Source organism: Methylobacterium sp. V23, from assembly GCF_002917135.1.
In the GTDB taxonomy this organism is placed as follows: domain Bacteria; phylum Pseudomonadota; class Alphaproteobacteria; order Rhizobiales; family Beijerinckiaceae; genus Methylobacterium.
Map to the genome: position 1 here is coordinate 1 of NZ_PDHT01000025.1, position 56,386 is coordinate 56,386.

Genomic DNA, 56,386 nt, shown 5'->3' on the forward strand with positions numbered 1-56,386 from the left:
CGCGCTTCGGCTTATCGGAGGACATTTCAGGGGCCATGCCCCCTTATGGCACACGAGCCCTCGGGGGTCGCCGAGGGATTGCTCCTCCGCCGTGGTATGGTGCCTGCTTCTCACCCCGCACCGAGGTTACGATGAGGCCGGCGAACGGGTGCTTGCGGGAAGCGCCGACAACGATGTGAAAGACCAGCTTGGGTCGACATCTGCCGGTCTGCTCGGTGGCGAGTTCTGGCTAACATTGGTCGACTCCTGATGTCGGGAATACAATCGGTTTACCGACAACGGTGATCCGTTCGAACTGGCGAACGCAGTGCGTGACATTCACCCCTTGGTCGTCGGTGATGCCAATCACCGCCTTGGGTCATCAGGCACGCTGGGTCGGCGCGTGCCAAATAGCCATTGGGTCAAGATACTAGTCGCCTGGAGCATAGATTAGCAACGGAGCATAAGGCTTGATGTTCGAGTAATTATCTTGATTTTTAGCCACGGAGCATGCGGAAATCATACTAATATGCAGTCGAAGTTTGTTGCTGACTGCCGTAACAGCCAAAACCTCGTTTTCGACGCGAATAGCAAACTTGAAAAACTGTTTGCGCCTATCCAATCGTGATGGGCACTGCACCTCTACAATATAAACTAACATAGAATAAAATTAATATTCTGCATTCCACCTATTGCAACGCGCGAAACGGTAATGGGCCCATGAAGTTCGATCACGTGTTCGTGGGATGATTTCGCGCCAGTTTATCTGCTGAGTCTGCGCAAGATTTGATCGAGCCTGCACTTAGGCATAGCACACACGACTGGATGTTGGGTCGAGATTAGTTGCGCTACCTAACAAGGGGCGGTAGATCAGGCCTACCCCTGTTAAATTCCCGGACTTCAGAGGGAGGTCCAACTCGGGCGAGCTATGCCGCTCATGCAGAACGAGGCGGAGCGAGTGCGCGCAGTGAGATCCACAGGCGGTGACCGGGTACATCCACGGTCTCGCCTATCCCCTCAAACCGGCGGTTTGTCCGGCCCTGAGCTTGAGAAACTACGAGCGTTCGAGATGAGCCTCTTGATCTGATCACGCATGGCCTCAAGGCCTGAGCCGCGTAGAAGCATATCCGCTTCGCTCGGCAATAAGGTTGCTTTGAGACCCTCAACCTCGCGGTCCAAATCGATCAGCGTTCGTTCCAGCGTTTCAGCAAGCGCGTGAATATGAGATGCTCGGGAACCAAGATCTTCACCAGCTTCGAAGGCAGACTTCAGCTTTTCGGTCAGACGCGTGAATGCCTGCCCACCGGCCTGTGTGGGAAGCGAATGAACTTCAGCCATGCTACGCTGCAGTGCTCGACGAATGAGTACGATTGGCTTGATACCACGACTTGAACGCCTCGGCCTGCATCGGGCGTCCGAAGAAGTACCCCTGGCTCTCGTCGCAGCCCATGCCGAGGATCAAGTCGGCTGTTTCCTGCGTCTCGATACCTTCGGCTACGACGCGATAGCCGAGATCATGCGACAGCGTGATCATCGTGGCCACAAGGCTGCGCTGCCGAGCACCCTCTGAACAGCCGGCGATAAAGGAGCGATCGATCTTGACGACGTCGAAAGGCAGCGCCTGGAGGTAGGAAAGCGAGCTGTACCCAGTCCCAAAATCGTCGATGGCAAGGCGGATACCGGCAGACGAGAGCCGCTGGAGCTGCTCCAGGGCATGGCCTGCATCCTCCATGACCGCGCTTTCCGTCACCTCAAGCTCAAGGTGGTGCGCTGGGACACTGTGTCGAGCCAGGAGGCCCAACACACGATCGACGAAGTCCGCCTCCTTCAGGTTACCAGCCGAGACGTTCACCGAGAGCACGAGATCCATACCTTCAGCCAGCCAGCTCGCGAGCTGGGTCAAGGCTGTATCGAGAACCCAGGTGGTCGTCGGCTTGGCGAGCGCCATGCGCTCGATCAGCGGGATGAACTCGCCGGGCGAGACGCTGCCAAGCTCTGGGTGGGTCCAGCGCAGGAGCGCCTCGGCGCCGAGGCAGAGCCCCGTATCGAGGGCGACGCGAGGCTGGAACACCAGATGCAGTTGTGACACCTCTTCCAAGGCCTGCCCGAACCCGTTCAGGAGGTCGAAGCGGCGTCGCTGCAGGGCGTCCTGCGTCGAGGAGTAGAGGCTGACCTTGGTGTCCGTCAGGCGGGCGTCTTCGGCGGCACAATGCGCAAGCCGGAGAACGTCGCTGGGCTCCGTCTCACCGAGCGTAAAGGGCGCTAGCCCGATCGCTACCGTGGTGACGAAGCGCGAACTGGCCTTCGCTCGGATGGCAGCGAGCATCGACGCGAGCAGGCCGATATAGGACTCCTCGACGACGTCCCGCGGTGCCAGGAACGCGATCTGGCTGGCCCCAATCATGTAGGCGGTACGCGCCGGCCCCAGGGCGGTGCGCAGGACCCCTGCAGCTTCCCGGACGAGTTCGTCGAGGAAACTTGCGCCCATCACCCGTGCGGTGTGGCTGAGCTCCTCGGGGGAGGCCAGATCTACGAACACGACCAGACGCTGCGAACCGTTTGGGTCCGTCAGAACCAGATCGTTCAGGTCTTCGACGAACTGGGTTCGATTGGGAAAGCCAGTCAGGGGGTCGATGCGGCCATGGGCATGCTGCAGCTCGACCTGAGCCATCACCATGGCAGCCATATCGCGCAGCGTTGCTGTCTCGGCAGCCGAGAACTGCCGGGGTTCGGCACCTGTGACGCAGAGGGCGCCGATGGCCAATCCGTTCTGGGTGAGCAGTGGGGCTCCTGCGTAGAAGCGAGCGCCTGACTGGGCCAGGGGGCTATCGCGGTACGCAGGGTCCTGTGCGATGTCGGGGAGCACGAGAACGTCGCGGGTGTCGGTGACCTCCGCACAGGGCGCTCCCTCACGCGGCATCGAAGCGACATCGATACCAACGCGGGACTTGAACCATTGCCGGTCGTGGTCGGTCAGAGAGACGGCCGCCCCCGGAAGGCCGAAGAGCTGGCTGGCCATCCGGGTGATGCGATCAAAGCTCTCGCTTGCTGGCGTATCCAGTAAGCGCAGCTCCTGCAGAGCAGCGAGCCGCACGGCTTCGTCCTGTTGGGCCTCATCAGGGGACGACATGACCGAGTTCCGGGAAGGAGGAAGCCAGGTTCGCATCAAGAGTTGCGATCCGCCGGTATGATACGCGCGACATTCTCAGGCGACTGCCGAGGCTTCGCGCACTTTCGCCGTCGAGCGGTCGACCTGCTCGGCTGCCTGAGCAATCGCCTCCATGCTACCGGCAAGACTGCTCGCGCCCCGTGAAGCCGTCTGCATCGAGGCCGACATCGCGTGTGTGACGGCCGACTGTTCCTCGACCGCCGAGGCGATCGTAGCGGCGACCTGATCGAGTGTACGGATCGTGCCCTGGATTGCACCAATAGCGTCCACCGCCTGCTGGGTTGCTCCTTGCGTCGCACCGATCTGCTGCCGGATCTGGGCCGTCGCCTTGCTGGTCTGCTCGGCGAGCTGCTTGACCTCCTGAGCCACGACGGCAAAGCCGCGGCCTGCTTCACCAGCGCGAGCCGCCTCAATGGTGGCGTTCAACGCCAGCAGGTTGGTCTGGCTCGCAATCGCCTGGATCAGGGCTACGACCTCGCCGATGCGCATGGCCTGTTCACTCAGGCCCGCCACGATCGCACCGGTCTCCTGGGCCTGCTCGACCGCCTGTCCCGCAATCTGCGAGGCGTGCTGCACCTGCTGGCTGATCTCGGAGACGGAGGCCGACAGCTCTTCAGCGCCCGAAGCAACGGCATGAATGTCGCCGGAGACCTGATGCACCGTGCCTGCAGCAGCCACCGTCTGCCGGGTCACGCCGTGAACCGCCTCGCTGATCGCGTTCAAGTCGACGTTGATCGCTTGGGCCTTTTCGGCCCGGTGTCGACGCTCGTAAACCTGTGCCGTCACGTCGGTGGCGAACTTCACCACCTTGACCAGACGCCCATCATCATCGCGGATCGGATTGTAGGTGGCCTGGATGAAGATCTCCCGTCCGCCCTTGGCGATGCGGCAGAACTCACCCGCTTGGTACTCGCCCCGGCCAAGAGCCTGCCAGAAGGCTTGGTATGCGGGCATGTCCCGTTCGCTGGGATGAACGAACAGGCTGTGCTTGCGCCCGACGATCTCGTTCAGCTCGTAGCCAAGTGCTGAAAGGAAGTTGGTGTTCGCATCGAGGATGGTGCCGTCTGGCGAGAAGGCGATAACGGCCTGCGAGCGGTGCAGGGCGGCGACCTGACCATTGGTATCGATGCTGCGTTCCTTCTGCGCTGTGATGTCGGAAGCGAAGACAACGATGCGGACGGGCTTGCCGGTGCGACCAAGCACAGGGTTGTACGAAGCCAGGATCCAGATCTCGCGACCGTCCTTTGTCAGACGCTTGAACTCGCGCGTTTGCGGCTTGCCGGTCCGAAGGTCAGCCCAGAAAGCCTGAGCCTTCGCGCTGTCACGCTCGACCGCTGGCGTAAGGACGCTGTGCGCCTTGCCGATCAGCTCCTCCCGGCTGTAGCCGACGAGAGCGAGAAAATTGGCGTTGGCATTGCGGATGGTGCCGTCCAGATCGAGATCAAGGCAGCCGCGGGAGCGATTGATGGCGTCCGTGAGTGCACGAAGCCCTGACCGAAACAGAGACATGGGCTTTTCCAGCGAGGAGTGAAATCGGCTTCATAGATCGAAACAGTTCACCGGAGGGACCTGAAACAAGCGTTAAAGTTGCCTCACGTTGGGAGAGAAGCAGAGCAATCCCTCCAAAATGTCGCACCTTGCTCGAAGCTCTCATTCCGGGGGTGAAGCTAAAGGTCTGCAATTAGGCAGATGGCACGGTACCCTCGCCACCATGAACCCAAGTGGTGGGGCCGCCGGCGAATGGCTGCTCTGGGAAGTGCTCAGTGTGCTCTGAATAGCTGACACGGGTCGAAGCCGAACGTCCGCTTCCGGATCGAGGATCAAGGTCCGGTTGCCACCCGTAGCGGACCCTCGCAGTGGGTACCAAGCGTCAGACTTGGTCCACTAGGGACCGTAACCCGTCACAGCCGCGTTCACAGTGCTTCAACCATCGACCGCGTTCATGGCGCCGGCTGCGGAGCGTTGCTTACGACATTCCGGAAAGAGGTGAAACGGTCCTGCGCATCCAGGGGCACTTCAATCGTGCATGTCAGGCCCTCGATCCGGAAGTCGAGGTGCACCGCGCCCCCGAGTTCATGGCTGACGCCACCATTGATCAGCCGGGTGCCGTAACCGCGCCGGGGCGCCGCCGTCACCGCAGGTCCGCCGCTCTCGCGCCATTCCATGGTCATCCGCCTTGCGCCGCTCTCGCCTACCGTGACGCGCCACGTGATCTCCACGCGCCCAGTCTCGACGGACAGCGCACCGTACTTAGCCGCGTTCGTCGTGAGTTCGTGCAGCGTCATCCCGAGCGCCAGGACGTACCGTGGCGGAAGGTCGATGCTGGGACCGTCAAGAGCGAAGCGGTCGTGATCCCCGTCCCGAAAGGGCGCCAACTCATTCTCCAGTACGGTGTGGAGGGAAGCGCCCGCCCAGTCGTCGCGCGACAGCAGGTCGTGGGTCTTCGACAGCGAGATGATGCGCCCCTCCAGCCGCTCCCCGGTCGCATCAGTACGGCGCGATTGCCGGGCGAGCGACTGCACCGTGGTCAGGGTGTTGCGGACCCGGTGGTTAAGCTCATGCAGCATCATCGTCTGCCGTTCCTGCAGGAGGTGGCTGCGCGAGATCTCGGCCCGCAACTCGCCTTCGTGTCTCTGCAGCGAGGCCGCCATGGCGTCGAAGGCTTCCCCGAGTTGGCCGAACTCGCCCGGACCAGAGATGCCGCTCCGGGCGCCGAGGTCCCCGGTCCGCCAAGCCGCGGCGGCGCTGAGAAGGCTCCGCACGGGCTTGCGGATGAAGGTGCGCCCCGCCAGGAGGGCCGCCATGAAGGCAAGGAGGGCACCCAGGACGATCAGGGTGACCCCACGCTGCGTCGCCGCGTCGATGTCGGCGAAGGCGGTGGCAGGCAGGAGTCCGACGGCGACGGTCACGGAATCTAGGTCGTCAGGTGTCGCGGCCGCGATGCCGGTGATGCGCAGGTTTCCGCGCAGGCCGGGCAGGTCGATGACCTTGCCTCGGTTCGACGTCACAGCCGACCAGAACTCGGGCGGCGAGCGCTTGCCGACCCACTCGGCATGGTCCGGTAAGCGGACCAGGATGGTGCCGTTCCGGTCGGTGACGGTGAGCGTGGCATCCGGCGGCAGGCCGGCCCGCCTCTGATGCTCGGCGAGGTAGGTCAGGTCGATGCTTGCCAGCACGATACCTGCAGGACGACCTCCGGCTCCCGGTATGGCCTGGGCGAGCTGTAGCGTCGGTGTGCCGGTGATCCGCCCTGTCACGAACTCCCCGATGGCATACCCACCCGTGCGCATCGCGTCCTGGAAGTAGCCCCGGTCGGCCAGGGAGTAGGCCCCGCGCGCCGTGCCTAGTGTGTTGCAGACGATGCTTCCGTCCCCGTCGGCCACCCCGAAGAAGAAGGCACCCGGCACCTTGCCCAGCAGGGTCTTGAGGTAGGACGTGCAGGTATCCGGGTCCTTGTCGCGGATCTCCGGCACCTCCGCGAGGATGCCGAGCACCTGGCGCGTGCCACGCCCGAACTGGCCGAGGTCGGCGGCAACGCTGCGGGCGGCGCGCATAGCCTCGCCGCGCACGGCCTCGCTGCGCGCGGAGCGAAGCGCGTACTCGTTGTAGGCTTGTATGACGAGGGCGGGCGCGAGCGCGAGCGCGACGAGCCCCATGATCCGATTGGTCAGCGGCATGAGGCGATCAGCCCTAATCCTTGGCTCTCTCGCCGCCGGCAAGGAAGAGTACGGAACCAAAGATAGGCGGCTCGGAAGTTCCACCCAAGAGCCGTGGCATCCCGGTCGCCTGTTGGGAGTGCGTCAAGCCGCATCGGCATCACGCTGCTCCTGCATCGACGAGAGCGCCGCCTCCAGACGGCAAACGAGTCCGGTCGGAGAGTAGGTAAGCTTGACCTCGCCCCCGACCTCGGCGGCGAAGCTGCGCTCGATCAGGCGCGAGCCAAAACCTTTTCGCGATGGCTGTGCCAGGATGGGCGGGCCGCCTTGCTCAGCCCATGTCAGGCAAAAGCGAGGGTCGTTTCCCTCGTGAACCACGTGCCAGCGTAGGTCCACGGTCCCCGTCTCGTTGGAGAGCGACCCGTACTTGGCCGCGTTCGTCGCGAGCTCATGTAGGGCCAAGGCAAGCGACAAGGCCGGCTTGGCTGCCAGGAGCACGCCGGGACCGCTCGTACGGATGCGGCAGGGACCGGCTTGTCTGTGCACGCCGAGCGACCCGTCGACGACATCCTCGATGGGCGCAGCCGTCCAGCTTGCCTGGGTCAGGATGTCATGCGCTCGTCCGAGCGAGATCAGCCGGGACGCGAAGGCCTCGCGCATGGCATTGACGTCGGTCGATCCCCGCATCGTCTGGCTGGCAATCGCCTGAACCAGGGTGAGCGTGTTCTTCACTCGATGCTGCAACTCGCCGGTGAGCAGCCGCTGGTGCTCCTCCGCCTTCTTGCGCTCGGAGATGTCGAGCATGGCGCCGATCATGCGCTTCGCCCGACCTTCGGTATCCCGGATGACGTAGCCGCGGTCGAGGATGTAGGCGTAGGAGCCGTCCGCCCGCAGGAAGCGGTACTCGTCGGTCCAGCGCTCGGCACCCCCGTCGATGACCGCGTAGATACCGGCCTTCACGCGCTCGCGGTCATCCTGGTGGATGTGCGACTTCCACCAGGAGCCGCTCGGACCGACCTCATCCCCGGCGTAGCCGAAGAGGGTCTGCACGGCCTCGTTCCATCGGATGTGGTCGCTCGCCAGGTCCCAATCCCAGATGGCGTCGTTGGTGGCCCGTGCAGCCAGCCGGTAGCGTTCCTCCGTCTCGCGCAGACCCTGCTCGGCCCGGCGCGTGGTCGTGATGTCCCGCCCGGTGCCGATGAAGCGCACGGTGCGTCCACCCTCGACGAAGGTTTGTCCCTTTGCCGCTACCCAGCGCTCGATGCCGTCCTCCAGCCCCACGGTTCGGTAGACGATGTCGTAGGAGCTATCGCCGGCGGGATCGAGCGTGGCCTTCACGGTCGCATCCACCCACGCCCGGTCGTCCGGGTGCAATCCGGCCAGGAAGGTGTCGTAGGTCACCGGCGCATCGGCAGCCAGGCCAAAGAGGGCGCACAGGCGCGCATCCCAGACCAGCTCGCCCGTGACGAGGTCGTAGTCGAAGATGCCGAGGTTCGTGGCCTCCACGGCCAGGCGCAGCTGCTCCTGCGCACCATGGAGCGCCACCTCGGTAGCCTTCCTGTCGTGGATGTCGCTGTCGCTGCCGAGCCAGCCGACGATGCGGCCGTCCTCGTCTCGCAGCGGCTCGGCCCGCATCAGGAACCAGCGATAGGCGCCGTCGCGGCCACGCAGGCGCGCCTCGGTGTCGTAGAGGACGCCACGCGAACGGGCGTCGTCCCAGGTCCGCCGCAAGGGCGCAAGGTCATCGGGATGGATGGCATCGGCCCAGCCAAGGGGCAGCGCCTGCTCCGGCGTCTGCCCTGTGTACTCGTACCAGCGGTCGTTGAGGTAGCTCAGGCTTCCATCCGGGTTGCCGAACCAGATGATGGCCGGCGACAGGTGGGTGAGCGCCTGGAAGCGCCGCTCTGCCTCCATGCGCTCATGGATGTCGAGGGAGATGCCGAACCAGCTCAAAGTGCGGCCGTCCTCGTCGCGGAGCGGCTGCCCGCGCGAGAGGAACCAGCGGTACTCGCCGTCGGCCCGGCGCAGCGGGAACTCGACCTCGTAGGCACCTTGGGTCCTGGCCGCGGCAAGCCAGGCATCGCGTACCCTGTCGCGATGGTCGGGATGGATCACCCCCATCCAGCTCGCCTCGCCGACCTCCCCGGGCGGCAGGCCAGTGTAGTCGTACCAGTAGGTGCTACAGTAGGTGATGCCGCCTGAGGCGTCTCCGAACCAAACCACCTGCGGGCTGACCTCGACGAGCGAGCGAAAGCGCATCTCGCTCCGCTCCAGCGCTACCCCGGCCTCGCGCTGCTCGGTTCGGTCGCGCAGGATCTTCACGAAGCCGATGGCGGCGCCGTCTTCGTCGCGTAGGGCCATCATCTCGCCGGATGCCCAGAACAGGCCGTCGCCCTTTCGCAGGTGCCAGCGCTCGTCGATCCCTCGCTCCTCGGTCAAGGCGCTGTGCATCTCCAATGCGGGGATGCCGGCCTCGCGGTCCTCGGGCGTGAAGAAGACGTCTGCGGGCTTTCCAAGCATTTCCTCGGGCGTCCAGCCGAGGATCTCGGTGGCGCCCTCGTTCCAGTCGGTGACGTTGCCGTCGAGGTCCAGCACCACGATGGCGTAGTCGCGGGCGCTCTCGAAGATCGCGCGTCGACGCCGCTCGCTCGCACGCGCCTCCCTGAGGGCCTTCGCCTCCCCCGCTTCGGCGAGACCCGCGGACACGGTCCCAGCAAAGACCTGGGCGAGGCGCAAGTCGGCTTGCGAGAAGGCTCCGGGCCTGCTCGATTGAAGTTTGAGCACACCGACCGGCTCGCCCGCGCGCACCACCGGCACCACGATGCCGGAACGCAAGCCCTGGACCTCAGCCCGTTCTCGGCTTATCCGAGGGTCCGCGAGCGCGTCCGCTACGAGGAGCGGTTCGTTCGCCGAGAGGCAGATGCCGGCAAGGTTGCCCTCCAGCGACGTGCGCGAGCCGGCACCTTCCCCCGACCTGCCCTTGCAGACGGAGCGGACCAGCTCGTCGCCTTCGCGCAACGCGATGACGCCACCTTCCGCCTGCGGGACGGCTTCCATCGCCCCGGCCAGTAGGGTGTCGAGGATCATGTCGATGTCCCCACGCGCCTCGGCGACGGAGATCTGCGCCTGGATCACGGCCTCGCGCTGGTCCAGCATCCGGCGTTGGCTCCGAACGGAGCGACGCAGCTCCATCTGGTCGACGACCTGGCCCGCAAGCGCACGCAGCGACTCCGCTTGCGTCGGTGTCAAACCTTCGGGGCGGGGGGTGCCATCGATCACGCACAGGCTGCCAAGCACCTCGCCCGCCGGGGTGCGCAACGGCGCACCGGCGTAGAAGCGGATGTGCGGCTCGCCCGTGACGAGCGGGTTCTCGCGCGTGCGGGGGTCGGCGGCGAGGTCTGGGATGACCAGCAGGTCCGGCTCGACGAGCACGTGAGCGCAGACCAAGGAGTTCAGGTCCGTCTCGCGCGGTGCGAAACCGACCCGCGCCTTGAACCATTGTCGGTCCGCGGCGACGAGGCTGACGAGTGCCACGGGCGTATCGCAGGCATTGCGGGCGAGCACGACGATGTCGTCGAAGCCCTTCTCCGGGGCCGTGTCGAGGATGTCGTAGCCGGCCAGGGCGGCCAGGCGACCTGGAGCGGTGATCACCGCATCGGGAGGAGCGAGGGGAGTCATCGGGGGACTAACGCCGCAATACGGCAAAGGTGCAACCGGGCGGATAGGCGCTCCGCAGAGGATGGCACGTCGCCCGCAGGGCGTCATATCCGCCGTGAATATAGCCACAAGATCGCCCGTCACTCCGCCTCGACGCCGATGGCGAGCGTCGAGGCGGACGTCGTCAGATGGCTGGACTCAGGTTCAGCCGTGCGGCTTGAACACGACCTTGGTGCAGTTGTCCTTCTTGTCCCGGAACATCTCGTAGAGGGCCGGGCCATCCTCCAGGTTGGTGGAGCGGTGGCTGATGATGAAGGACGGATCGATGTCGCCGTTCTGGATGCGCTCCATCAGCGGCTTCATGTAGCGCACCATGTGGGTCTGGCCGGTCTTCAAGGTCAGGCCCTTGTTCATCAGGATGCCGAGGGCCACGGGACCGACCGGCCCCGCGAACACGCCTGGCATCGAGACGTTTCCGCCCGGACGGCAGGCCAGGATCGCCTGGTTCAAGGCGAAGGGACGCTCCAGGCTGACGGTGTGCTCCATGATGGCGGAGGACACCTTCTGCAGGGTGGTGTCGGCCCCGTGGGACTCCATGCCCACCGCCTCGATGACCGAGTCCGGCCCGAGCCCGTGGGTCATCTCCATCAGGGTGTCCTGGATGTTCTCCTTCGACAAATCGATGGTCTCGGCGCCGGCTTCCCGGGCGAGGGCGAGGCGCTCGGGCACGCTGTCGATGGCGATGACGCGCTTGGCCCCCAGCATCAGGCAGCACTTGACTGCGAGCACGCCGACGGGCCCGCAGCCCCAGATCGCGATGGTGTCCTCAGGGCCGATGTCGCAGTGCTCGGCGGCCTGGTAGGCCGTCGGGAAGATGTCGCTCAGGAACAGCACCTGCTCGTCGGTTAAGCCCTCAGGGACGACGATGGGGCCGACGTCGGCATAGGGCACCCGCAGGTACTCGGCCTGGCCGCCTGGGATGCCGCCCGTGAGGTGCGAGAAGCCGAACAGGCCGGCGAGCGGATAGCCGAAGACCTTCGCCTGCATGGCGCCGTTCGGGTTGGTCCGCTCGCAGCAGCTCCAGTTGCCCCACTTGCACTGCCGGCATTCGCCGCAGCAGATGGTGAAGGGCACCACGATGCGGTCGCCGACCTTGAGCTTCTGGTTGTCGCGACCGACCTCGATGACCTCGCCCATCGTCTCGTGGCCGAGGATGTCCCCGCATTCCATGGTGGGCATGAAGCCGCCCATCAGGTGGAGGTCGGAGCCACAAATCGCGCAAGCGGTCACCTTGATGATGACGTCACGGCCATGCTCGATCTTCGGGTCGGGAACGGTCTCGCAGGAGATCTTGCCCCTGCTCTGCCAGGTGAGGGCCTTCATGCGTGTCGTTCTCCCGCGGGACGGCGTCCCGCCGAATGGAAGGACCTGCCAGCGGCGTACGCCGGGTCGGCACCGATGGTTCCCGGGAGCACGCGATCCGGGGGTGCGTAAGGGGGAATGCCCGACCCACGTACGTGGAGGCGCTCACGCTCGTGCCACGATGCGACCTTTGCGCAACTCAATGTGTTGGACGACGAAGCGGCCGAACGGGGCCTGCGACTGAAGCCTAGGGGGTGAGGGTCGCCCCAGCGACCGGCGCGTCGCAGGCTCGCCAAGCCGCCGGGATGACGAACCCGGCCGCGATGCGCGAGAACTCGGGTGTGCGTAGGTAACCGTAGGACTTGTGGTGGTTGGGCTCGCCCGTGGGCCGGCGGTAGTCATTCACGACCCGGTGGTCGACGACCTCGATCCCGGCGTCGCTTGGCACGAAGTCTTCGGCCAGGGCCCCGGTGACAGCCACGATGTCGTTCCCGTCCGCCAGGTTGGTCCAGTGCCGGATGTTGTTCGGCACCCGGGCGACGCCGCACTCGGCTTCGATCTTGAGCTTCACCTTCGCCAATCCGAGCGGGGAGCCGACCGTGACCAGGTGCTCGACCCTCAAACTCGGTGCCTCACGCTCAAGAAGGCGGAGCACGTCGTAGGCGATGACCGATCCCATCGAGTGCGCCACGAGCAGGATGCGGCGGTCACGGAACGCTTCGAGCCGTTCGATCAGGCGGGACCTTACCTGACGCGCGAACCCCTGCTCGACGTGGTAGTGCCAGAGGTCGTCGAAGCGATGCTCCAGAATAAGGTCGTCGATGAGCGTGACACCCGTCGCCTCCTCGATCCGGTCGATGCTTTCGTAGACGATCCCCAGGACGTCCGGACCGGTCAGCTTGGGCGCATCCTCCTCGCTTGGCAGCGCTCCCGCCCCACCATACGGCCGATACGGCTCGTCCAGGGCATCGCTCGCGAGCGGCATCTCGTAGCGGAGGTCGGCCCAATACACGAATTCGAAGGCGAATTCGGCGTCTGCCAGATCCTCGTTCCGCGCCAGCCCTTCCGCGATGGCGGCCTTCCACCAACGCGTCTTTTCATCGACCGGCGGCTTGTTGGCCAACCCGTGGATGCCGATGATGATGCCGGGCCGTTCCATGTGCGCCAAAGCCCTCCGTCGCGGCGATGCCTACGCCAAGGGACGACGGCCGCCAGAGGCCGAAGCGCAGGTCACTGGCGCCGCAGCAGGCTGAACACGGCCAGGCCCGCCAAGCCCGCGAGGCCGAGCGCGATGAGGCGATTGTCCTGGAAGGCGCTCACGGCCTGGCCGCCCGTCTCGTACAGCGCGTGCGTGCCCGGGGAGCGGGCGAGCAGGCCCTCCGCGCGCTCACGATGCTCGTCGCGAACGTGGATGAGGACTTCGAAGTCGTCACCTTGCCGCTCGATGTCGATGCTGTTGCGGGCGAAGCCGCCGCTGACGAGCCGCTGCTTGGCCGAGCGGGCCGCGTTCAGGGAGGGAAACAAGGCCGAGGCGAGACCGGTGTCGGGCATTCACGTTCTCCGTTGCGCGGAGCCAAACGCCGCCGGCTCGGGAAGGGTTCAGAATTTGGAGAGCTCGGTTTGCGAGCGCCGTACCTGCCGCCGCCCAGTCGGTCCGGTAGGATTCGCCGGCATGGTACGGTGAAGGGTGTAACTTCGGAAAACCCTATCCGAGGATCTCGGACAATCGCTCCCGCGCGCGCGACATCCGGCTTTTTACCGTCCCGACCTTGCAGCCCATTGCCAGCGCCGCCTCCTCGTAGCTGAGGTTGTTCAGCACGATCAGCACCAGCGTCTCGCGCTGCTCCGGCGGGAGTTGGCCCATGGCGACGTGCATGTCCTGCAGGTGGAGGCGGTCTTCCTGGGGCGGTGCGATGCTGAGGGCTGCCGCATACGCCTCGTCGGGGTCCTCGACCTCGTGGCTCCGCTTCCGGTGATGCGAGTAGAAGGTGTTGCGCAGGATCATGGTCAGCCAGCCGGCGACGTTGGTCCCTGCCTCGTAGGTGTGGCGGCTGCGCCATGCGCGCATGAGGGTTTCCTGGACGAGATCCTCGGCGCGGGAGCGGTCCTTGGTGAGCGACAGGGCGAACCGCATCAGGCCCGGCATCTGCTCCGCCATCCCAGCCCGCACTTCGGCGGTGAGTGTCTCGCCGTAGGCGGCGAGGGCTGCGTCCAGGCGCTCCATGAGCGCATGGAGGGGCCCGGAGGCGCCGAATGCGTCGAGCGAGCCATAGAGAGCGCGAAGCTGGGTCCCGAGGTGCTCGCGGACCTCAAGGGATAAAACGGGATCCTCCTGTCCGGCATCAGCCAGGGAGGACATAGTCGTCGAAGGCATCAAGGTCATGGCTCGGTCGTTGCCCGGAATGGAGTCGGTTTGACGTCACTGGAAGAGGCGGGCCGCCTCCCGATGACGTTTGCCAAGATGTCGTTCGATCTGCTCGAACAGACCGCCCCTGTTGAGCGTACGATGTGCCGGAAGGGCAAGCTCGGCTCGCAGGCATTCGATGGCGGCGGCGCGGCTTCTGTATCCTCGGAAAGTCATGAGATAGGTGTCGACGACCTGTTCGGCCTCGATGATAGCGCCAGGTCGGTAGGCGACCGCCAGGGCGATGACATCGCGCACCGTTTGACTGAGATGGTCCACTCGGCCATGTCCTCCACCCCCATTGGATCTGTTTTCGCGATAAGCGAGGGATCTATGGGGTCGATGGCTTCAGCGGGATGCGTATGGAAACCCGCAACCCCTCCGGATCGAAGGCCACATCGACCTTCGCCTCCGCTTGGGTGGTGAGCACCTTCCGGAGCAGGCGCGAGCCGAACCCTTCTCGGGTCGGCGGCGGGACAGGCGGGCCCCCATGCTCGTTCCATATCCAGTCCAGGACCGGGCCACCCGGCCCTTCATCGATCCTCCACGTTACCTCAAGGTGGCCATCCCGATGCCCGAGGGCACCGTGTAGGAGGGCGTTGGTCGTGAGCTCGTGCAGCGCCATGCCGACCGGTACCGCAAGCTCCGAGGGCAGGATGACGGAGGGACCCTGCAGCGTGAGGCATCCCCGTTCGTCGTAAGGGTCGAGCTCGGCCCGCAGCAGGCCCTCGAAGGAGACGACCTGGTCGACGTCCTCGGTGATCAGAGCGTGCGTCTTGGCGAGCGAGGCGATCCGACCCGAAAAGGCGCGGCTGAAGCCGGCGATGGAGGTCGAGGAACGCACGGTCGCATTCAGCACGGCCTGGACCGTTGCCAGCGTGTTCTTCACCCGATGGTGGAGCTCGCGCACCATAAGCCCCTGTCGGTCCTCGGACGCGCGCCGTTCGGTGACGTCGCGTTGCGCCGAGATCCAGCGCGTGATGCGGTTGTCCGTTTCGCGGACCGGCGTGATCAGCCACTCGACCATGGAGGTTGTACCGTCCTTACGGTAGTTGAGCGCCTCGCCCTGGAAACCCTCGCCGGCCCTGAGGGCGGTGCGCATGCGCTCGATCACGGCGCGTTCGGTCTTCGGTCCCTGGAGCAACCGCGGGGTGCGGCCCAGGACTTCGGGCGCCGCATAGCCGGTCATGCGCGTGAAGGCCGGGTTCACGTACTCGATGCGGGCTCCCGGCTCGTCGAGCTCGGCGGAGGTGATGAGAATGGCCTCGCCGGACGCCTCGACTGCGGCGAAGAGGACCCCGAGATCGGGCCGGCCCGTATCCGCGTCATCAGATTCGTCCAAGGCGCGTCCCTCCCGGAACCAGGAGGCAGTCCAGGCACCGTGCCCTGGTCCCCACGTCTAGCCCAGCCGTCAATCCTTGGCGGCTCGGGTGGTTTCCGGCCGTGCTTAAGTACGCTTGGGGGCGCGGCTTGAGCGGCTTCCGTGCTCAAGCCCGTCATGCCGCGCGTCCAAGGGGCCTGTATTCTGTGGGTAAGCGCCTCGTGTCAGCCAAGCCCCGGAACGACCTCCGGCCCTTGCCGTTGCCGAGTCCCGCAACGGCCCCTGAGGGCTAGGCGGACCTCCTGTCGTCGCGTGTGCCGAGTTCCTATGCAGTTTCCCCGAGACGATCGACATCATCCCAAGGCAGAAGCCTTCCGGGAATTTATCCGTGATGCCGGGTTCCCGTGCGTCGGCGCCAAGTCGGCCCTGTCCAAGGGGCAGATGCGGATCCTCGTCGCCCGGGACCTCACCTCGGCCTGGGACGACATGCGGATCTACCCGGCGCTCCTCGCCTTCGCCGCGCGCTACCGCCGGCAGCCCGACGTGTTCCAAAGCTTCGCGGTGGTGTTCGAGGGGCCGGGTGCCCTCGACGAGGAAGGATTCGAGCGTCACCTCTGGGAGCGGGTGCAGTCCCTCTCCGACAAAGATGCCTGGCTCGGACATCCCGTGGACGAGCGGGTGGCGGCCGAGCCGGACAGCCCGCACTTCTCCCTGAGCTTCGCGCGAGAGGCGTTCTTCGTGGTCGGCCTGCACCCGAACGCGAGCCGGCCGGCCCGGCGGTTCTCGTCCCCGGCGCTGGTGTTCAACCTGCACGCCCAGTTCGAGGAACTGCGCGAGGCCGGCCGCTACGAAAAGCTGCGCTCCTCCATCCTGCAGCGGGACGAGGCCCTGGCCGGCTCCATCAACCCGATGCTGGCACGCCACGGCGAGGTGTCCGAGGCGCGCCAGTACAGCGGTCGCGTCGTGGATGAGGCATGGCGCTGTCCGTTCCGGCCCCGCACCGCGACCGGAGATGGGCTGGACGTTCGCTGAATTGGCGTTACCGCGTGATGGGTCCGGCAACGTATCCATCCGTCGCGCGTACCCCCGTGGCCCCTCCGTAGGGGGGCAGCATGGGGGCGGAGTGAGAATGCGACACAAGCCACTGGCCGAGCAGGTCATCGTCATCACCGGTGCATCGAGTGGCATCGGCCTCGCCACCGCCCGAATGGCCGCGAGGCGCGGTGCCAGGGTCGTGCTAGCCGTCCGCAGTGGGGACGTGCTCACCGAGATCGTCGCTGAAATCGGTCCTCGGGCAGTCCAGGTGGTCGCGGACGTCGGCCGGCTTGAGGACGTGCAGGCGATAGCCGACGAGGCGCGGGCGAGCTTCGGCGGCTTCGACACCTGGGTGAACGTGGCGGGCCTCACCGTCTACGGTCCCTTGAGCGAGATCGCTTACACCGACCACGAGCGCTTGATCCAGACGAACCTCTGGGGAACGGTGAACGGCTCGCTGGTGGCGGTCGAGCACCTGCGCAAGCAAGGCGGCGCCCTGATTAACGTGGGCAGCATCGCCTCGGATCTCGCCTTCCCGTTTCAGGGCCTCTACGCCACATCGAAACACGCGGTGAAGGGGTTCACCGACACCCTGCGCATGGAGATGATCGCCGAGGGCGCACCGGTCTCGGTCACCTTGGTGAAGCCCGCCTCCATCGACACGCCGTTGCCGCAGCGCGCGCGCAACTACATGGACCGTGAGCCGACGTTGCCGCCGCCGATCTACCCGCCGGGCGAAGTCGCCAACGCCATCCTGCACGCCGCCGTGCACCCGCAGCGGGACATCTTCGTAGGCGGCGGCGGCAAGGCGTTCGTCATGGGCAAGGAATTCGCGCCTGGCGCCTACGACGAGTTGGCGCCCGCCATCATCGCCCTGCAGAAGCGGGCCGAGCCTCCCCGGAATCCCTTAGGCGCGCTTCACGCGCCTGCACATGCCGGCAAGGAGCGTGGGGACCCGCCGATCTACGTCATGCGCACGAGTGCCTACACGCGGGCGACCCTGCACCCGTTGACGACGACGGCGGTCGCTATTGGCCTGGCCGCCTCAGCGGCCCTGTTCCTCGGAGGCAAGCGCGCCAAGCGTCAGCTTTGAGTTTGCCTCGGCGTCGTTGCCATCGCCCGCGGTGACGTCGAGCCTCAACTCATGACAAGTGCGAGGTGCCGATCCTTCGCAACCGCTTCGGGGAGGGTGAAGCGAAACGTGGTTCCCTGTCCGGGATGGCTCTCGGCCCCGAGATTGCCGCCCTGTCGCTCGACGAGGTCACGGCACAGCAACAGGCCAAGCCCGCTGCCGCGCTCGCCTGCGGTGCCGTTCGTCGTAGTGCGCCGGTCGAGCCGGAACAGGTCGGCGACCTTGTCGGCCGCCATGCCGACCCCGGTGTCCGAGATCGAGACCTCGACGCCCTCGCCATGACGCCGCCCCGCTATAGCAACGGTGCCTCCCGGCAAGGTGAACTTCACGGCGTTGCTCACGAGGTTGCGCAGGACCGCCGCGAGCATGTCGCGATGGGCCCGTACGCGTAGCCCGGCGCAATCCGCCTTGAGGGTCAGGCCCTTGCCCGCTGCGTTCTCGGACGCCCCCTTCAGGACCTCGTCCGCGACCTCTCCAAGGTCGACGTCGGCCAGCGTCACCGTCACCGTGTCCATCTGCAGGCTGGCCCAGGCGAACAGGCTCTCCATCAGACCGTAGGCTCGGCTCGCCGCTTCCTGGATGCCCTTGGCTCGCCGTTCGACGGTGGCGTGATCGCGTTCGGCCACCGCTTGGCTCAGCACGTTCGACAGGCCGAGGAGCGCCTGGAACGGATTGCGGAGGTCGTGAGCGATGATGGAGAACAGTAGCGACTTCTGCTGGTTCAGGGTGTCGAGCTCCTGCGACTTGGCCTCCGCCTCGCGCCGCGCCGTGCTCAGCTCGGCCAGGAACTCGCGTCGCGCCTTGGCGTAGCGGATCGCCCGCGCCAGGCTCGACGGCGTCGCCTCGACCTTGGACAGGTAATCGAGCGCCCCGGCCCGCATCAGCTTGAAGGCGACGTCCGGGTCGTCCTCGCCCGTCAGCATCAGCACGGCCTGACTGCCCCCGGCCGGGGACAGGAGCGTGGCCAGGAGCTCGAAGGTGTCAACGTCGGGCAGGCGGTAATCGAGTAGGACGCAGTCGAACGCATGGCCCTGCGCCAACCGCAGGCCGGTGGTGCCATCCGGCGCCTCGGTCAGCTCGTGCGTCAGGCCGGACTTCGCCAGCGCCCGGCGCACGGCCGCGCGGTCGACCTGGTCGTCGTCGATGAGGAGGATGCGCGTCGGCATCGTCGTGTCGTTTCCGGTCAGGGCTACTCGGGGAACTCGACGATCTTCCAGTAGTGCTCCAGCAGCGACACCGCCTGCATGAAGGTGTTGGCCGGGTCCTGCTTGACGATGTAGCCGGCGACATGATGCCCGTAGGCGCGCGCCTTGTCCTCCTCGGCCTTCGAGGTGGTGACCATGAAAACGAGTGCGCTCTTCAGGTCCTCGTCGGCCCGCAAGGCCTCTAGGAACTCGATGCCGTTCATGCGCGGCATGTTGAGGTCGAGCAGGATCAGGTGCGGCTTGGGGAGCTTGGCTCGACCGTTCTCGCCGCGCAGGATCTCCAGAGCCTCGATGCCGTCGCGCGCCACCGTGATGGGGTTGGCGATCTTGCTCTTGTTGAAGGCGCGCTTCAGGCCCTGGACGTCGACCTCGTCATCATCGACCAGCAGCAGGTTCACGGTCGGTGCCATCGGCGGTTTCCTTCGTACCATTGGGCCAGGTGAAATGGACCGCGAGGCCACGGCCGTCACGGCCCTCGCCGAGCCAAACCTTGCCACCCTGGCGCTCGACCAGCTTCTTGACGATGGCAAGCCCCATGCCGCTGCCCTCGACCTCGTCGCGGGGCTTCAGCGTCTGGAACATGCCGAACACCCGTTCACGAAATTGCTCGGGAATGCCAGTGCCATCGTCGGTCACGGTGAACTCTACCATACCGTCGGCAGGTGCCGCATCCACCCAGACATGCCCATCGGCCGGACGGTCGTGGTGCTTGATCGCGTTGCCGATGAGGTTCTGCAGCGCCTGGGTAAGCGGCGCCTTGGCGGCATCCAGCGTCGGCAACCCATCGCCAGCTACGATGACGAAGCCCTCGGGCGGACTGACGAGGCCGGCGAGCTCCTCGACCAGCGCCTTCGTGTCCACCGGCTCGGTCGCGACGTCGCCCCGGCCCGCCCGCGAGTACGCCAACAGGTCGTCGAGGAGACTTTCCAGACGCCGCACCCGGCTCTTCAGGAGATCCATGTTGGTCCGTGTGTCGGCCGTAAGGACCTCTTCCAAATCCTCCTCGATCCATGTCACGAGGTTCTCGATGCCGCGCAAGGGGGCCTTCAGGTCGTGGGAGGCCACGTAGGCAAATTGCTCCAGTTCCTCGTTGGTCCGCCGAAGGTCGCGGGCATGCAGGGCGAGGCGCCGTTCCAGGGCCTTGCGCTCGGTGATGTCGGTCAGGAGCGTGACGACGCCAAGTACCGTTCCATCGGGTCCGAAGTGAGGCCGATAGAACCCTTCCACGACCCGCCGGTCCGCGCCGCGTCGGGCGAGGCGATGCTCGAAGCGGGTCTCGCTCCCGGCGAAGGCTGTCTCCAACTCGCGGCCGGTGCCCGGGAAGGGCTCGTTTGCGAAGACCTGCGCCAGGGGGCGGCCATCGACCTGGGAGACATCCTCGACTTGCAGGTCGAACCAGCGCTCGAATTCGCCGTTGAGGAAGCCGACCCGCCGCTCGGCATCGACATAGCCGACCATGGCTGGGAGGGTGTCGGCGGTCGCGCGCAGCAGCGAGGTTCGGTCGAGCTCGATCAGCCCTTCCTTGAAGACCTGCACCGCCCGCGCCATCGCTCCGACCTCGTCGCGCTGATGGGTGCCCGGGACCTCGGTGGTGAGATCCCGCCGGGCCAAGCGACGCATCGCCTCCGCGAGACGCAGCAACGGGGCGACGATCCTGCGACGGATGGCGATGCCGATGCCGGCACAGATCACGAGCGTGAGCAGGGTGCCGACCCAGGAGACTATGCCGGCGAGGCGACGGGCGTGGGCAAGACGCTCGCCATGGGTCTCAAGCAGGCGCTCCTCCTCAGCCTGGATGGCGGCCAGCTTCGTGCGGAAGGCATCGAAGTAGGCCTTGCCCGTGCCGCTGCCCTCGATGCGGACCGCCTCCGCGCGGGTGGCCGGGTCGGCCATGCCGCGCATCGTCGGCTCGCCGACCTCGGCCTGCCAGGCCCGGGCGGCCTTCTCGGCCTCCGCGAGCCATCCCTGGCGCATGGGATCGTCGCCGATCAACGTATGGAGCCGCTCGGAAGCTTCCTCGAAGGCCGGCTTGCCGATGCGATAGGGTTCGAGGCTGTCCTCGCGACCGGTGAGCAGGTACCCGCGCAGGCCGGTCTCTTGGTTCAGCATCGAGACCCGGAAGGCGTCGAGTGCGCGGATGATGAGGTTCGAACGGCCGCGCGCTTCAATGGCCGTCTGAAGCTGGCCCAGCGAGGCCAGGACCGCGCCGCTGCCCAGCACCGCCACAAGGGCGATGATGCCGATGGCGCTCCCGAGCGAGCGGTTGAGCCCAATCGTCTTCTTCATGCCAGGGACGGCTCCGCGATGTTCGTGAAAGGGATGAGTGGTGTCGATATCACGGAAGGCGGCGCATCCGCTTGGGGCGGTTCCCGGTACTTTCCGGCTGCCTTCGTCATCCCCGCCCGGCATCAAGTACCGAACGGACGGAAGGGCAGCATCCGCACTTGGGCCAGAGGTCGTCTGTTCGGGACGCTTGTCCTATGCACGGTCCCCCCGGAGCATGATCCTCTCGGAAGGGGCCTGCCATGACGGACGATTCGATTGTGAAGACCGAAGCGAGCGACGGACGGCCGCTTCCCACCGTCGTCGGAAGCGGCCGTTTCCGCAGGGAACCTAGAACAACCCTCGCCATGCTCAAGCAAGGTAAGGGGCTTCCTGAGGAGCCTGTCACGCCCGAGGTGGAACCCGTCGGCCTGACTCCATACAAGATGTCGGGATTTCCCGGGATGAGCCCCGAGGAGCAACTGGCCGTGCGGGAAGAGGCCAAGGCCTGGTTGGAAGCCTTCCGTGAAAGAGCGTCTCCGAAGTTGTTGGAATGGGTCAAGGCGATGGGTGCCTTGACCGAGGGGGATGTCTACCCCGAGAGATCCTGGAATAGCTTCAAGGCCAACCTGCACCCCCTGACACGAAGGTGGGTCAACGAACAAAGCACCGAGGCCCCAGACCGGGCGACGTATCCTTACATCAACGGTTTCTAAGGCGATCCGTGGCCTTTTGAGCTTTCCGACGAGGGGAGCCGAAGGGACCATGGCGCCATACCTTGAGAATGAAGCTACCGGACCGGCTGCTCCGCGCGCACCAAGCTCCTTCGTTCCGGTGCTTCCTCCGGCGGACCCGCGTCACCTCTTCTCAAAGGGGTGGTTCGGGGCGGAACGCCTCGAAGACACGTCACCCGCGGCATTCCACGCAATGGTTGACCGAAACGCCTGCGAGCGCGCCGGCAAGCTGACTGAGAGCGCCCTGTCGCTCCCGGCCAGACCGGACGGCACCGTTTCGGATGAGGCAGCCCGCCTCCACCTACTGGCGGCGGAATTGAAGCGGCTCAATGGCGCTCAGCGCGACGTCGCGGTCGATTACATACCCCTGGCCCGTTACTTCCTGGCCAGCCGCGAGATCGGCACCGCGATTGCCTATATGCGCAAGGCCCTGCACGTCGCGGATCTCGCAGGCGACCGCACAGGCCGCATGGCCGCCAAGCTGCTGGCCGCGGAGGTCTACGTCGCCGCCGAGCAGGGTGTGAAAGGCCGTGAACTGGCGGCTGAGGCCGCCTCCCTCGCCCACGACCTGAAGGACGGTGTTTCGCAGGCGAAGGCGGAACGGCTCATGGAGGCCAGCACGAAGTGCTCCGCCTCCCGTTCGCTGAGATACTGCCCATGCGGCAAGCGCGCCCCCTACCTCCAATGCTGCGGTCTCGCCGATGAGATGCCGGGCGAGTACCTCGTGAAGGTGTTCCGGAAGGGCTCGACCCTGGCCGCGAGCCCGTACCTGTCACGCGGCGCCTGGGGCCTCGATTTGTTGATGATGCCTCCGGAGACCGGGCATGAGGAGCTCCGGACTTTCTACTCTTGGCGGATCGAGGACGGCGCCCACCGCCTGCTCGCCTATCCCAACTGGACGGCCCGGGCTCTCGCTTCGGCAAGGAAGATGGTCCAGTTCGCCGAAATCGACGTGCACGGCACCGAGGCGCCCGCTTCCGCGATCCTTCAGGCGGCCTGTGCCCTGGAAGCCTTTGAGACTGCCTGGAAGCTCTTTCACAAGCAGGATTCCGGTCATCCGGCCTTACCGCAGAACCGACCCAAAAAGGATTTCACCGAGAAGTCTCGGATAGCCGATTCCCTGAATAGCTTGAGCGTCGAGACGTTCGGCGAAGCCTGGACACGGGAAGCTGGCGACAAGGCGGACACCGCGGCGCTGTTCGAGCTCCGTAATGCCCTGGTTCACTCGGTCGGCGATGCAGAGCAGATTTCCCCGGAGGCACGAGATCCCAACGAGCATGTGAGGTATCTCCTAGGCCGCGGATTGAACCTCAGGCCAGCGCCGGCACCATGGGCGGACCGGGTGCTGACGCCATCGGTGGCGAGATGGGCGCTCGAAGTCGCCACTAAACACGTCACCGATGTCCGGTTCGCCTACGCAAGCCTTGTGAGAAAGGAAGCGGCAGACGAAGTCTCGGATGGAATCCTTCAGGACATTGAGGAGGAGAACAGCGTGCTGGCACGCGAGTAGTGGCTCCGAGTTGCCTCACTGCCGGCCCAAGGTTGCCGATCCCCATCCCTGCTTAAGCGAAGGGCGCCGGTCCTGGATCGGCCTTGAAGCCAACTTTCAGTTCCACAAATCCTACCTTTCCCGGCGCGGACGCCAAATTTCACTTCCCCTGGCAGCGGAGAACCGTCCCGCGACAAAACGGTTGACGCCTACATTGGATCTGTTCTAATTCGTAAGTAGGAACGGCGCTGAGCCGCCCAGGATGGAGATGACCGACATGGCGAACGCGAAGTGCGAGAGCTGCAAGTTCTTCGACGAGCACAAGGTCAACGGCGCCGCCGCGGCCGCTGACGAGGGCCTGTGCCGCTTCAACCCGCCCGTGAACCAGCCGGGCCCGTCGGATCACGGCCTGTGGCCGGTGGTCGGCTCGGCCGACTGGTGCGGCCACTTCTCGCCCGAGATGACCGCCGCGGAATAAGCAGCGGCCTCGATCCCGCTTCGATGATTCCGAAGGCCAGCCGCGAGGCTGGCCTTTCTCGTTCCCGCGTCCGTGTCTTCCCGGAGACCGCTCGGCTTCCGCGAACGGGCCGCGGCGTCACGCATCGGCCTCGGCGTCGTCCGGAAAGGCCAGCACCTCCAGGGGATCGCCGATGCCGCGCAGGGGAAAGGTCCCGAGGGGCACGAGCTGGTGTCCGTCGCTGGAGCGGGCCGCGAAGGCGCCCGAGAACAGCACGCTGACGTCGAGGACCTTGGTCAGGCTCTCCAGCCGGGCCGCCACGTTCACGGCCGGCCCGATGATCGTGAAGTCGAGGCGCGAGCGCGAGCCGATATTGCCGTACATCACCGCGCCGACATTGACGCCGATGCCGTAGCCGAGGCGCGGCTGTCCGCGCTCGGCCCGCGCGATGTTCAGCGCCCGCATGGCGGCCCGCGCCTCCAGGGCGGCGGATTGCGCGGCGGTGCAGGCGGCCGGCGTATCGAGGTGGAAGATCGCCAGCAGGCCGTCGCCCATGAACTTCAGGATTTCGCCCCCGTGCCGCTCGATCGGCAGGGAGATCGCGTCGAAGTAGTCGTTCAGCAGGGAGATCACATCGTCGCGCGGCCAGAGCTCGGAGATCTCGGTGAAGCCGCGCAGGTCGATGACCATGATGGCGGCCTCCACGGTGACGCCGCTGCCGCGCCGGGTCGCCCCGTTGAGGATCATCTCGCTGGCATGCGGACCGACATAGGTGTCGAGGAGCAGGCGGGTCAGGCGGTTCTTGTGCCGGACCTCCGTCACCACCGACAGAGCCGGCAGGAGCGAGGCCAGCAAATCGAGGTCGTCGGGCTCGAACCCGCCGGGCCGATCGGCCGAGAACGAGATGATGTGGCTCTTGCCGAGGGTGTAGTGCAGGGGCCAGGCGACGTAGTCGGTCAGGCCCTCCGCGCGCAGGTCGCGGTAGATCCCGTAATCGGTCGCCGGCTGCGCCGGCTCTTCCAGGCGCTTCCGGACCCGCTCCGCACCGTTGAAGATCTCGGCGGCCGGGCTGAGCTTGAACTGGTCGGTGTCGACGATGCCGTACTCGAAATTCTGCATCTCGGCGGCTGCCGCGCCGGTGCGCCAGAGGATGCGGGTTCCGAGCCAGAGGGGATGATGCGTCCGCAGGTGGATCGTGCCCCGCGCCACCGGGATCCCGGCCTCGCGCAGGCGCCGGCAGAACGCCACGAAGATATCGTCGAGGAAGCGCTCCCCCCGGGTTCCGGCGAGGAGCCAATCGAGCATCTCTCCGCGCAGCTGCGCCCGCGCGAACCGGCGCGTCTCGTCCTGATGCAGGGGACTGTTCATGTCCGCGCCTCGCTGCCTGCTGTCGCCGTCCGGACCGGGCACGCCGCGCCGGGACCGGCCGGTGGTTCCGCGATCATGGGGCCGCAGCCCCGCTCGCGCCAGGGCGCTTTCCAGGACAAGTCGCCGTCACGACGAGACGCCGTGACGCCGATGCAGGGTCGTGTCGAAACACGGTCACGCCGAGACATCTCGGCGATCCGCGCCCGGCTCCTGCGGCTCGACCATCCGACGCCAGCGGCCGGGGCTCATGCCCTCCTCGCGGACGAAGACGCGGGTGAAGTGGCTCTGGTCGGCGAACCCGCAGGCGAGCGCAATCTCGGCCAGCGACGGGCCGGGCCCGCGCATGAGGATCTTGGCCCGGGCAATGCGCTGCCGGACGAGCCAGGCATGGGGCGACACGCCGAGGGATTGGCGGAACGCCCGGGCGAAGTGGCTGACGGAGAGGCCGCACTCCGCCGCGACGGTCTGCAGGCTCGGCGTGTCGCCCAGCTCGGCGCGCAGGCGGTCCTGGGCGCGGCGCAGCTGCCAGGGGGCGAGCCCGCCCCGGGCAGGCTCGGCGGCGAGGCCCGGGGCGGCATGGAAGCCCGGATGAGCATGGAGGCCCGGATCGGCATGGAGGCCGATCAGATGCGCCCCGATGGCCCGGCCGATCTGCAGGCGAAAGACGGCCGCGCCGCGGTCCGGCCGATCGAGGGTGGCGGCGGCGCTGGCAGCGAGGTCGTGGATCGTGGGGTCGACCAGGACCTTGCCGTCGACCGGCTTCAGGGCCGCGAGCGGATCGATGTTCCCGAGGCCCATGCTCTCGGTCACCTCGGCGAGGAGCCGGCGCGACAGCCAGATCTGGACCGCGCCGCCCCGCTCGGCGGCCGCGGGCCTGTTGCGGTGATCGAGGAGCGTCACGGAACTGGTGCAGACGCGCTCGGGGGCGGGGCGGAAGCAACCGCCCGCCGGCCAGCCTCCGTCATCCGCCAGCTGCACCAGGATCAGCAAGCCGGCGCCGTAGCGCTGCGGCTGCGGTGCCGCCGGGCGTCCACCCGCGCGGAGGTCCGAGACCACGATGCCGTCCGTTTGCGGATCCGGCGAACGGGTCGTTCGGACCGGGTCGGAGCGGGGCTCACGCTTGGGTTCGACCGTGCGCGGGCGCAGGCCCGGCTCCGGGGCGGGCCGCCGGCTGCGTAGCAGCGGCGGGATCGCGATCCGGACCGCAGGGGTGTCGGCTGGCCGATGCATCCTCGTCTCCACACCAGACCTTCGGGTGAGGACACCATGCCGGCGGGGTGCGGCAAGGGTCTTTCGCAGACTTGCTCGGCCGTTCCGCGATCCTGCTGTTTGCCGGGTCGCCTCAGGGCGAGAGCTGGCGGTATTCCCCCGGCGTGCAGCCCGTGACCCGCTTGAACGCGGTGCTGAAGGCGGCCTGGCTCGAGAAGCCGGACGAGAGGGCGACGTCCACCAGCGGCAGCCTGCGCTCGGCCAGGAGCCGGCGGGCGCGGGCCAGGCGCTCGGCGCTGACGAAACCGTAGGGCGTCTTGCCGGTGACGCGCTTGAACAGGCGCGCGAAGTGAAACGGGCTGAGGCAGGCGGCGGCGGCGAGTTCGGTCACGCTGAGGTCGCGATCGAGGTTGTCGCGGATGAAGGCGATCGCCCGCTGGATGCGCTCGGGACAGCCGTGATCGCCACCGGCCGCATCGGCACCGTCCGGACGGTCATGCCCGTAGGCCTGTGCCACCCGGGCCGTGAGGGCGAGGGCCGCCGCCTCCACCATCATCCGGCCGGCCGAGGATTCCTGGATGAGCTCGCTCAGGATCGACAGCCCGATCTGGCGGATGAGCGGGTCCGGGACATCGGCGAGGTAACGCACGGTGTCGGCGCGGATGCGGGCATCGCCGTAGAGGTTCGCCAGGGCCGCGAAGCGCTCGGCCGGCAGGTAGATGTGCAGGATCTCGCTCAACGGGGCCGAGATGTTGATGTCGTCCTCCCCGACGCCGACGGGGCAGAGCCAGATCGTCCCCGCCTCGACCGCCGTCCGCTGGCGGAGGCCGGCGCCCTTGCGGCTGACATGCGCGCCCGGGATGCGGCGGGTCGCCAGGGTGATCTCCATCTGGGTCGGCACGATCGCCGGAAGGTCGCCGGCCGGGTGCGCGCGCAACTCCGCCGCGACGCCCTGCCACTGCCGGCCCCGGGAGGTCGCAAGCAGGCCGGCATGGGGAAACTTGTGCGCGCTGTGCCGATGCAGATCCATGCCCGCAACGTGCAATCCATGCGCCGGGCGCGCCATTATACAGGTGTATCGGAGACCCCCGGGCGCGGGCCCGCTATCCTGGCGGGCCCCGGTGGATGAGGTGCATGCGGCACGGTTTCTCGCGGCAACGGTTCTCAGGCCCCATGCTGTCGCGACAGGCGCTGTCGCGGCAGGTCTTTTCCCGCTGGCCGAGCCGGGCCTCCGCCTCGGCCCATGACGGGCCCATCGGCAGCGACGACCTGCCGGCCTGGATGCTGGCCGCACCGACGGGGCCGCGCCGGGCCTGGGCGGCGGCCGTCGGCACGGCGGCCCTGCTGATCCTGCCGCCCCTGGGCCTCGCCGGCCTCGCGGGCTGGGCCGCCGCGGCCGGGGGCGGCGCATCGGCCGCGGTGTTGATCGGGCTCGCCCTCGTGGCAGGGGGCGCAGCCCTCGCCCTGGCGGCCCGACAGGCACAGCGGCACCGGATCAGCGAGACGCGCCTGGCGGCCATCTTTGAGCGCTCCGGCATCTCGATGTGGCGCGAGGACTGGACGGCGGCGGGCGAGGCGGTGATGGCCCTGCGCCGGGCCGGCACCGTGGACATCGAATCCCACTTCGCCAGCCGGCCGGAGGCGCTGCGTGCCCTGCGCCGGCAGGTCATCGTCACCGACGTGAACGGCTTCACGGTCGAGGAGACGGGCGCCTCCGGCAAGGACGCCTTTCTGGGTCCCCTGGACCGTCTCCTGCCGGACACCGACCAGACCTTCGTGCAGTGGCTGGTGGCCTTCGGCCGGGGCGACCGCTTCTTCCGCTCGGAAGCCCACGTGGTGCGCGCCGACGGCAGCGAGGTCGACATGCTGTTCACCGCCATGCTGCCCCGGGACCTGGCCGGCTTCTCCGAGATCGTCGTGACGGCCCTCGACGTCACGGCCTTTAAGCAGGCCCAGAAGCGCTTCGCCCTGGCCGACACCGCGCTCGCGCGCGCCTCGCGCATCACCACGGTGGGAGCGCTGAGCGCCTCCATCGCCCATGAGGTCAATTCGCCCCTGGCGGCCATCCTGGCCAACGCACAGGCCGCCGCCCGCTGGCTGCGGCGCCCGGTGCCGGAGATAGGCGAAGCCTCGGCGGCCCTCGACGACGTCGTGACCGAGGCGACCCGCGCCCGCGACGTGATCGCCCGGACCCGGTCCTATCTCGGCAACGCCCCGCGCGCCTCCGCCGCCGTCGATCTCCTCCAGGCGGCCCGCGACGCGAACCTGCTCGTCGAGGGCGAGCTGCGCCTGCACCGGGCCGCCGTCCACATCGCGGCGGAGGGGAACATCCCCTGGATCGACGCCGATGCGATCGGCCTGCAGCAGGTCTTCGTGAACCTGCTCCTGAACGCCGCCCAGGCGATGGCGGAGGGGGACGGACCGCGCGACGTCACCGTGACGATCCGGGCCACGGGCGACGCGGTGGCGGTCGACGTCAGCGATACCGGCCCCGGCATCGCGCCCGAGCGGCGCGCCCGGATCTTCGAGCCGTTCCACTCGACCAAGGCGGGCGGGATGGGCATGGGGCTCGCGATCTGCCGCAACCTCATCGATGCGCATGGCGGCGACATCTGGGCCGATGCCGCGCCCGGAGGCGGGGCCGCCTTCCACTTCACCCTCCCGGTCGTCGGGCCCGCCCATGGCTGAATCCGCGGCGGGCGATTCCACCCGGAACGCGGCGCCGCGAGCGCCCGTCGTCGCCATCGTGGACGACGACCCGGCGATCCGCTCGGCCCTGTCGCGGCTCACCCGCTCCCTCGGCTACGCCCCGGCTCCCTTCGCGGGGGCCGAGCCGCTCCTTGAGGCGGCGGACGATGCGGGGATCGCCGTCGTCGTCACGGACGTGCAGATGCCGGGCCTGAGCGGTCTCGACCTCCTGCGCCTCCTGCACCTGCGCCGGCCGACGCTGCCCGTCATCGTGATGACGGCCTATCCCAGCGAGGCCAGCCGCGCGCGGGCGCTGGCCTCGGGCGCCTTCGCCTACCTCGCCAAGCCCTTCGACGCCGAGCAGTTCGAACACTGCCTGGGCAGCGTCCTCGGCATCACGCGCGACCCGTGATAGGCAGGCCAAGATCAGCAGTGGCCAAGCCGCAGATGATGCACCGGGTTGGTCCGTATCTTGTAAGCCAGCCCTGCATATTCGCACTCCTCTGGAAGATGTCCGAAGCGACCGTCCATATCGTCGACGATGATCCGGCCCTGCGCTGCGCGCTGATGCGCCTGTGCCGGTCGAGCGGATTGCTTGCGGTCGGTCACGGAGATGCCGCTGGACTCGCCGCGACACGGGTCCGGACCGCACCGGAATGCATCCTCCTCGACGTTCGACTTGCCGGGGAGAACGGCCTCTCGGTCCAGGAAGCCCTGCGTTCGGCCGGCAGCACCGTGCCGATCATCTTCCTGACCGGCTTCGGCACCATCCCGATGACGGTGCGGGCGATGCGCGGCGGCGCGAGCGAGTTCCTCACGAAGCCGGTGGTGGCCGAGGTTCTGCTCGACGCCGTGCACCGGGCCCTCGCAGCCGATGCGGCGGCCCTGGAAGCCCATCGCGCCCGGGAGGCCGTGGCCGAGCGCCTGCAGGCCCTGACCCCGCGCGAACTGGACGTCCTGCGCTGCGCCATCGGCGGCCTGATGAACAAGCAGATCGCCGCCGAACTCGGGATCACCGAGATCACCGCCAAGGTCCACAAGCGGCGGGTGATGGAGAAGATGCAGGCCCGGTCCCTGGCCGACCTCGTGCGCATGGCCGACCAGATCGGCGTGGCGGCGACCCGCCAGCGCTGAGGCACGGCGCGAAGGTTCAAAGCAAAGCCGGATTCGACAAGCCATCCCGTCCCCCCGTCCCCACAGGTCACCGGCCCGCACCCGGAGCCGCCTCGCGTGCTAGGCTCGGCACGCCCGGCGCGACGGTCGGCGCGGTACCGGTCCGGCTTGGCGGCCCTGACGCAGGAGGACATCGAATGAGCTGGCACAGTGCGGACGACCCGATCCCGGGCGACCCCTTCAGCTGCGACGCGATCAAGACCCTGATCGTGCCGCGCTCGCGGGACCTCGGCTCCTTCGCGGTGCGGCGTGCCCTGCCGTCGACCGAGTGCCGGATGGTCGGCCCGTTCATCTTCTTCGACCAAATGGGCCCGTCCGAGTTCCTGCTCGGCCAGGGCATGGACGTGCGCCCCCACCCGCATATCGGCCTGTCGACGGTGACCTACCTGTTCGAGGGCGAGATCATGCACCGGGACAGCCTCGGCACCGCGCTGCCGATCCGGCCGGGCGAGCTGAACTGGATGACGGCCGGGCGCGGCATCACCCATTCCGAGCGCACCGGTTCGGACCTGCGTCGGACCGGCTCGACCCTGTTCGGTCTCCAGAGCTGGGTCGCGCTGAGCGGCAAGGACGAGGAGACCGCACCGGCCTTCGAGCATTACGAGGCGGATGCGCTGCCGATCCTCGCCGGCGAGGGCAAGACCGTCCGGCTGATCGCCGGCGAGGCCTTCGGGGCGAAATCGCCGGTGCGGACGTCGAGCCCGATGGTCTATGCCGACGTGCGGCTCGAGGCCGGCGCGGTGCTGCCCCTCGACCCGACCTACGACGAGCGCGCGATCTACACGGTCTCGGGCGCCATCGCGATCGCGGGGGACGGATTCGGCCCGGGCCAGCTCCTCGTCTTCCGGCCGGGCGACCGGATCAGCGTGCGGGCGACCGAGACCGCCCGCTTCATGGTCCTGGGCGGCGAGCCGATGGACGGCCCGCGCCATCTCTGGTGGAACTTCGTCTCCTCGCGGCCCGAGCGGATCGAGCAGGCCAAGGAGGATTGGCGCCAAGCCCGCTTCGACACCGTGCCGGGGGAATCCGAGTTCATCCCCCTGCCCGAGCAGCCGGCGCCGGTGCGCTACCCGTGAGCCGGTTTCCCGCGCCTCAGTAGCCGAGGGCGCAGCCGTCCTTGCGCGGATCGGATCCGGCGGCACGCATGCCCGTCGCCGGGTCGATCCAGATGATCTGGCCGCCGCCGATCGGGACCGGGGCCGGCACCGTGATGTGACCGCGGGCGGCCAGCCCCTCGGCGAGCCCCGGGGCGAAGCCGGCCTCGAACTCGACGCCGCCGCCATAGGCGAAGCTGCGCGGGGCATCCAGCGCCTCCTGCACGTCGAGGCCCCGGTCGATGATGCCGGTGAGCAGTTCGACGTGGCCCATGGCCTGATAGTGCCCTCCCATCACGCCGAAGGGCGCCACCACCGCGCCGTCGCGCATCAGCATGCCGGGGATGATGGTGTGCATCGGCCGCTTGCGCGGCGCGATGGTGTTGGGATGACCCGGCTCGACCCGGAACGAGAAGCCGCGATTGTGCAGCAGCACGCCGCTCTCCGGCGCGGTGATGCCGCTGCCGAAGCCCTGGAAGATCGAGTTGATCAGCGAGATCGCGTTGCCGTCGCGGTCGACCACGCAGAGGTAGACCGTGTCGGTGTGGCGGATCTCCGGCCACAGCACCGGCGCCTGGGCACGGGCCATGTCGATGGCGCCGTGCGCCCGCGCCTGCCAGGCCTGGGAGAGCAGGTGCTCGACCGGCACGGCGTTCACCACCGGATCGGCGAAGAGCGCGTCGCGGTGGTGGTAGGCCTGCTTGCAGGCCTCGGCGAAGAGGTGGACCCGGTCGAGCTCGCCGAGCGCGCCGACATCGTACTGCGACATCACGTTGAGCATCATCAGGGCGGCGAGGCCCTGGCCGCTCGGCGGACACTCGTAGACGTCGTAGCCGCGGTAGCGGGTCGAGATCGGCGTCACGTATTCGGGCGCGGCGCTGGCGAAGTCCTCGAGGGTGTGCAGGCCGCCCAGGTCGCGCAGGCGCGCGACCATGTCCTCGGCCACGGGGCCTTCGTAGAAGCCGGCGGCGCCGTGCTCGGCGATGCGCCGCAAGGTGGCGGCGAGCTTCGGGTGGCGCATGATCGTGCCGACCTTCGGCGCCTCCCCGTCGACCAGGTAGGCGGCGGCCGAGCCCGGATCGGCCCGCAGCTTGTCGCGGTTGCGCGCCCAGTCGTAGGCGACCCGCGGCTGGACCGCGTAGCCGTCCTCGGCGTAGCGGATCGCGGGCTGCAGCAGTTCACCGAGGCTGCGGGTGCCGTGGTCGGCGAGCAGCCGTGCCCAGGCCGCGATGGCGCCCGGTACCGTGACCGCATGCGGCGAAGTTGCCTCGATGGCCACGTCGTTCTCGACGTACCAGGCATCGTGCGCGGCCGCGGGGCTGCGGCCGGAGCCGTCCAGCGTGATCGGCACGGCAGCGCCCTTCGGGGCGTAGAGGGCGAAGCAGTCGCCGCCGATCCCGGTCATGGCCGGCTCGACCACGCCCTGCACCGCCACCGCCGCGATGGCGGCGTCGACGGCGTTACCCCCCGCCTTCAGGATCTCGATGGCCGCCAGCGAGGCGAGCGGGTGGGAGGTCGCGACCGCGGCCTGGGCGGCATAGACGGGCGAGCGGCCCGGTTTCGAGAAATCTCTCACGGCGTCGGGTCCTTGAATCGAATCCTGGAGGATCAGGCGTAGCGGGTGTCGGCGACCCAGTGGCCGGGGGCGACCTCGACCAGGCCGCCCGTGGCATCCGGGTCGGCCGTGGGCAGGAGGGAGGCGGCGCGCAGGCGGGCGCGCTCCTCCACGGGGTTCGGCACCGGCACCGCGCTGAGGAGGCGCCGGGTGTAGGGGTGGCGCGGGTCCTCGTAGAGCGCGTCCGCCTCGGCGAGCTCCACCACCCGGCCGTGCCAGAGCACGGCGACGCGCTGGCACAGGTAGCGCACCATGCGCAGGTCGTGGGAGATGAACAGGTACGAGATGCCGAGCTCGTCCTGCAGGTCCTGCAGCAGGTTCACGACCTGGGCCTGGATCGAGACGTCGAGGGCGGCGATCGGCTCGTCGGCGACGATGAAGCTCGGTTTCAGCGCGATGGCGCGGGCGATGCAGATGCGCTGGCGCTGACCGCCGGAGAACTGGTGCGGGTAGCGCTGGGCGAAGCGCGGATCGAGCCCGACCCGGGCCAGCAGGCCCTCGACCTCGTCGCGGCGCTCGGCCCGCGCCATGCCGGGCCGGTGCAGCCGGAACGGCTCGGCCACGTAGTCGCCGATGCTCATGCGCGGGTTGAGGGCGGCGTAGGGGTCCTGGAACACCATCTGGATGCGGGCGCGCATCCGGCGCATCTCTCCGGCGGAGAGCTTGGCGAGGTCGGTGCCCTCGAACGCGACGGTGCCGGCGCTGGGCGGGTTCAGCATGGTGACGGCGCGGCCGATGGTGGACTTGCCCGAGCCGGACTCGCCCACGAGGCCGAGAGTCTCGCCGGGCCGGATGTCGAAGCTGACATCCTCCACCGCCCGGAACACCGAGCCCTTTCCGCCCCACCAGCTGCGCAAGGGGTAGTGCTTGCTGAGATTTCGTACCGAGAGCAGCGGGTAGCGGTCGGCGGGTTCGGGCCTCATCGGGCGGCCTCCTCGGCGGCGAGGCGCGCCGGCAGATCGTACCAGGCGGCCACGAGGTGGCCCGGCGCGGCGCCGGGGGCCTGGACCAGGGGCGGCGCCTCGGCGAGGCAGCGTGCGGTCGCGTAGACGTTGCGCGCGGCGAAGGGGTCGCCCGGCGGCGGGTAGCGCATGTCGGGGGGCGCCCCCTCGATCTGGTGCAGGCGCCGGCGCCCGGCCCGGCCGCGGCTCAGATCTGGCAGCGAGCGCAGGAGCCCGAGCGTATACGCACTCCGTGGATCGCGGAAAATGTCGTCCACCGGGCCGCGCTCGAGGATGCGGCCGGCATACATCACCTGCACGGTGTCGGCGATGCCGGCCACCACGCCGAGATCGTGGGTGATCCAGACGATCGCCATGCCGATCTCGCGCTTCAGCTCCTGCACCAGGGCGATGATCTCCGCCTGCACGGTGACGTCGAGGGCCGTCGTCGCCTCGTCGGCGATGAGCAGCTTCGGGCGGCAGGACAGGCCGATGGCGATCATCACCCGCTGGCGCTGGCCGCCGGAGAACTCGTGCGGATATTGGTCGAGGCGCGCCCCGGCCTGGGGAATGCGCACGAGGTCGAGGAGGTCCCGGGCCCGGGCGCGGGCGGCGCGGCCGTCGAGCCCGAGATGGATGCGCAGGGGCTCGATGATCTGCGCGGCCACCGTCATGCCGGGGTTGAGCGAGCTCATCGGGTCCTGGAACACGAAGCCGATCTGCCCGCCGCGCACCGTCCGCAGCGCGCGCTCCGGCAGGGCGAGGAGGTCGCGCCCCTCGAACAGCACCTGTCCGCCGGTGATGCGGCCGGGCGGACGCGGGATCAGGCCCAGCATCGCCAGCACGTGCACGCTCTTGCCGGACCCGGATTCGCCGACGATGCCGAGGGTCTCGCCCTCGGCGAGGGTATAGGACACGCCGTTGACCGCGTGGACCGCGCCGCCCTCGCTGTCGAAGGCGACGGCGAGGTCACGGACGTCGAGCAGGGTCGGCTTCGCCTGCGCCGCATTTTCCTGCGCCGGAGCTTCTCGCACCATCGTCAGGTCCTCTGCCGGGGATCGAGGGCGTCGCGCAGGCCGTCGCCGAGCAGATTGAAGGCCAGCACCGCGAGGAAGATCGAGGCGCCGGGCCAGATCGCCATCCAGGGCGCCTGCTCGAGGAAGTTCTTGGCGACGTTGAGCATGGAGCCCCAGGACGGCTCGGGCGGCTGCTGTCCGAGGCCGAGGAAGGACAGGCTGGCCTCGGCGATGATCGCGGCCGCGATGGTCAGGGTCGCCTGAACCAGGATCGCCGGCACGATGTTCGGCACGATGTGGCGGATGGCGATGCGCCAGGGCGGATTGCCGACGGCACGGGCAGCCTCGACGAACTCCTCCGCCGCCACCGCCTGCACCTGCGCCCGCGTCAGGCGCACGAAGGTCGAGGTCGCCGAGAGGCCGATCGCCACCATGGCGTTGGTCAGGCTCGGGCCGAGGAAGGCTGCGAGCGCGATGGCGAGGATCAGGAACGGGATCGCCAGCAACGCGTCGGTCAGGCGCATGATCACCATGTCGATCACGCCCCCGGCATAACCGGCCAGCAGCCCGAACGGCAGGCCGAGGGCCACCGCGAGGGCCACCGAGGTCAGGCCCGCCCCCAGGGAGGCCCGCGCCCCGAAGACGATGCGCGAGAGCACGTCGTGCCCGACCTCATCGGTGCCGAACGGGTGCGCCCAGCTGGGGGCGGCGCGGATGGCGCCCCAGTCGGTGGCGATGGGATCGTAGGGCGCGATCCAGTCGGCGAAGACCGCCATCAGGATCAGCGCCACCACGATCACGAGGCCGACCATGGCGGTCCGCCGTGCGGTCAGGCGCGCCCAGAATGCGCGGATCGGACCGGGCTCGCTGCGGAGCGGGGGCGCGGCAGACGGCAGGGCGACGCCGGTCGGAGAGATGACGGGCGGAGCGATGACGGGCGGAGCGATGACGGCCTTGGTCATCGACGCCTCCGACGCATGTCGTCCCCGCGGGGTCGGCACGTCGGGCTCGCGCTTCCGGAAGCGAAGGCGATCCCAGATCCCGGCACCGCGTCGTTCCGGGGCGCCGCAGGCGAGCCCGGCCTCCAGGGACGCCGACGGCCTGAAACCTCGCACCACCTGCGTGTCCCGATCCCGGGCTCCGCGGCGCGGCCCCGGGATGACGCGGTGCCGCAAGGCCTGTTTTCGGAGAATGCCGCGTGCGCGCGATCACCGTGCCCGGAACGGGGGACACCCGCGCGGAAATCGGAGGCGCGTGATTCGGAGGCGCAAGAATCGGGGGAATGCCGGTGCAGGGGAAGTGCCGCCATGCTCACGCGCGCCTCAGCTTCGGGTTGACGAAGGCCGCGAGGAGGTCGGCCGCGAGGTTGAGGAGGACGTAGGTGGTGGCGGTGCAGATCACGACGCCCTGCACGGTGGCGTAGTCGCGGTTGAACACGGCATCGACCATCAGCTTACCGAAGCCCGGCACCGAGAAGACCTGCTCGGTGAGCACGGCGCCGGACAGGAGCTGCCCGAATTCGAGGGCGCCCAGGGTGATGATCGGGATCGCGGCATTGGGCAGGGCGTGGCGCAGGATCAGGCGCAACGGCGAGACGCCCTTGGCCCGGGCGGTGCGGACGTAGTCCGAGCCGAGCACGCCCAGCATCGCCGCCCGGGTGTGGCGCATCATCACCGCCGCGATGGCGTTGCCGAGGACGAAGGCCGGCATCGCCATGGAGCGCAGGTTCTCGGACAGGCTCTCGAAGGGCGAGACGTAGCCGGAGGCCGGGAGCCAGCCGAGCTGGACCGAGAACAGCAGGATCATGAGGATGCCGAGCCAGAAGTTCGGCACCGACAGGCCCCACAGGGCGATGCCGTTGGCCAGGGTATCGGCGGCGGTACCGCGCTTGACCGCCGAGAGGATGCCCATCGGCACGCCGATCACCAGGGCCACCAGCATGGCGAGGCAGGCGAGCTCCAGGGTGACCGGCAGCTTCTCGATCACGAGGTCGATGACCGGCTTCTGCAGGCGGATCGACTCGCCGAGATCGCCCTGGAGCACGCCGCCGGCCCAGAGGGCGTAGCGCACGGGAAGCGGCTGATCGAGGTGGTACTTCTGCCGGATGAAGGCGATGACCTCGGGGTCGCGCTCCTCGCCCGACAGGGCGGTGGCTGTGTCGCCCGGCAGCAGTTGCTGCAGGGTGAAGATGATCATCGAGGCGATCACCAGGGTGGGAATCGCGAGCGCCAGGCGCTGGACGAGGAAGCGCAGCATCAGCCGGGCTCCCGCCTCAGTTCAGCGTCAGGCCGGTGAAGCGCACGAGGCCGTCGGGATAGGGCGTGAAGCCGGTGAGCTTGTTGCTGTAGGCCCAGAACAGCTTGCGGTGGAACAGGTAGATCAGCGGCCGGTCGGCCATGACCCGGTCGGCCAGATGCTTCCAGGCCTCGGCCCGTTGGGCCGGATCGACCGTGGCGCGCTCGGCGGCGAGCGCCGCATCCGCTTCCGGGTTGCAGTAGCGGGCGTAGTTCAGGGGCGTCTTGCAGGCCAGGAAGCTGAAGGTGTTGCCGTCCGGGTCGGGCCGGCCGCTCCAGGAGTAGAGGTAGGCGTCGAAGTTGCCCTTGTCCGCGGCGTCCAGCGCGGTGGTGAAGTCGGTGGCCTGGAGCTTCACGTCGAAGCCGGCCTCGCGGGTCATCGCCTGGATGACCTGCCCCACCTGCGGCGCCTCGTTGTTGGCGTAGACCGTCAGGGTGACGGACGGCTTCGGGATGCCGGCCTCCGCCAGCAGGGCCTTGGCCTTGGCGACGTCCCGCTTCGGCAGGGGATAGTCCTTCACGTAGGCCGGGTGCTTGGGCGAGACCCATTGGTTGCCGGGCAGGAACTCGCCGCTGAACACCACCTGGTTCAGGGCGTTGCGGTCGATGGCGAGGTCGAAGGCGGCGCGCACGCGCGGGTCGGCCATGGCCGAGCCGGCCCTATTCGGATTGAAGACGATCGACTGGAAGCCGAGCTCGATGGTCGAGCCGATCTTGAGCTTCGAGTCGCGGGTCACCTGCGGCAGGTCGGTGGGGGTCAGGCGCTCCAGGAGTTCGAGCTGGCCGGCCCGCAGGTTGGTCAACCGCACGGTGCCGTCGGGGATCGGCCGGAACTCGATGCGCTTGAGGTGGATCTGGTCCTTGTTCCAGTAATCGTCGAAGCGCTCGACCACGATCCGGTCCTGCGGCACCCGCTCGACGAACTTGAACGGCCCGGCGCAGACGGGGGCGGTGGAGAACTTGTCGCCCAGGCGCTCGGCGGCCTTGGGCGAGACCATCATCCCGGCCCGATCCGTGAACTGCGCCATCAGGGGCGCGAACGGCGTCTTGAGAAAAATCTTGAAGGTCAGGTCGTCGACGACCTCGACCCGGTCGATCGGCGCGATCTCGCCGCGCCTCTGCGAGCCGGGCAGCTTCAGGTGGCGCTCGATGCTGTACTTCGCCGCCGCCGCGTCGAGCTTCTCGCCGTCATGGAACCGCACGCCCGGCCGCAGGGTCATGGTGAGCGTCTTCTGGTCCTCCGACAGGCTCCAGCCGGTGGCGAGCTGCGGCACCGGCTTCAGGTCGGGCCCGATATCCACGAGCTTGTCGCACATCGCGGCGAAGACCATGCGGCTGGTGAAGGTGCGCGCCAGCGTCGGGTCGAGGGCGTCCGGGTCCTCCATCAGGCCGAAGCGCAGGGTCTGCGCCTGGACAGGAGAGAGCGCGGCAATGCCCGCGACGAGGCCGGCAGCGAACAGACGCAGCATCAAGCTTCCTTCAGAACTGGGATCGGTCCGGATCGCAGATCCGCCGCACGGGAGGGCGGATCGGCGCGAACCGGGAAGACGTTCGAAAGTGTATACATTATCTGTGCCAGCGAACCGCTTGGCAACGACCCGGCCTCACCAGACCGCCACCTGTCCGTCACGCCGGGGATCGCTGGCGCCGACATACCCCTCGGTGCCGGGGTCACCCATCCGCCAGATGAATTGGCCGGCCCCGAAATCCTGGTAGCTGTCCTCGATCACGTCGACCCGGTGGCCGCGCTCCACCAGGCCCTGCAGGGTCGCGGCCGGCATCGCCGCCTCGGCGTTGATCTCGAGCCCGGCATTGAAGCGCCAGCGCGGCGCGTCGCAGGCGGCCTGCGGGTTCTGGCCGTGGTCGATCATCCGCACCAGGGTCTGCAGGTGGCCCTGAGGCTGCATGTTGCCGCCCATGACGCCGAAGCTCATCACCGGCGCTCCGCCCTGGGTGAGGAAACCCGGGATGATGGTGTGGAAGGGCCGCTTGCCGGGCGCCACCACGTTGGGGCTGGCCTCGTCCAGAACGAAGCCGTAGCCGCGGTTCTGCAGGGACAGGCCCCATTCGGGCACGACCACGCCGGAGCCGAAGCCCATGAAGTTCGACTGGATGAAGCTCACCATCATGCCGGATTCGTCGGCGGCGGTGAGGTAGATGGTGCCGCCCCGGACCGGGTTGCCGGCGCCGAACTCCTGGGCACGGTGCCGGTCGATCAGCCTCGCCCGCGCCGCCAGGTAGGCCGGATCGAGCATCGCCTCCGGGGTCACCTCCATGCTGCGCGCGTCGGAGACGTAGCGGTAGGTGTCGGCGAAGGCGAGCTTCATCGCCTCGATCTGGAGGTGCTGCGCCTCCGGGCCATCCGGGGCCAGACCCGCCAGATCGAAGGATTCGAGGATCCCCAGGGCGATCTGGGCGGCGATGCCCTGCCCGTTCGGCGGGATTTCGTGGAGCGTATAGCCCCGGTAGTCCTTGGCCGTCGGCGTCACCCATTCGGGCCGGAAGGCCGCGAGATCGGCCATCGTCATGGCGCCCCCATGGGCGGCGGCGTGCCGGGCCATGGCCTCGGCGATCTCGCCCTCGTAGAAGGCGCGCCCCTTCGTCTCCGCGATCGCCCGCAGGGCCCGGGCGATGCCCGGCAGGGTGACGCGCTCGCCCACGTGCGGGGCGCGACCGTGGGGCAGAAAGGTCTCGGCGAAGCCCGGCTGCCGCACGAGGTCCGCGACCCGCGCAGCCGCGGCCCATTTCTGCTGCACCACCACCGGCGCGAGGTAGCCGCGCTCGGCGATGTCGATGGCGGGCTGCAGAAGGTCGGCGAAGGGCAGCTTCCCGAAGCGCTCGCTCAGGGCCATCCAGGCCGCGACGGCGCCCGGCACCGTCACGGAATCCCAGCCTCGCATGGGCGGCCGCTCGGCCGCACCGTATTTCCGGGTGAAGTAGTCGGGGGTCCAGGCCGCCGGTGCCCCGCCGGAGGCGTTGAGGCCGTGCAGCTGCCGCCCGTCCCACAGGATGCAGAAGGCGTCCGACCCGAGGCCGTTGCTGCAGGGCTCGGTGATGGTCTTGGCCGCCGCCGTGGCGATGGCGGCGTCCACCGCGTTGCCGCCCTGCCAGAGCATGCGGATGCCGGCCTGGGCCGCGAGGGCGTGCGAGGTCGAGACCATGTTGCGGCCGAAGATCGGCATCCGCACGGTGGGGTAGCCGGTGGTCCAGTCGAACGGCTTCATCGGATCGCGGCCTCACGCATCGGGGGATCCGGCGATGATGGAGACAAACGCCGGGTCCGCCAAGTCGAAGAATTTTCGACGCGAGAAATCGAAGGTCCGGCAAGGTGAGTGAGCCGCCGCGGCGGCTCTTCCTCAGCGATCCGTCGCCAGTTCCGGCATCAGGCGGTTGATGACGCTGTAGTTGATCGCCGTCCAGAACTCGGATGTCTCCGGATCGGCGAGCGCATTCTCCGCCGCCTCGATCACCGCATGGTCGGGCGTCACCAGTTAATCTTCGACGTCGTTGAGGGAGTCGAAGGACAGGACCGAAATTCCGTCGATCCTGGAGCCCTCGGGATCGGCCTGGGTCGACCCGAACGGATGCAGCTGGGCATAGCGGCGAACGTACCGCGCGGTCGCTTTCTGGGCGCAGACCAGGTCGGCCTGGGCCCCGAGCCAGGCCTCCTGGAACGCGGTGCGGGAGAGGTGCGCCCGGCGTCGGTGGATCTTCACGAGGCTGACCGGGTCGCGGTGGCGCGCGCTCGGGATGAGTATGTATTCCCGCGCCACCTCGCGGGTGACCATGCGAAAGGCGGTCCGCTCGTCCGCGACGATGCGGGCCGCGTACTGCTCCTGGCCGAGCACCGCCGCGATGTCGTCGGTCTCCGCGTAGGCGATGTAGGCGAAGCCGTCGAAGCTCGGGCGCCGGTAGGCCGGCACCCGCGCGGCCGGATCGGACACCAGCCTGCCCTCGGCCTCCACCATCGCCCGGTAGGGCGGCCGGAAGCCGGAGGATGGCCCGGATGCGACCCGGTGGACCTGGTCGTAGCGCAGCACGCGGTCGTTCTGGGTTCCGGGCTCCGCGTAGGCGAATTTGGGCCCGTGCACCTTCCGCCAGTACGCGTCCCAGTGCTCGAAGGCGAGGTTGGGATCGGGCTCCAGCGCCACGGCCTCGGGATGGCGGTCGGGGCGCATCGCCGACCGCCCGTCCCGGCCGACATTCGATCCCGGGTCGCGCGGGCGCCGCTCCAGGGGGGAGTCGTCGCTGCGCGAGACGAAGGTCGGGGTGACGATCAGGGGCCTCGTCGTCGCGCGGGTGGCTGCTCCGTGGGGCGGCCGCTGCAGCATGTCCGAGCGGGCGAGGTCCGGGGCGGTCCGGTCTGTCATGCGGGCTCCTTCGCCGGGGGCGGATGTCACGGAATGACCCGCTCGGCCCGCAGGCGTGCGAACAGGTCGAAGAACGCGTCGTCGGTGGCCTGGTAGTCGAGGAAGCCGAGGCGCCGGCTCTTGCTCATGTCGGTGACGACCTCGATCGGCCGGCCGAGATCCGCATCCGTGTGCCAGGCCGAGGCGAGGCGTCCGAGATCGGTCTCCTTGAGGCCGTGCCGGGCCGCGAGCTCGGCCCAGAGCGGGGCGGCCCCGTCCATCTGCTGCTCCAGGGGGAGGATCGCGCCGTCGAAGGGCGCCGGCTCCACGCCGAACCAGTCGGCGATCCGGCCCCACATCCAGCTCCAGCGGAAGACGTCGCCGTTGACGATGTTGAAGGCCTCGTTGCGGGCCGCCGGCGTGGTCGCGGCCCAGGCGAGCTGGCGCGCGAGAATGCGCGCATCCGTCATGTCGGTGAGCCCGTTCCACTGGGCGGCCGAGCCCGGGAAGCGGAACGGGCGGCCGGTCTCGCGGCAGAGCGTGGCGTAGACCGCCAGGGTCACGCCCATGTTCATGGCGTTGCCGAGCGCGTAGCCGATGATGGTGTGGGGCCGGTGCACGCTCCAGCCGAAGCCGTCCCGCGCCGCGGCGGCGAAGACCTCGTCCTCCTGCGCATAGTAGAAGTTCTCGACGTCGAGGCGGCCCTGGTCCTCGCGGAACGGCGTGGCCGGCAGCGTGCCCTTCCCGTAGGCCTCGAACGGTCCGAGATAGTGCTTGAGGCCGGTGACCAGGCCGACATGGTCCACGCCCCCGTTCGGCCGCAGGGCGTCGAGGAGGTTGCGCACCATCGCGCCGTTGACGCGGATGTTCTCGGCCTCCGTCTCCTGGCGCAGCCAGGTCGTGATGAAGACGTCGGTGGGGCGGACGTCCGCCAGCGCGCCGCGCAGGCTCTCGGGGTCGAGGAGGTCGGCGGCCACCGGGGTCACGCCGGCGATGTCGGCCGGCGGGCGCCGGGCGAGGCCGGCCACGGACCAGCCCTCCGCGACGAGGTGGCGGGCGAGGTTGTTGCCGACGATGCCGCTGACGCCGGCGATGAGGGCCGTCCTGGTCATGGAAGTCTCCGTCCTGGTCATGGAAGTCTCTGGCTTGATCTGACGACCGACCTATGGAGACAGTCCGCCCCTGACCAGACGGCACCGATTGGGGTCCTAGGCACCCAACGGTACCCACCCAGGGGGCAACGACCATGGAGAGGCTGAGCGCGGACGAGGCCTGGCGCGAGGACTGCGCGCCGCGCCGGGTGCTCGAACTGTTCGCGACCAAGTGGACCAGCATGGTGCTGCACACCCTGCACGCCCGCCATGCCGGCCGGGCCCGCACCGGTATCCTCCAGCGCAGCCTGCCGGGCATCTCGAAGAAGATGCTGACCCAGACCCTGCGGGACATGGAGTCGAGCGGGCTCCTGACCCGGCACGTGGCCGGCACGGTACCGCCCGCGGTGGAGTATCGCCTCACCCCCCTCGGCGGCCGCTTCGTCGAGCCGGTGGAGCTTCTCTACGCCTGGGGTCGGGCCAATGCCGATGCCCTCGACGACCTGAAGCCCCGTCCGACCTCCCGCCGCTGACGGGCGAGGCCCGCTCCGGCAAGTCTCCTGCATGGGGGCCCGCCCGGGCGCCCCACGGGGGCCCGCCGATGCGCGCAGGTGGACGGAGACGACGACACGATGGCGACACGATCCAAGGTGGCCTTCATCGGCACGGGCGGGACGATCTCGTCCCTCGGCTGGGATTCCCTCGACGTCCTCGACTACACCGCCACCGGGCAACGCCTCGCGGCCGACGCGATCCTCGAGCGGGTGCCCGAGGCGGGCCGCGTCGCCGAGGTGATCGCGGTACCGTTCCGCGCGGTGCCGAGCCCCGCCATCGGCTTCGCCGAGTGGCGCGCCCTCGCCGCCCTCTGCGCGGAGCTCGCCGAGGCCCATCCCGACCTTGCCGGCATCGTCATCGGGCACGGCACCGCGACCCTGGAGGAGACCGCCTACGCCCTCGGCCTGACCCTGACGGTGGCCTGCCCGGTCGTCCTCGTCGGGGCCCAGCGCCCGATCAGCGCCCTGTCGAGCGACGCCGGGCTCAACCTCGTCGCGGCCCTGCGGGTCGCCGCCGACCCGGCCTCGCGCGGGCGCGGGGTGCTGGTGGTGCTCAACGACGAGATCCAGGCGGCCCGCGAGGTGACGAAGACCTCGGTCGGCCGGCTGCAGACCTTCCGCACGCCGGACTTCGGCGTCCTCGGCCACGTCGACGGACCGCATGTGCGCTACTACCGCCGCCCCGAGCGCCGGCATGCCCCGGATACGCCGTTCGCCTTGGACGGGCTGGCCGCCCTGCCCCGGGTCGACGTCGCCTACGCCTATGCCGACGCGGACGGCACCGCCGTGCGCGCCTTCGTGGCGGCCGGCGCGCTGGGCATCGTCTCGGCGGGCCTCGCCCCCGGCATGACGCCCCCGGGCGAGGCCGACGCCCTGGCCGAGGCGGTGGCCGCCGGGGTGGTGGTGGTCCAGTCCACCCGCGCCGGCAGCGGCGTGGTGCCGGTCACGACGCGCCTGCGCGAGCGGGGCATCCTCAGCGCCGACAACCTGACGCCGCAGAAGGCGCGGATCCTGCTCGCGTTGGCGCTGACCCGCAGCCGCGATCCGGTCGAGATCGCCGCGATGTTCGCGACGTACTGAGTTCGGTGGTGCGCCGCTCGACGGCCGCGGATGTCACGCGGGGCACGCCCATCCCGATCTCTGGATCGGCCGAGCGGCCGGTTCGACGGTAGGGCACGTCCCTCTCCCCGCGCGGGGCGAGCTCAGGCGTGGGATGGTTCCGCAAGCCTCCGTCCATGGCGGACGGCTCAGCCACCCGCACCTCCAACCCTCTCCCCCTCAGGCTCGACAGCTCTCGGGCAGGCCCGAGCTCCGCCGGGGCGGAGCGCTACGCCTTTCCGCATGACCAGGAGAGCGTCCGTGAGAGGCGCGGGGAAGAACGGCGCGTTCCTGCCCGGCCGCCTCGTTCCCGGCCACGCCAGACACCCTGATGCCGATGGGGCGAGGTAGCCAGGAAGACTTGCGAACCGACATCGGCGCGCCCGCTGAAACCTCGCGCTCCCGCGCCTCTTCCAATGAATTCTGCGACCTTTCGGCGTCTCGGCCGTTGATGGGACATGCCGAACCGGTCGCGACGGCGTGACCGGCCATCCGAAACCATCGACGCGAGGTTCCTTTCATGAAGTCATTCGTCATCGCCACCGCCCTGCTGCTCACCCCCGTCGCCCTCGCGGGCACTGCGCAGGCCCAGGGCACCATCCGGGGCGCCGAGCGTGGCGTCGAGGACGGCAACCGTGCAGCCGGCCCGATCGGCGGCGTGGTGGGCGGCGCCGTCGGCGCGGCCACCGGTACGGTCGGCGGGGTCCTCGGTGTCGATCCGGATCGTCGCGACGACCGCATCGAGCGTCGCGAGGAGCGCACCACGATCACGCGCGAGCGCCGCGACCGCTAAGCCGACCGCCTCGGCCCCTTCGTGGGGCCGAGGCCTTTTCCTGTCCGTTCGCTCCGTCCCCGCCGGACCGCATGATGTCCGACCCTGAACCGCACCTGCACCTCCTGGCCACCGCCCGGGGGTTGTCGGCGTCGCTTCACGACGCCCTCGCGCATCTCGGGCCGGTGCCGATCGATCCGCCGACCCACGCCCATGTCGCGGACCGCCTCGCCCTGGAAGTCGTGAACCAGCAACTCTCGACCCGTGCCGCAGCGGCGATCTGGGCCCGCGTCGAGGACGCGGCACGCCTGCGGAACGGGGTACCCCGCGACCTCTTCGTCGAAGCGCATGCAGAGACCCTGCGCGGCTGCGGGCTCTCCGGCGCCAAGGTGCGGGCCGTGCAGGCCATCCGCGCCGCGGACGAGGCGGGCCTGTTCGGTCCCACCCTTGCCACCCTGCCCCACCCGGAACGCGCGGCGATCCTGCGCAGCATCAAGGGCGTGGGACAGTGGACGGCCGACATGATCGGCATCTTCCACTATCACGACCCGGACATCTGGCCGGCCGGCGACGTCGCCGCCGTCGGCAGCCTCCGACGCCTGACGGGCTGCACCGACACGCAGGCGTTCACCCAGCCCTTCGCACCCTATCGCTCCCACCTCGCCCGCGCGATGTGGCGGGTACGGGACCTCGTGCCGGCCCCGACCCTCGTGGCCTGATCAGCGCGCCTCGAGCGGCGGCGTGCTCGCCGGCAGACGACGCAGGTTGGTCGCCTGCTCGAAGGCGTAGGCGAGGCCGAGGAGCTTCGCCTCGCTCCAGGGCTGACCGAGCAGGTCCATGCCGACCGGCACGCCCGCGGGCGCGGTGGCGCTGGCCTCGGAGAACCCCGCCGGGACGTCGATGGCCGGGTAGCCCGTCAGCCCCGCGACGATCCCGTTGCGATCCGCCTGGTTGAGTTCGCCGATGGGCACCACCAGCCGCTTCTGCAGCGGGTAGACCAGGGCGTCGAGCTTTTGGGCCGCGAAGACCTCGGCGACATGGGCCTTGAAGGCGGCGATCCGCCCGAGACGGGCCTTGTACTCGGGCTCGGCCATGCCGTCCTGGCGCGCCTCGGCGGCCTTGAGGAACGGCTCCAGAGCGGCGCGGTGGAACTGGCCCAAGGCCAGGATGCCGGCGAGGTCCTTGTGCGGCGCATTGGGGATCGAGGCCAGATAGCCGTTCATCAGCGCCTTGTACTCGTAGGTCTGGACGTCGTCCTCGCGGTTGAGGGCGTCGGCCTCGAAGGCCGGGTCGTCGATCCGCACCAGGGTGGCGCCCGCTGCCTCCAGGGCATCGAGGGCGGTCTGCATGACGCGGTTGACCTCCGCATGCTCCGGCTTGGTCCCGAACAGGACCCGAACGACGCCGAGGCGCGCGCCCTTGAGGGCGTCGGGCTTCAGCGCAGCGGCGTAGCTCGGCGCGACCTTGCCGGCGGCTGCGGCGGTGAGGGGATCGGCCGGGTCGGTACCGGCCATGGCCTGCAGCAGGGCCGCCGCATCCGCCACCGTGCGGGTGATCGGCCCGATGGCGTCCTGCGTCTTCGAGACCGGCATGATGCCCGCGAGACTGATCAGCCCCTGGGTGACGCGCAGGCCCACGAGGTTGTTGGCCGAGGCGGGCGAGCGGATCGAATTCACGGTGTCGCTGCCGAGCCCCCCGAGGGCGAAGCCGGCGGCCATGCCCGCGCCGACGCCGCCGCTGGAGCCGCCGGGGGTACGGGTCAGGTCGTAGGGGTTGCGGACCTGGCCGCCCAGCGAACTCACCGAGACCCCGCCGAGGGCGAGCTCCTGCATGTTCGCCTTGGCCAGCACGATGGCGCCGGCGGCGCGCAGGCGCGCCACCGCGGTGGCATCCTGCGCCGGCTGCGCTCCCGCGAGGGCGGCCGAGCCGCCGGTGGTCGGCAATTCGGCGGTGTCGTAATTGTCCTTCAGCAGCAGGGGCACGCAGCCGAGGGGCTTGGCCGCGCCCGCTGCCCGGTCCGCGTCGTAGGCCTCGGCCTGCGCCAGGGCCCGCGGGTTCAGCGCCCGGATCGCCGCGAGCTTCGGGCCGGCCTGATCGTAGGCGGCGATGCGGTCGAGATAGCCCTGGACCAGGCCGCGGCAGGTGATCCGCCCGGAGGCGAGGGCCTCGCGGACCCCGGCGATCGTCGAGTCCTCGACCCGGAAGGGGGCCGGAGCCGGGGCCTGTGCCGCGACGGGGTCGGCCTGGACAAGGACGGCGCCGGCGAGAGCGACGAGGCAGGCGGATCTGGCGAAGGCGATCGGGGGCATGGCATTCCGGTGCTGATCGAGACGGCCCGCGATCAGGCAGGCTTCGGACCGCGATGGTCAAGCCGCTGCGTTGACGCCGGGCCGATCGCGGGTGATCCCGTCGCCGGACGATGCGCGCCGGCCCCGAGGAGATCCGAATCCATGCCCTCCCCCCTCCTTCTCGTCACCAGCCTTCCGACCGCGGAAGAGGCAGCCTGGCGCGAGGCCCTGGGCGCAGCCATGCCGGGGGAGCGAATCGCGTCCGTCTCCGACGGTGCCCCGGTGGGCGCGGCGGAGATCGCCATCGTGGCGAACCCGCCGCTGGGGTCCCTCGCGGGCCTGCCGAACCTGCGCTGGATCCAGAGCCTCTGGGCCGGCGTCGACCGTCTCGTCCTCGACGACACGCTGCCCGAGGTGCCCGTGCGGCGCCTCATCGACCCGACCCTGGCGCGCGCCATGGCGGAGGCGGTGGCGGCGGCGGTCCTGCACCTGCACCGCGACTTCCCGCTCTATGCCGCGCAGCAGCGCGCGGGGACGTGGCGCCAGCACCCGGTCCGCCCGGCCGGTGAGCGCCGCGTGACGATCCTCGGCCTCGGCGAGATGGGACGAGCCGCGGCCGACCTCCTGCACGCCCTCGGCTTTCCCGTCCGGGGCTGGAGCCGGTCCGGCACCGCGCACGGGGCGATTCCGGTCGCGAGCGGCGCGGACGGCTTCGCGCAGAGCCTCGCGACGGCCGACATCCTGGTCAACCTCCTGCCCCTGACCCCCGACACCCGCGGCATCCTGAAGACCGACGCGTTCCGCCAGCTGCCGCCGGGCGCCGCCCTGGTCAATTTCGGGCGCGGCGCGCACGTCGTCGAGGACGATCTCCTCGCGGCCCTGGCGACGGGCGCCCTCGGCCACGCGATCCTCGACGTGTTCCCGGAGGAGCCCCTGCCGCCGGATCACCGCCTCTGGACCCATCCGGCGATCACGATCCTGCCCCACGTCGCGGCTCCGACGCACATGGCCTCGGCCGCCGCGCTCGTCGCCGAGGCGGTGGCGGAGTTCCGCCGCACGGGCCGTGCGCCGGCGGGGATCGACCGGACGCGCGGCTACTGACAGGCTGCGCATCCCGGTCACGCGCATCAGCCGCGGACTCGCCCGGAGACCGGGGGCCCGCAGCCCCGCGACAGGGCCGCGCCGCGGGGCGGGACGCTGACATGCTTCGTCACAGGGGCGGCACGGGCGAGACAAACGGCTTGGCTATCTCCTGCTTCGAAGCGGCCCACGCCGCTTCGACCTTGGAGACAGACCGATGAAGACCACGATGTTCGCCCTCCTCACCGCCGGCCTGCTCGCGGCGGCCCCGGCCCTCGCCGTCGACGGACACGGCAACGCGTCGAACCCCGAGCAGGTGAAGCCGAACCTCGGCTCCGTCTCCGGCGGACCGAACCACAGCGACGATCCCCGGGTGCGGGAGGCGCAGGAGAAGGGTCCTGACGGCAAGCCGCTGCATTCCGACACGGACGGCCACGCCCACGGCCACAGCCAGGGCAAGAAGTAGTCCCGTCGGCCCGGCCGGCCCTAGGGTCTGTCAGGCTCATCCTGAGCCAGACAGACCCTCAATTCCGGTCTCGGCGTTTGTCTCTTCGGGATCACCGGTTCCGACCGATCCCCGACAAGCTCGAGGACACCCCCGCACTAGGACACTCCCGCCGCTTCCCGCAGGCCGACCCGCCTGCGGGCCGCGCGCCCGAGGGCCACCACCATGACGCTGCCGGAGGCCGTGAGGAACACCAGGGGCAGCAGCGCCAGGGGGAAGCTCCCGGTCGCGTCCTTGATGACGCCGAGGAGCCAGGTCGCGCTGCCGGTGCCGAGGTGGGACAGGGTGTTGATCGCCGCGATCCCGGCCCCGGCGGTGCCCGCCGAGAGCCACTCGGTGGCCAGTGCCCAGAACGGGCCTTTGATGGCGTAGTTGCCCATCAGGACGAGGCTGAGCAGCACCAGCGTCACCGTCAGCGAACTCGTCAGCGAGGTGGCGAGCAGGCAGGCGGCGGTGACGGCGAGCGGCAGCGCCGTGCTCCAGACCCGCTCCCCCGACCGGTCGGCCCGCAGGCCCCACAGGATCATGAACACCGAGGCGATGCCGAACGGGATCATGTTGAGGAAGCCCGTCTCGAGGTTCGACAGGCCGAACGACTTGAGGATCTGCGGCATCCACAGGGACAGGGCGTTGCTGGTGGCCGAGCTGCCGGAATAGATCAGTGCCAGGGCCCAGACGTACTTGTTCGACAGCACCTTCCACAGGGGCAGGTGGTCGGCCACCGGGCTCGCGCCGCCGCCGCGGTCAGCGGCGAGGCGGTCGGTGAGCCAGGCCCGCTCCCGGGGCGTCAGCCAGGCGGCGTCGGCCGGACGGCTCGGCAGCAGCGCCAGGGCGGCGAGGCCGAGGAGCACGGCCGGGACCGCCTCCATGAGGAACAGCCACTGCCAGCCCCGCAGGCCGGCGATGCCGTCCATCTGCAGCAGGGCGGCGGAGAGCGGCGAACCGAGGAAGCTCGAGAGCGGGATCGCCACCATGAAGGTGGCGACGATCCGGGCGCGGTAGGCCTTGGGGAACCAGTAGGTCAGGTACAGGATGACGCCCGGGAAGAACCCGGCCTCCGCCGCGCCGAGGAGGAAGCGGCCGAGATAGAACGTCCAGGGACCGGTCACGAAGGCCATCGCCGCCCCGACGAGGCCCCAGGTCACCATGATGCGGGCGATCCAGACCCGGGCGCCGAAGCGCTCCATGGCGATGTTGCTCGGCACCTCGAACAGCACGTAGGCGAGGAAGAACAGCCCGCCGCCGATGCCGAACATGGCCTGGCTCAGGCCGACATCCTCGTTCATGGTCAAGGCGGCGAAGCCGGCATTGACCCGGTCGATATAGGCGATGAAGTAGCAGAGGATCAGGAACGGCACGAGCCGGAGCCCGACCTTGCGCATGACCACCGCCTCGTCGGGCGGGGCGTCGGGCCGTACGGGAATGGCGTTCATCGTGGTGGCTCCGGGACAATCGGGGATCGGGTGGCCGGGGCGGATGCGCCGGCCCGGCGCCCCGCTGCGAGGGCCGGATGGACGGATGCGTGAAGACGGCCTTGCGGGACCGGCGCGGGCGGCGGCGGACGATCCTCGCCGCCCTGGGCCACATCGCCCTGCGCCTTACTGCCCTCGCGTTTTTCCTGTCGCCCCTGAAGGACACCGCCATGGCCCTCGACCCGACCTCCGCCCTGCCTGCCGCGATCGCCCCCACCGGGACGCTGCGGGCGGCGATCAACTACGGGAACCCGGTGCTGGCGCAGCGGGGCAGCGACGGCCAGCCGGCCGGCGTCTCGGCGGAGCTCGCCCGTGAACTCGGCCGCCGGCTCGGCCTGCCGGTGGCGTTCGAGACCTTCGACACGGCGGGCGCCGTCGTGGCGGCCCTCGGCGGCGCGCGAAGCTGGGACGTCGCCTTCCTGGCGATCGACCCGGAGCGGGGGCAGAGCATCGCGTTCAGCCCGCCCTACGTCATCATCGAGGGCGCCTACCTCGTCCGGGACGAGTCGCCTCTCACCGACAATGCAGAGGTCGACCGGCCGGGCATCCGCATCGCGGTCGGCCGCAACACGGCCTACGACCTCTATCTCGGGCGCCACCTCATGGCGGCCGAGCGCGTCTATGCGCCGACCTCGGCCGCGGCGCTGACCCTGTTCCTGCGCGACAGGCCCGAGGTCCTGGCCTCGGTGCGCCAGCCGCTGGAGACCTACGTGCGCGACCATGCCGGCCTGCGCATCCTGCCCGGCCGCTTCATGGTGATCGAGCAGGCCGTGGCGAGCCCGAAGGCGCGGCCCGGCGTCGCCGCGGCCCTGCGCGATTTCATCGAGGCCCAGAAGGCCTCGGGCTTCGTGGCCAGGGCCCTGGCGGCGAGCGGGCAGGCCGACGCGGTCGTCGCCCCGCCGGCGCCCTGAACGGCGCGCGTCCCTCACGTCGGGACCCGCCCGGCCGGCAGTCCGAACAGGGCCCGCGGCGTCTCCTGCAGGACGATGCGGCGCTCGGCCGGGTCGGGCAGCCAGCCGTCGAGCTGGGCCCGGACCCGGTCGTAGGAGGCGACCCCTTCGAACTGGGTGTGCGGCCAGTCGCTGCCCCAGACCAGGCGCTCCAGGCCGAGACCGTCCTTCAGCAGGGGCAGCGCCGCCCGGGCGATCCGTTCGCCGGTCTCGCCCGGCCCGTTGCGGTAGCTCCCCGACAGCTTGGCCCAGACCCGGCCCGTCCGCCCCGCCGAGAGGAGGTGCCGGAAGCCCGGATCGTCGATGCCGAGGGCGGGATCGGGCTTGCCGAAATGGTCGGCCACCACCCGCACGCCGCTGTCGAGGAGGGGCGGCAGCAGGCTCGGCCAGCGCCGGGCCTCGGCCTGGACCTCGACCTGCCAGCCGAGATCGGCCACGCTGCGCAGGAGCCGCTGCCAGGACGGCGCCGCGAAATCCGGGTCGGCGACACCGATCAGGTTGAGGCGGATGCCGACGATGCCCTGGGCGGCGAAGGCCTTCAGGGTCTCGGGCGGTCCGTCGGGGCGGACCACCGCGATGCCGCGCAGGCGCTGCGGCGCGCGGGCCAGGGCGTCGAGCAGGCCGCGATTGTCGTCGCCGTAGAAGCTCGGCTGGACCAGGACCGCCTGGGCGATGCCGTGCGCGTCGAGCACCGCGAGGTAGTCCTCGGGGGTGGCGTCGTAGCCGGGCGCGTAGCGGCGGGTATCGGCCAGGGGCCAGTCGCGCCGGAAGACATGGGCGTGGGTGTCGACCGCCTGCAGGGTCTCGGGCCCATCCTGCGCCGCCCCCCGCCGCGCCAGCACCGATCCGCCCACCATGGACAAGGCTCCCGTCTGAAAGAGGCGTCGCGTCAGGGTCATGGCGTGGCCTTCTGCGGCAGGCGCCGGCCGGCGGCCCCGGGGAGCGCGACGGCGCGCGGGGCGGCGGTCTCGCCGAGGTCCTTGGCGCGGGTCTCGGGCAGCATCAGCACCGCCAGCACCACGAGGCCGTAGCCGACGGCCGCATCGATCCCGATGGCGGCGCCGAGGCTCATGCGCTCGCTGAGATGGCCCACGAGGACGGGGAAGCCCGCCGAGACGATCCGGCCGGCATTGTAGCAGAAGCCCACACCGGTCCCCCGCAGGCCGCCGGGATAGAGCTCGGAGAACAGCGCCCCGAGCGAGGCCGGAATTCCGGCGGCGCAGAAGCCGAGGGGAAAGCCGAGGAACAGGGTCGCGGTGTCGCCGAAGGGCAGGAACACGTAGGCGAGCACCACCACCACGCAGGCGGCGGCGAAGAGCCCCACGGTCAGGCGCCGGCCGATCCGGTCGAGCAACGCGGCGGCCGCGAGGCAGCCGCAGAAGAACGCCACGATGATGACCGCGAGGTAGCCGCCGGTGCCGAGCACGGACAGGCCGCGCTCGGTGCGCAGGTAGGTCGGCAGCCAGCTCGTCACCGCGTAGTAGCCGCCATGGGCCCCGGTGCCGAGGAGGAGCCCGACCAGGGTGACGCGCAGGTGCTCCGGCGCGAAGATCGACAGGGCGGTCGTCAGGACGGAGGGGCGCGGACCGGCGCCGTGCGACGGCGCCGCCGGCACGACCCCGGGCTCGGGCACGTTCCGGCGCACCCAGACCACCAGGAGCGCCGGGGCGAGGCCGACGGCGAAGACCGCGCGCCAGGCGATGTCCGGCGGGAGCAGCGCCGCGGCCAGGGTGAACACGCCGACCGAGGCGCCCCAGCCCACGGCCCAGGAGCTCTGCACGCTGGCGAGCGCCTTGCCGCGATGCTGCGGCCGGATCGCCTCGCTCATCAGGGCGACGCCGGCGGCCCATTCGCCGCCGAAGCCGAGGCCCTGCAGCGCCTTGAGCACGAGCAGCTGGGTGTAGTCCTGCGCGAGCGCCGAGAGGCCGGTGGCGAGGGCGAACCACAGGATCATCGCCTGGAGGGCGCGGACCCGGCCGATGCGGTCCGAGATCGCCCCGCCGATCCAGCCGCCCAGCGCCGAGGCCACCAGGGTGACGCTGGTGATCAGCCCGGCCTCGGCCTTGCTGATCTGCCACAGGCCGAGGAGCGTCGGCACGACCAGCGAGAAGAGCTGGACGTCGAGGGCATCGAGGGCCCAGCCGCCGAAGCAGGCCCAGAACGTCTTGCGCTCCGTCGGCGTGCCGGAGCGGTACCAGTCCAACATGGCGGCGTTTCCTCATGCGCTCCGCTCTTCGAGGCGGGTTGCCGGGACGATGGTCGGGCGTCAGCGGATCTCGACGCGGTAGCGGAAGCGCTCGGCGGCGCCGTGGGAGCGGCGCCACTCGATCGGGTGCCGGTCGTAGCCCCGGGCGATGCGCTCGATCACCATGACGGGGGCGCCGGCCGGGAGGCCGAGGCGGGCGGCGAGTGCGGGCGAGGCGCCGGAGGCGGTCAGGGTCTCGTCGGCCATGGCCACGACCTCGCCGCACAGGCGCTCGTAGAGCGGGTAGAGCAGGTCGCCGAAAGCGTCCGGGGCGAGGTCTTCCAGGGGCGCGAACCGGTCCGGCGCCAGCCAGATCTCCTCGGCCAGCAGCGGCGTCGCCCCGTCGAGGCGCAGGCGCTCCAGGCGGAGGGCCGGCGCGCCGGGGGGCAGGCCGAGGGCTTCCGCCGCCTCGGTCGGGCACGGCGCCCGGCTGCGCGAGAGGATGCGGGCCTGGGGTACCGCCTGGCGCCCATCGCCATCCGTCAGGCGGAAGAAGCGGAACAGGGAGCGGTCGAGGGAGGGGCGGCGCACGAAGGTACCGCGGCCCTGGACCCGATCGAGGATGCCTTCGGCCACGAGAAGGTCGATGGCCTTGCGCACGGTCCCGACAGCGATGCCGGCCTCCCGCGACAGCTCCGCCTCCGTCGGGATCGCGTCGCCGGCCCGCCAGGAGCCGTCGACGATGCGAGCCACGATGACGTCCCGCAGCTGTTGGTAGCGCGACAACCGCGGATCGGCGTCAGCCAGGAGTGACATACAGTCCTCTATTCATCTATATGAATTATGAAGCATATACCCCTGCCGGCTGTCAACCACCCTGCAGGATCGCGCCGAGCGCCGTCCGGGCGGATCGCTCCCGGTCGCGGGACGCGCCGGGCCGCGGCGCGTTGGAAGGGACGCGCGACAGCGCGATCACGGCTCACCACGAGGCATCGGCTCATGACCACGAACAGACGCAACGCCCTCAGGGTCGCGGCAGCGGCCGCCGCCGGAAGCGCTCTCCTGTCCGGCCGGGCGACGGCCGAGGAAGCCGAGCCGGCCTCGGGCGGCGCCACGCCCCGGCCGCTGTTCGCCCTGCCCCAGGTGACGATCCCCATCGTCGGCAGCGCCGAGGTGTTCCCGGTGCGGCGGATCTACTGCATCGGGCGCAACTACGCCGCCCATGCCCGCGAGATGGGGTCGGACCCGACGCGCGAGCCGCCGTTCTTCTTCCAGAAGCCCACGGACGCGATCCAGGTCGTGCCCGTCGATCGGGTCGCCGACCATCCCTACCCGTCCCTGACCCGGAACTACCACCACGAGCTCGAACTGGTCGCCGCCCTCAGGTCGGGAGGCCGCAACATTCCGAAGGAGGCCGCCCTCGACCACGTCTACGCCTACGCGATCGGCCTCGACATGACCCGGCGCGACCTGCAACGCGGCATGGGCGACCAGTAGAAGCCCTGGGAGATCGGCAAGAGCTTCGACCACGCCGCGCCGATCGGCCCCCTGCATCCGGTCTCGGCCATCGGTCATCCGGAGCGCGGCGCGATCCGCCTCAGCGTTAACGGCAAGGTCCGCCAGGACGCCGACCTGTCGCAGATGATCTGGTCGGTGGCCGAGCAGATCGCCAACCTGTCCGAGGCCTTCGAGCTGAAGGCCGGCGACCTGATCTACTCGGGCACGCCGGAGAATGTCGGGCCGGTGGTGCCGGGCGACGTGCTCCTCGGACAGATCGCCGGCCTGCCGGACCTGTCGATCCGCATCACCGACCGGGCCTGACAGCCTGTCGTTGCCGCGATGACGACGTGGCGCGGCTGAATGGCCGCGCCGCGCGTTGATGCTCCGACACTCGCGACTTGGAGCCGCAGCGATGACAGAATCCCACACCTCTTCCACAGCCGATTGGGCCGAGATCGTCGCTCGGGGCTACGCCGACGAGGCGGCCCCGCCGCTGACGCCCGAGCTGCTGGACACGGTGCGGAACGCGTTGCGCGGGGCCGGCCTTGACCGTCCGCAGGCGGAATCCCTCGATGCGGCCGCCGTGGCGCGGGTGAACGAGGCCCTGGACGCGTTCGAGCTCGAGATCAACGCCGTGGTCGGCCCCCGCCTCGCCGCACTGCCGGCCGGTGCTCCACCGTCCTTCGTTCAGCGCTCGGAAGCCGGACGGCCGCTCCGTGCGTTCGGCGGCCAGTGACGCGCGACCAATTTCACTTCCGAATTTTTCTCATGTGCTGCTATGGGGAGGCCTATAAGAACACTGCGCAGAATCTGGTATTTTGAATACCAAAGGGGTAGGATGAACGCATGAGCGCGCATGACATCGGCGAGGTTCGCCGCTTCGAGCACCCTGGCAAGGGACGTAATCGGGCCAGGCCCGTTCCCAAGGGACGGCAGGTCGAGCCCGTGGCCAAGGTCGAGATCGAGCGCCTGCTGGGCGATCGGCCGCGGCAGCGCGACCTGCTGATCGAGCACCTGCACCTCGTCCAGGACACCTACGGGCAGATCAGCGCCGCTCACCTGGCGGCTCTGGCCGACGAGATGGGCCTAGCCTTCGCCGAGGTGTTCGAGACGGCGACGTTCTACGCGCATTTCGACGTGCTGAAGGATGGCGATGCCGACCTGCCGGCCCTCACCGTGCGCGTCTGCGACAGCCTCACCTGCGCGATGTTCGGCGCCGAGCCGCTGCTGGAAGCCCTGCGCGAGACCCTCGGCAGCGGGGTGCGCGTGGTGCGCGCGCCCT

The 56,386-nt window shown here is 69.3% G+C and carries 50 protein-coding genes and 1 pseudogene (1 of these 51 cut by a window edge); 19 read left to right on the forward strand and 32 right to left on the reverse strand.

The genetic code is table 11. The features are described from left to right. Positions 1-996 precede the first annotated feature (996 nt). The 11 genes from CRT23_RS27905 to CRT23_RS20230 all read right to left on the reverse strand — a co-directional run bounded on the left by CRT23_RS27905 (position 997) and on the right by CRT23_RS20230 (position 15,569). Entirely contained in the window at positions 997-1,317 is a 321-nt protein-coding gene (locus CRT23_RS27905; RefSeq protein WP_146056436.1) for a hypothetical protein, read from the reverse strand. A gap of 1 nt (position 1,318) precedes the next feature. Then, positions 1,319-3,109, reverse strand: coding sequence for an EAL domain-containing protein (locus tag CRT23_RS20185; protein WP_103711486.1), 1,791 nt, complete (start codon positions 3,107-3,109; stop codon positions 1,319-1,321). A gap of 75 nt (positions 3,110-3,184) precedes the next feature. Further along, complete coding sequence (locus CRT23_RS20190; RefSeq protein ID WP_103711488.1) at positions 3,185-4,657, reverse strand: PAS domain-containing methyl-accepting chemotaxis protein; 1,473 nt, start codon at positions 4,655-4,657, stop codon at positions 3,185-3,187. Between the two features lie 431 nt (positions 4,658-5,088). After that, a complete protein-coding gene (locus CRT23_RS20195; RefSeq protein WP_103711490.1) occupies positions 5,089-6,825 on the reverse strand; it encodes an HWE histidine kinase domain-containing protein in 1,737 nt (578 codons plus the stop codon). Positions 6,826-6,948: 123 nt separating this feature from the next. Further along, a complete protein-coding gene (locus CRT23_RS20200) occupies positions 6,949-10,482 on the reverse strand; it encodes a PAS domain-containing protein (protein ID WP_181017402.1) in 3,534 nt (1,177 codons plus the stop codon). A gap of 183 nt (positions 10,483-10,665) precedes the next feature. Then, positions 10,666-11,844 (reverse strand): zinc-dependent alcohol dehydrogenase, encoded by a 1,179-nt coding sequence (locus CRT23_RS20205; RefSeq protein WP_103711494.1) that lies wholly within the window; start codon positions 11,842-11,844, stop codon positions 10,666-10,668. A gap of 226 nt (positions 11,845-12,070) precedes the next feature. Continuing rightward, complete coding sequence (locus CRT23_RS20210; protein ID WP_245436429.1) at positions 12,071-12,982, reverse strand: hypothetical protein; 912 nt, start codon at positions 12,980-12,982, stop codon at positions 12,071-12,073. A gap of 71 nt (positions 12,983-13,053) precedes the next feature. Further along, positions 13,054-13,374, reverse strand: coding sequence for a hypothetical protein (locus tag CRT23_RS20215; RefSeq protein WP_103711496.1), 321 nt, complete (start codon positions 13,372-13,374; stop codon positions 13,054-13,056). Positions 13,375-13,528: 154 nt separating this feature from the next. Further along, positions 13,529-14,197: a sigma-70 family RNA polymerase sigma factor gene (locus CRT23_RS20220; protein ID WP_245436431.1), complete on the reverse strand. Its 669-nt coding sequence runs from the start codon at positions 14,195-14,197 to the stop codon at positions 13,529-13,531. Between the two features lie 45 nt (positions 14,198-14,242). Further along, complete coding sequence (locus tag CRT23_RS20225; protein WP_103711500.1) at positions 14,243-14,506, reverse strand: hypothetical protein; 264 nt, start codon at positions 14,504-14,506, stop codon at positions 14,243-14,245. Between the two features lie 52 nt (positions 14,507-14,558). Continuing rightward, a complete protein-coding gene (locus CRT23_RS20230; RefSeq protein WP_103711501.1) occupies positions 14,559-15,569 on the reverse strand; it encodes an HWE histidine kinase domain-containing protein in 1,011 nt (336 codons plus the stop codon). Between the two features lie 306 nt (positions 15,570-15,875). Between CRT23_RS20230 and gntA the strand changes: the two genes are divergently transcribed. After that, entirely contained in the window at positions 15,876-16,580 is a 705-nt protein-coding gene (gene gntA, locus CRT23_RS20235; RefSeq protein ID WP_103711502.1) for a guanitoxin biosynthesis heme-dependent pre-guanitoxin N-hydroxylase GntA, read from the forward strand. 97 nt (positions 16,581-16,677) lie between these two features. Further along, positions 16,678-17,676, forward strand: coding sequence for an SDR family oxidoreductase (locus CRT23_RS20240; RefSeq protein ID WP_103711503.1), 999 nt, complete (start codon positions 16,678-16,680; stop codon positions 17,674-17,676). 44 nt (positions 17,677-17,720) lie between these two features. Here CRT23_RS20240 and CRT23_RS20245 read toward each other — a convergent pair whose 3' ends face one another. The 3 genes from CRT23_RS20245 to CRT23_RS20255 are packed head-to-tail and all read right to left on the reverse strand — an operon-like array spanning position 17,721 to position 21,206. Beyond that, positions 17,721-18,881: a hybrid sensor histidine kinase/response regulator gene (locus CRT23_RS20245; protein ID WP_103711504.1), complete on the reverse strand. Its 1,161-nt coding sequence runs from the start codon at positions 18,879-18,881 to the stop codon at positions 17,721-17,723. 23 nt (positions 18,882-18,904) lie between these two features. Further along, on the reverse strand, positions 18,905-19,330 hold the full coding sequence (locus CRT23_RS20250; protein ID WP_103711505.1) for a response regulator: 426 nt from the start codon (positions 19,328-19,330) through the stop codon (positions 18,905-18,907). Continuing rightward, positions 19,296-21,206 carry a CHASE3 domain-containing protein gene (locus tag CRT23_RS20255; RefSeq protein ID WP_181017403.1) on the reverse strand — a complete coding sequence of 637 codons (1,911 nt, stop codon included), beginning with the start codon at positions 21,204-21,206 and terminating at the stop codon, positions 19,296-19,298. Before CRT23_RS20255 ends, CRT23_RS20250 begins: the two co-directional genes overlap by 35 nt. A gap of 239 nt (positions 21,207-21,445) precedes the next feature. On the opposite strand from CRT23_RS20255, the gene CRT23_RS20260 reads away from it, so the two are divergent. From CRT23_RS20260 to CRT23_RS20270, 3 genes are all read left to right on the forward strand, one after another. Beyond that, positions 21,446-21,898 carry a hypothetical protein gene (locus tag CRT23_RS20260; protein ID WP_103711507.1) on the forward strand — a complete coding sequence of 151 codons (453 nt, stop codon included), beginning with the start codon at positions 21,446-21,448 and terminating at the stop codon, positions 21,896-21,898. A gap of 211 nt (positions 21,899-22,109) precedes the next feature. Continuing rightward, the gene (locus CRT23_RS20265) at positions 22,110-23,426 is read left to right on the forward strand and encodes a hypothetical protein (protein ID WP_103711508.1); all 1,317 of its coding nucleotides are present in this window, start codon (positions 22,110-22,112) and stop codon (positions 23,424-23,426) included. A gap of 256 nt (positions 23,427-23,682) precedes the next feature. Further along, positions 23,683-23,883: a hypothetical protein gene (locus tag CRT23_RS20270; protein WP_055957159.1), complete on the forward strand. Its 201-nt coding sequence runs from the start codon at positions 23,683-23,685 to the stop codon at positions 23,881-23,883. Positions 23,884-24,000: 117 nt separating this feature from the next. Here CRT23_RS20270 and CRT23_RS20275 read toward each other — a convergent pair whose 3' ends face one another. The 3 genes from CRT23_RS20275 to CRT23_RS20285 all read right to left on the reverse strand — a co-directional run bounded on the left by CRT23_RS20275 (position 24,001) and on the right by CRT23_RS20285 (position 27,469). Further along, positions 24,001-25,167, reverse strand: coding sequence for an adenylate/guanylate cyclase domain-containing protein (locus CRT23_RS20275; protein ID WP_245436440.1), 1,167 nt, complete (start codon positions 25,165-25,167; stop codon positions 24,001-24,003). Positions 25,168-25,404: 237 nt separating this feature from the next. After that, on the reverse strand, positions 25,405-26,460 hold the full coding sequence (locus CRT23_RS29250) for an AraC family transcriptional regulator (protein WP_245436433.1): 1,056 nt from the start codon (positions 26,458-26,460) through the stop codon (positions 25,405-25,407). 112 nt (positions 26,461-26,572) lie between these two features. Further along, positions 26,573-27,469 (reverse strand): AraC family transcriptional regulator, encoded by an 897-nt coding sequence (locus tag CRT23_RS20285; RefSeq protein WP_103711510.1) that lies wholly within the window; start codon positions 27,467-27,469, stop codon positions 26,573-26,575. Between the two features lie 143 nt (positions 27,470-27,612). Between CRT23_RS20285 and CRT23_RS20290 the strand changes: the two genes are divergently transcribed. From CRT23_RS20290 to CRT23_RS20305, 4 genes are all read left to right on the forward strand, one after another. Continuing rightward, entirely contained in the window at positions 27,613-29,127 is a 1,515-nt protein-coding gene (locus CRT23_RS20290) for an ATP-binding protein (protein ID WP_146056438.1), read from the forward strand. Further along, on the forward strand, positions 29,120-29,539 hold the full coding sequence (locus tag CRT23_RS20295; RefSeq protein WP_103711512.1) for a response regulator: 420 nt from the start codon (positions 29,120-29,122) through the stop codon (positions 29,537-29,539). Before CRT23_RS20290 ends, CRT23_RS20295 begins: the two co-directional genes overlap by 8 nt. Before the next feature lie 98 nt (positions 29,540-29,637). After that, on the forward strand, positions 29,638-30,261 hold the full coding sequence (locus CRT23_RS20300; RefSeq protein ID WP_055957004.1) for a response regulator: 624 nt from the start codon (positions 29,638-29,640) through the stop codon (positions 30,259-30,261). A 176-nt stretch (positions 30,262-30,437) separates the two neighbouring features. Next, positions 30,438-31,376, forward strand: coding sequence for a pirin family protein (locus CRT23_RS20305; RefSeq protein ID WP_103711513.1), 939 nt, complete (start codon positions 30,438-30,440; stop codon positions 31,374-31,376). Positions 31,377-31,392: 16 nt separating this feature from the next. Here the strand turns inward: CRT23_RS20305 and ggt are convergent, their stop codons facing one another. From ggt to CRT23_RS20350, 10 genes are all read right to left on the reverse strand, one after another. After that, positions 31,393-32,970 (reverse strand): gamma-glutamyltransferase, encoded by a 1,578-nt coding sequence (gene ggt / locus CRT23_RS20310; RefSeq protein ID WP_103711514.1) that lies wholly within the window; start codon positions 32,968-32,970, stop codon positions 31,393-31,395. 32 nt (positions 32,971-33,002) lie between these two features. Continuing rightward, positions 33,003-33,932 carry an ATP-binding cassette domain-containing protein gene (locus tag CRT23_RS20315; protein ID WP_103711515.1) on the reverse strand — a complete coding sequence of 310 codons (930 nt, stop codon included), beginning with the start codon at positions 33,930-33,932 and terminating at the stop codon, positions 33,003-33,005. Next, positions 33,929-34,987 (reverse strand): ABC transporter ATP-binding protein, encoded by a 1,059-nt coding sequence (locus CRT23_RS20320; RefSeq protein WP_103711516.1) that lies wholly within the window; start codon positions 34,985-34,987, stop codon positions 33,929-33,931. The genes CRT23_RS20315 and CRT23_RS20320 overlap by 4 nt, the downstream gene beginning before the upstream one ends. Before the next feature lie 2 nt (positions 34,988-34,989). After that, positions 34,990-35,928, reverse strand: coding sequence for an ABC transporter permease (locus CRT23_RS20325; protein WP_103711539.1), 939 nt, complete (start codon positions 35,926-35,928; stop codon positions 34,990-34,992). Positions 35,929-36,277: 349 nt separating this feature from the next. Beyond that, positions 36,278-37,222 carry an ABC transporter permease gene (locus CRT23_RS20330; protein WP_055957014.1) on the reverse strand — a complete coding sequence of 315 codons (945 nt, stop codon included), beginning with the start codon at positions 37,220-37,222 and terminating at the stop codon, positions 36,278-36,280. A 16-nt stretch (positions 37,223-37,238) separates the two neighbouring features. Further along, the gene (locus CRT23_RS20335) at positions 37,239-38,729 is read right to left on the reverse strand and encodes an ABC transporter substrate-binding protein (RefSeq protein WP_103711517.1); all 1,491 of its coding nucleotides are present in this window, start codon (positions 38,727-38,729) and stop codon (positions 37,239-37,241) included. Between the two features lie 135 nt (positions 38,730-38,864). Continuing rightward, positions 38,865-40,484: a gamma-glutamyltransferase family protein gene (locus tag CRT23_RS20340; protein ID WP_103711518.1), complete on the reverse strand. Its 1,620-nt coding sequence runs from the start codon at positions 40,482-40,484 to the stop codon at positions 38,865-38,867. Between the two features lie 132 nt (positions 40,485-40,616). Beyond that, on the reverse strand, positions 40,617-40,748 hold the full coding sequence (locus tag CRT23_RS29645) for a hypothetical protein (protein WP_280951996.1): 132 nt from the start codon (positions 40,746-40,748) through the stop codon (positions 40,617-40,619). 3 nt (positions 40,749-40,751) lie between these two features. Further along, complete coding sequence (locus tag CRT23_RS20345; protein WP_103711519.1) at positions 40,752-41,630, reverse strand: EthD domain-containing protein; 879 nt, start codon at positions 41,628-41,630, stop codon at positions 40,752-40,754. Positions 41,631-41,656: 26 nt separating this feature from the next. Beyond that, complete coding sequence (locus CRT23_RS20350) at positions 41,657-42,721, reverse strand: SDR family oxidoreductase (RefSeq protein ID WP_103711520.1); 1,065 nt, start codon at positions 42,719-42,721, stop codon at positions 41,657-41,659. A 134-nt stretch (positions 42,722-42,855) separates the two neighbouring features. On the opposite strand from CRT23_RS20350, the gene CRT23_RS20355 reads away from it, so the two are divergent. From CRT23_RS20355 to CRT23_RS20370, 4 genes are all read left to right on the forward strand, one after another. Beyond that, complete coding sequence (locus CRT23_RS20355; protein WP_103711521.1) at positions 42,856-43,233, forward strand: helix-turn-helix domain-containing protein; 378 nt, start codon at positions 42,856-42,858, stop codon at positions 43,231-43,233. A gap of 99 nt (positions 43,234-43,332) precedes the next feature. Beyond that, entirely contained in the window at positions 43,333-44,334 is a 1,002-nt protein-coding gene (locus tag CRT23_RS20360; protein ID WP_103711540.1) for an asparaginase, read from the forward strand. Positions 44,335-44,872: 538 nt separating this feature from the next. Next, the gene (locus CRT23_RS20365; RefSeq protein WP_055957026.1) at positions 44,873-45,145 is read left to right on the forward strand and encodes a hypothetical protein; all 273 of its coding nucleotides are present in this window, start codon (positions 44,873-44,875) and stop codon (positions 45,143-45,145) included. A 74-nt stretch (positions 45,146-45,219) separates the two neighbouring features. Continuing rightward, on the forward strand, positions 45,220-45,843 hold the full coding sequence (locus CRT23_RS20370) for a Fe-S cluster assembly protein HesB (RefSeq protein ID WP_103711541.1): 624 nt from the start codon (positions 45,220-45,222) through the stop codon (positions 45,841-45,843). On the opposite strand, the gene CRT23_RS20375 is transcribed toward CRT23_RS20370, so the two are convergent. Next, complete coding sequence (locus tag CRT23_RS20375; RefSeq protein WP_103711522.1) at positions 45,844-47,433, reverse strand: amidase family protein; 1,590 nt, start codon at positions 47,431-47,433, stop codon at positions 45,844-45,846. A gap of 141 nt (positions 47,434-47,574) precedes the next feature. Between CRT23_RS20375 and CRT23_RS20380 the strand changes: the two genes are divergently transcribed. Both CRT23_RS20380 and CRT23_RS20385 read left to right on the forward strand, forming a co-directional pair. Next, on the forward strand, positions 47,575-48,513 hold the full coding sequence (locus CRT23_RS20380; protein WP_103711523.1) for a glyoxylate/hydroxypyruvate reductase A: 939 nt from the start codon (positions 47,575-47,577) through the stop codon (positions 48,511-48,513). A 196-nt stretch (positions 48,514-48,709) separates the two neighbouring features. Then, positions 48,710-48,958 (forward strand): hypothetical protein, encoded by a 249-nt coding sequence (locus CRT23_RS20385; protein ID WP_103711524.1) that lies wholly within the window; start codon positions 48,710-48,712, stop codon positions 48,956-48,958. A 137-nt stretch (positions 48,959-49,095) separates the two neighbouring features. Here CRT23_RS20385 and CRT23_RS20390 read toward each other — a convergent pair whose 3' ends face one another. Then, positions 49,096-50,430 carry an MFS transporter gene (locus CRT23_RS20390; RefSeq protein WP_210202095.1) on the reverse strand — a complete coding sequence of 445 codons (1,335 nt, stop codon included), beginning with the start codon at positions 50,428-50,430 and terminating at the stop codon, positions 49,096-49,098. Between the two features lie 89 nt (positions 50,431-50,519). On the opposite strand from CRT23_RS20390, the gene CRT23_RS20395 reads away from it, so the two are divergent. Next, positions 50,520-51,380, forward strand: a complete 861-nt coding sequence (locus CRT23_RS20395; protein WP_245436436.1) for a transporter substrate-binding domain-containing protein — start codon at positions 50,520-50,522, stop codon at positions 51,378-51,380. A gap of 14 nt (positions 51,381-51,394) precedes the next feature. Here the strand turns inward: CRT23_RS20395 and CRT23_RS20400 are convergent, their stop codons facing one another. Genes CRT23_RS20400 through CRT23_RS20410 form a run of 3 tightly spaced genes read right to left on the reverse strand, consistent with a single transcriptional unit; the run spans position 51,395 to position 54,420 of the window. Next, a complete protein-coding gene (locus CRT23_RS20400; protein ID WP_245436438.1) occupies positions 51,395-52,276 on the reverse strand; it encodes an amidohydrolase family protein in 882 nt (293 codons plus the stop codon). A gap of 38 nt (positions 52,277-52,314) precedes the next feature. Next, the gene (locus tag CRT23_RS20405) at positions 52,315-53,625 is read right to left on the reverse strand and encodes an MFS transporter (protein ID WP_103711526.1); all 1,311 of its coding nucleotides are present in this window, start codon (positions 53,623-53,625) and stop codon (positions 52,315-52,317) included. Between the two features lie 60 nt (positions 53,626-53,685). After that, positions 53,686-54,420: a GntR family transcriptional regulator gene (locus CRT23_RS20410; protein ID WP_103711527.1), complete on the reverse strand. Its 735-nt coding sequence runs from the start codon at positions 54,418-54,420 to the stop codon at positions 53,686-53,688. Between the two features lie 183 nt (positions 54,421-54,603). Here CRT23_RS20410 and CRT23_RS20415 point away from each other — a divergent pair. The 3 genes and pseudogenes from CRT23_RS20415 to CRT23_RS20425 form a co-directional block, all read left to right on the forward strand. Beyond that, a pseudogene (locus tag CRT23_RS20415) lies at positions 54,604-55,425 on the forward strand (fumarylacetoacetate hydrolase family protein). 91 nt (positions 55,426-55,516) lie between these two features. After that, a complete protein-coding gene (locus CRT23_RS20420; protein WP_103711528.1) occupies positions 55,517-55,840 on the forward strand; it encodes a hypothetical protein in 324 nt (107 codons plus the stop codon). Between the two features lie 110 nt (positions 55,841-55,950). Next, positions 55,951-56,386, forward strand: partial view of an NAD(P)H-dependent oxidoreductase subunit E gene (locus CRT23_RS20425; protein ID WP_103711529.1) — the 5' end (the start) only. Its footprint extends 1,283 nt past the window's final position; the window shows 436 of its 1,719 coding nt (coding positions 1-436); its start codon is at positions 55,951-55,953; its stop codon lies beyond the right edge, outside the window.

Coding starts and splice junctions, on each gene's coding strand:
- CRT23_RS20220 (WP_245436431.1), bottom strand. CDS start 14,197: ATGCCTTCGACGACTATGTCCTCCCTGGCTGATGCCGGACAGGAGGAT.
- CRT23_RS20335 (WP_103711517.1), bottom strand. CDS start 38,729: ATGCTGCGTCTGTTCGCTGCCGGCCTCGTCGCGGGCATTGCCGCGCTC.
- CRT23_RS20380 (WP_103711523.1), top strand. CDS start 47,575: ATGCCCTCCCCCCTCCTTCTCGTCACCAGCCTTCCGACCGCGGAAGAG.
- CRT23_RS20240 (WP_103711503.1), top strand. CDS start 16,678: ATGCGACACAAGCCACTGGCCGAGCAGGTCATCGTCATCACCGGTGCA.
- CRT23_RS20305 (WP_103711513.1), top strand. CDS start 30,438: ATGAGCTGGCACAGTGCGGACGACCCGATCCCGGGCGACCCCTTCAGC.
- CRT23_RS20295 (WP_103711512.1), top strand. CDS start 29,120: ATGGCTGAATCCGCGGCGGGCGATTCCACCCGGAACGCGGCGCCGCGA.
- CRT23_RS20340 (WP_103711518.1), bottom strand. CDS start 40,484: ATGAAGCCGTTCGACTGGACCACCGGCTACCCCACCGTGCGGATGCCG.
- CRT23_RS20290 (WP_146056438.1), top strand. CDS start 27,613: ATGCTGTCGCGACAGGCGCTGTCGCGGCAGGTCTTTTCCCGCTGGCCG.
- CRT23_RS20420 (WP_103711528.1), top strand. CDS start 55,517: ATGACAGAATCCCACACCTCTTCCACAGCCGATTGGGCCGAGATCGTC.
- CRT23_RS20275 (WP_245436440.1), bottom strand. CDS start 25,167: ATGCTCGATTGGCTCCTCGCCGGAACCCGGGGGGAGCGCTTCCTCGAC.
- CRT23_RS20255 (WP_181017403.1), bottom strand. CDS start 21,206: ATGAAGAAGACGATTGGGCTCAACCGCTCGCTCGGGAGCGCCATCGGC.
- CRT23_RS20250 (WP_103711505.1), bottom strand. CDS start 19,330: ATGGCACCGACCGTGAACCTGCTGCTGGTCGATGATGACGAGGTCGAC.
- CRT23_RS27905 (WP_146056436.1), bottom strand. CDS start 1,317: ATGGCTGAAGTTCATTCGCTTCCCACACAGGCCGGTGGGCAGGCATTC.
- CRT23_RS20210 (WP_245436429.1), bottom strand. CDS start 12,982: ATGGAACGGCCCGGCATCATCATCGGCATCCACGGGTTGGCCAACAAG.
- CRT23_RS20325 (WP_103711539.1), bottom strand. CDS start 35,928: ATGACCAAGGCCGTCATCGCTCCGCCCGTCATCGCTCCGCCCGTCATC.
- CRT23_RS20390 (WP_210202095.1), bottom strand. CDS start 50,430: ATGAACGCCATTCCCGTACGGCCCGACGCCCCGCCCGACGAGGCGGTG.
- CRT23_RS20375 (WP_103711522.1), bottom strand. CDS start 47,433: ATGCCCCCGATCGCCTTCGCCAGATCCGCCTGCCTCGTCGCTCTCGCC.
- CRT23_RS20400 (WP_245436438.1), bottom strand. CDS start 52,276: ATGGTGGGCGGATCGGTGCTGGCGCGGCGGGGGGCGGCGCAGGATGGG.
- CRT23_RS20320 (WP_103711516.1), bottom strand. CDS start 34,987: ATGGTGCGAGAAGCTCCGGCGCAGGAAAATGCGGCGCAGGCGAAGCCG.
- CRT23_RS20245 (WP_103711504.1), bottom strand. CDS start 18,881: ATGCCGACGCGCATCCTCCTCATCGACGACGACCAGGTCGACCGCGCG.
- CRT23_RS20345 (WP_103711519.1), bottom strand. CDS start 41,630: ATGACAGACCGGACCGCCCCGGACCTCGCCCGCTCGGACATGCTGCAG.
- CRT23_RS20315 (WP_103711515.1), bottom strand. CDS start 33,932: ATGAGGCCCGAACCCGCCGACCGCTACCCGCTGCTCTCGGTACGAAAT.
- CRT23_RS20300 (WP_055957004.1), top strand. CDS start 29,638: ATGTCCGAAGCGACCGTCCATATCGTCGACGATGATCCGGCCCTGCGC.
- CRT23_RS20360 (WP_103711540.1), top strand. CDS start 43,333: ATGGCGACACGATCCAAGGTGGCCTTCATCGGCACGGGCGGGACGATC.
- CRT23_RS20185 (WP_103711486.1), bottom strand. CDS start 3,109: ATGTCGTCCCCTGATGAGGCCCAACAGGACGAAGCCGTGCGGCTCGCT.
- CRT23_RS29250 (WP_245436433.1), bottom strand. CDS start 26,460: ATGCATCGGCCAGCCGACACCCCTGCGGTCCGGATCGCGATCCCGCCG.
- CRT23_RS20355 (WP_103711521.1), top strand. CDS start 42,856: ATGGAGAGGCTGAGCGCGGACGAGGCCTGGCGCGAGGACTGCGCGCCG.
- CRT23_RS20205 (WP_103711494.1), bottom strand. CDS start 11,844: ATGAAGGCCCTCACCTGGCAGAGCAGGGGCAAGATCTCCTGCGAGACC.
- CRT23_RS20190 (WP_103711488.1), bottom strand. CDS start 4,657: ATGTCTCTGTTTCGGTCAGGGCTTCGTGCACTCACGGACGCCATCAAT.
- CRT23_RS20260 (WP_103711507.1), top strand. CDS start 21,446: ATGACGGACGATTCGATTGTGAAGACCGAAGCGAGCGACGGACGGCCG.
- CRT23_RS20270 (WP_055957159.1), top strand. CDS start 23,683: ATGGCGAACGCGAAGTGCGAGAGCTGCAAGTTCTTCGACGAGCACAAG.
- CRT23_RS20215 (WP_103711496.1), bottom strand. CDS start 13,374: ATGCCCGACACCGGTCTCGCCTCGGCCTTGTTTCCCTCCCTGAACGCG.
- CRT23_RS20370 (WP_103711541.1), top strand. CDS start 45,220: ATGTCCGACCCTGAACCGCACCTGCACCTCCTGGCCACCGCCCGGGGG.
- CRT23_RS20200 (WP_181017402.1), bottom strand. CDS start 10,482: ATGACTCCCCTCGCTCCTCCCGATGCGGTGATCACCGCTCCAGGTCGC.
- CRT23_RS20195 (WP_103711490.1), bottom strand. CDS start 6,825: ATGCCGCTGACCAATCGGATCATGGGGCTCGTCGCGCTCGCGCTCGCG.
- CRT23_RS20410 (WP_103711527.1), bottom strand. CDS start 54,420: ATGTCACTCCTGGCTGACGCCGATCCGCGGTTGTCGCGCTACCAACAG.
- CRT23_RS20285 (WP_103711510.1), bottom strand. CDS start 27,469: ATGGATCTGCATCGGCACAGCGCGCACAAGTTTCCCCATGCCGGCCTG.
- CRT23_RS20405 (WP_103711526.1), bottom strand. CDS start 53,625: ATGTTGGACTGGTACCGCTCCGGCACGCCGACGGAGCGCAAGACGTTC.
- CRT23_RS20265 (WP_103711508.1), top strand. CDS start 22,110: ATGGTTGACCGAAACGCCTGCGAGCGCGCCGGCAAGCTGACTGAGAGC.
- CRT23_RS20330 (WP_055957014.1), bottom strand. CDS start 37,222: ATGCTGCGCTTCCTCGTCCAGCGCCTGGCGCTCGCGATTCCCACCCTG.
- gntA (WP_103711502.1), top strand. CDS start 15,876: ATGCAGTTTCCCCGAGACGATCGACATCATCCCAAGGCAGAAGCCTTC.
- CRT23_RS20385 (WP_103711524.1), top strand. CDS start 48,710: ATGAAGACCACGATGTTCGCCCTCCTCACCGCCGGCCTGCTCGCGGCG.
- CRT23_RS20350 (WP_103711520.1), bottom strand. CDS start 42,721: ATGACCAGGACGGCCCTCATCGCCGGCGTCAGCGGCATCGTCGGCAAC.
- CRT23_RS20365 (WP_055957026.1), top strand. CDS start 44,873: ATGAAGTCATTCGTCATCGCCACCGCCCTGCTGCTCACCCCCGTCGCC.